This window comes from Cupriavidus sp. FW305-46 (assembly GCF_058787075.1).
Genome location: NZ_JBYSZI010000057.1, coordinates 1 through 45,973 on the forward strand (window position 1 = coordinate 1; position 45,973 = coordinate 45,973).

At 67.4% G+C, this 45,973-nt stretch carries 43 protein-coding genes, 1 tRNA gene and 4 pseudogenes; 27 read left to right on the forward strand and 21 right to left on the reverse strand.

Features of this window, described 5'->3' with window-relative positions; genetic code table 11:
- From AC3WON_RS24200 to AC3WON_RS24220, 5 genes and pseudogenes are all read left to right on the forward strand, one after another.
- Nucleotides 1-126: pseudogene (locus tag AC3WON_RS24200) on the forward strand (2-methylcitrate synthase); the annotation flags it as partial.
- A gap of 165 nt (nucleotides 127-291) precedes the next feature.
- Nucleotides 292-849, forward strand: coding sequence for a hypothetical protein (locus AC3WON_RS24205; RefSeq protein WP_492319819.1), 558 nt, complete (start codon nucleotides 292-294; stop codon nucleotides 847-849).
- A 278-nt stretch (nucleotides 850-1,127) separates the two neighbouring features.
- A complete protein-coding gene (acnA, locus tag AC3WON_RS24210; RefSeq protein WP_492352889.1) occupies nucleotides 1,128-3,833 on the forward strand; it encodes an aconitate hydratase AcnA in 2,706 nt (901 codons plus the stop codon).
- A 238-nt stretch (nucleotides 3,834-4,071) separates the two neighbouring features.
- Nucleotides 4,072-4,227 carry a hypothetical protein gene (locus AC3WON_RS24215; RefSeq protein WP_010813538.1) on the forward strand — a complete coding sequence of 52 codons (156 nt, stop codon included), beginning with the start codon at nucleotides 4,072-4,074 and terminating at the stop codon, nucleotides 4,225-4,227.
- A 106-nt stretch (nucleotides 4,228-4,333) separates the two neighbouring features.
- Nucleotides 4,334-5,536 (forward strand): DUF2863 family protein, encoded by a 1,203-nt coding sequence (locus AC3WON_RS24220; RefSeq protein ID WP_492319817.1) that lies wholly within the window; start codon nucleotides 4,334-4,336, stop codon nucleotides 5,534-5,536.
- Between the two features lie 65 nt (nucleotides 5,537-5,601).
- On the opposite strand, the gene trmB is transcribed toward AC3WON_RS24220, so the two are convergent.
- Complete coding sequence (gene trmB / locus AC3WON_RS24225) at nucleotides 5,602-6,288, reverse strand: tRNA (guanine(46)-N(7))-methyltransferase TrmB (protein WP_492319816.1); 687 nt, start codon at nucleotides 6,286-6,288, stop codon at nucleotides 5,602-5,604.
- A 135-nt stretch (nucleotides 6,289-6,423) separates the two neighbouring features.
- Here trmB and AC3WON_RS24230 point away from each other — a divergent pair, with 135 nt between their 5' ends.
- A complete protein-coding gene (locus AC3WON_RS24230) occupies nucleotides 6,424-8,055 on the forward strand; it encodes an ABC transporter substrate-binding protein (protein ID WP_492319815.1) in 1,632 nt (543 codons plus the stop codon).
- Between the two features lie 52 nt (nucleotides 8,056-8,107).
- On the opposite strand, the gene AC3WON_RS24235 is transcribed toward AC3WON_RS24230, so the two are convergent.
- From AC3WON_RS24235 to AC3WON_RS24245, 3 genes are all read right to left on the reverse strand, one after another.
- Nucleotides 8,108-8,980, reverse strand: a complete 873-nt coding sequence (locus tag AC3WON_RS24235; protein ID WP_010813542.1) for a class I SAM-dependent methyltransferase — start codon at nucleotides 8,978-8,980, stop codon at nucleotides 8,108-8,110.
- Nucleotides 8,981-9,034: 54 nt separating this feature from the next.
- The gene (locus AC3WON_RS24240) at nucleotides 9,035-9,787 is read right to left on the reverse strand and encodes a tetratricopeptide repeat protein (protein WP_492319814.1); all 753 of its coding nucleotides are present in this window, start codon (nucleotides 9,785-9,787) and stop codon (nucleotides 9,035-9,037) included.
- Between the two features lie 74 nt (nucleotides 9,788-9,861).
- A complete protein-coding gene (locus tag AC3WON_RS24245) occupies nucleotides 9,862-10,998 on the reverse strand; it encodes a PLP-dependent cysteine synthase family protein (RefSeq protein ID WP_492319813.1) in 1,137 nt (378 codons plus the stop codon).
- Nucleotides 10,999-11,326: 328 nt separating this feature from the next.
- Here AC3WON_RS24245 and AC3WON_RS24250 point away from each other — a divergent pair, with 328 nt between their 5' ends.
- From AC3WON_RS24250 to AC3WON_RS24260, 3 genes and pseudogenes are all read left to right on the forward strand, one after another.
- Nucleotides 11,327-11,593, forward strand: coding sequence for an HPr family phosphocarrier protein (locus tag AC3WON_RS24250; protein ID WP_492319812.1), 267 nt, complete (start codon nucleotides 11,327-11,329; stop codon nucleotides 11,591-11,593).
- Nucleotides 11,590-12,459, forward strand: a complete 870-nt coding sequence (locus AC3WON_RS24255) for a fused MFS/spermidine synthase (protein ID WP_492352890.1) — start codon at nucleotides 11,590-11,592, stop codon at nucleotides 12,457-12,459. Before AC3WON_RS24250 ends, AC3WON_RS24255 begins: the two co-directional genes overlap by 4 nt.
- 56 nt (nucleotides 12,460-12,515) lie before the next feature.
- A pseudogene (locus AC3WON_RS24260) lies at nucleotides 12,516-13,325 on the forward strand (YoaK family protein); the annotation flags it as partial.
- Between the two features lie 43 nt (nucleotides 13,326-13,368).
- Here AC3WON_RS24260 and AC3WON_RS24265 read toward each other — a convergent pair.
- The 3 genes and pseudogenes from AC3WON_RS24265 to AC3WON_RS24275 form a co-directional block, all read right to left on the reverse strand.
- Nucleotides 13,369-13,806 carry a universal stress protein gene (locus tag AC3WON_RS24265; protein ID WP_492352891.1) on the reverse strand — a complete coding sequence of 146 codons (438 nt, stop codon included), beginning with the start codon at nucleotides 13,804-13,806 and terminating at the stop codon, nucleotides 13,369-13,371.
- 259 nt (nucleotides 13,807-14,065) lie between these two features.
- A pseudogene (locus AC3WON_RS24270) lies at nucleotides 14,066-14,758 on the reverse strand (lyase family protein); the annotation flags it as partial.
- Nucleotides 14,746-14,967 (reverse strand): annotated as a pseudogene (locus AC3WON_RS24275) (aspartate/glutamate racemase family protein); the annotation flags it as partial. The pseudogenes AC3WON_RS24275 and AC3WON_RS24270, both read right to left, overlap by 13 nt.
- 353 nt (nucleotides 14,968-15,320) lie before the next feature.
- Here AC3WON_RS24275 and AC3WON_RS24280 point away from each other — a divergent pair.
- Entirely contained in the window at nucleotides 15,321-16,001 is a 681-nt protein-coding gene (locus AC3WON_RS24280) for a methyl-accepting chemotaxis protein (protein WP_492319809.1), read from the forward strand.
- Between the two features lie 13 nt (nucleotides 16,002-16,014).
- Nucleotides 16,015-16,809: a type IV pili methyl-accepting chemotaxis transducer N-terminal domain-containing protein gene (locus AC3WON_RS24285; protein WP_492319808.1), complete on the forward strand. Its 795-nt coding sequence runs from the start codon at nucleotides 16,015-16,017 to the stop codon at nucleotides 16,807-16,809.
- Nucleotides 16,810-16,827: 18 nt separating this feature from the next.
- Here the strand turns inward: AC3WON_RS24285 and AC3WON_RS24290 are convergent, their stop codons facing one another.
- The 3 genes from AC3WON_RS24290 to AC3WON_RS24300 all read right to left on the reverse strand — a co-directional run bounded on the left by AC3WON_RS24290 (nucleotide 16,828) and on the right by AC3WON_RS24300 (nucleotide 20,989).
- Nucleotides 16,828-17,340, reverse strand: a complete 513-nt coding sequence (locus tag AC3WON_RS24290; protein WP_492319807.1) for a DNA-deoxyinosine glycosylase — start codon at nucleotides 17,338-17,340, stop codon at nucleotides 16,828-16,830.
- A 73-nt stretch (nucleotides 17,341-17,413) separates the two neighbouring features.
- Nucleotides 17,414-19,315, reverse strand: a complete 1,902-nt coding sequence (gene htpG / locus AC3WON_RS24295; protein ID WP_492319806.1) for a molecular chaperone HtpG — start codon at nucleotides 19,313-19,315, stop codon at nucleotides 17,414-17,416.
- A 123-nt stretch (nucleotides 19,316-19,438) separates the two neighbouring features.
- Complete coding sequence (locus AC3WON_RS24300) at nucleotides 19,439-20,989, reverse strand: aminotransferase-like domain-containing protein (protein ID WP_492352892.1); 1,551 nt, start codon at nucleotides 20,987-20,989, stop codon at nucleotides 19,439-19,441.
- Nucleotides 20,990-21,073: 84 nt separating this feature from the next.
- On the opposite strand from AC3WON_RS24300, the gene AC3WON_RS24305 reads away from it, so the two are divergent.
- From AC3WON_RS24305 to AC3WON_RS24340, 8 genes are read left to right on the forward strand one after another with little or no spacing between them, the layout of a single operon-like run.
- Nucleotides 21,074-21,751, forward strand: a complete 678-nt coding sequence (locus AC3WON_RS24305) for a VOC family protein (protein WP_492352893.1) — start codon at nucleotides 21,074-21,076, stop codon at nucleotides 21,749-21,751.
- 33 nt (nucleotides 21,752-21,784) lie between these two features.
- Nucleotides 21,785-22,498 carry an alanyl-tRNA editing protein gene (locus AC3WON_RS24310; protein WP_492352894.1) on the forward strand — a complete coding sequence of 238 codons (714 nt, stop codon included), beginning with the start codon at nucleotides 21,785-21,787 and terminating at the stop codon, nucleotides 22,496-22,498.
- A complete protein-coding gene (locus AC3WON_RS24315; protein ID WP_492352895.1) occupies nucleotides 22,498-23,136 on the forward strand; it encodes a LysE family translocator in 639 nt (212 codons plus the stop codon). The genes AC3WON_RS24310 and AC3WON_RS24315 overlap by 1 nt, the downstream gene beginning before the upstream one ends.
- Before the next feature lie 46 nt (nucleotides 23,137-23,182).
- A complete protein-coding gene (locus AC3WON_RS24320; RefSeq protein ID WP_492352904.1) occupies nucleotides 23,183-24,163 on the forward strand; it encodes a DMT family transporter in 981 nt (326 codons plus the stop codon).
- A gap of 11 nt (nucleotides 24,164-24,174) precedes the next feature.
- Nucleotides 24,175-24,636 (forward strand): RidA family protein, encoded by a 462-nt coding sequence (locus tag AC3WON_RS24325; RefSeq protein ID WP_492352896.1) that lies wholly within the window; start codon nucleotides 24,175-24,177, stop codon nucleotides 24,634-24,636.
- Nucleotides 24,637-24,643: 7 nt separating this feature from the next.
- A complete protein-coding gene (locus AC3WON_RS24330) occupies nucleotides 24,644-24,973 on the forward strand; it encodes a DHCW motif cupin fold protein (RefSeq protein ID WP_010813560.1) in 330 nt (109 codons plus the stop codon).
- A gap of 53 nt (nucleotides 24,974-25,026) precedes the next feature.
- The gene (locus AC3WON_RS24335) at nucleotides 25,027-26,217 is read left to right on the forward strand and encodes an aminotransferase-like domain-containing protein (protein WP_492319800.1); all 1,191 of its coding nucleotides are present in this window, start codon (nucleotides 25,027-25,029) and stop codon (nucleotides 26,215-26,217) included.
- A gap of 31 nt (nucleotides 26,218-26,248) precedes the next feature.
- Entirely contained in the window at nucleotides 26,249-26,893 is a 645-nt protein-coding gene (locus tag AC3WON_RS24340) for a glutathione S-transferase family protein (protein ID WP_492319799.1), read from the forward strand.
- 34 nt (nucleotides 26,894-26,927) lie between these two features.
- Here the strand turns inward: AC3WON_RS24340 and AC3WON_RS24345 are convergent, their stop codons facing one another.
- Complete coding sequence (locus tag AC3WON_RS24345; RefSeq protein WP_492319798.1) at nucleotides 26,928-27,581, reverse strand: LysE family translocator; 654 nt, start codon at nucleotides 27,579-27,581, stop codon at nucleotides 26,928-26,930.
- Nucleotides 27,582-27,995: 414 nt separating this feature from the next.
- On the opposite strand from AC3WON_RS24345, the gene AC3WON_RS24350 reads away from it, so the two are divergent.
- Nucleotides 27,996-29,678, forward strand: a complete 1,683-nt coding sequence (locus AC3WON_RS24350; protein WP_439670816.1) for an L-lactate permease — start codon at nucleotides 27,996-27,998, stop codon at nucleotides 29,676-29,678.
- Nucleotides 29,679-29,840: 162 nt separating this feature from the next.
- A complete protein-coding gene (locus tag AC3WON_RS24355) occupies nucleotides 29,841-31,670 on the forward strand; it encodes an ABC transporter ATP-binding protein (RefSeq protein WP_492352897.1) in 1,830 nt (609 codons plus the stop codon).
- A 69-nt stretch (nucleotides 31,671-31,739) separates the two neighbouring features.
- On the opposite strand, the gene parC is transcribed toward AC3WON_RS24355, so the two are convergent.
- The 3 genes from parC to AC3WON_RS24370 form a co-directional block, all read right to left on the reverse strand.
- Nucleotides 31,740-34,079: a DNA topoisomerase IV subunit A gene (gene parC, locus AC3WON_RS24360; protein ID WP_492319796.1), complete on the reverse strand. Its 2,340-nt coding sequence runs from the start codon at nucleotides 34,077-34,079 to the stop codon at nucleotides 31,740-31,742.
- Between the two features lie 72 nt (nucleotides 34,080-34,151).
- On the reverse strand, nucleotides 34,152-34,949 hold the full coding sequence (locus AC3WON_RS24365; protein WP_492352898.1) for a lytic transglycosylase domain-containing protein: 798 nt from the start codon (nucleotides 34,947-34,949) through the stop codon (nucleotides 34,152-34,154).
- 107 nt (nucleotides 34,950-35,056) lie between these two features.
- Complete coding sequence (locus tag AC3WON_RS24370) at nucleotides 35,057-37,048, reverse strand: DNA topoisomerase IV subunit B (RefSeq protein WP_492352899.1); 1,992 nt, start codon at nucleotides 37,046-37,048, stop codon at nucleotides 35,057-35,059.
- A gap of 347 nt (nucleotides 37,049-37,395) precedes the next feature.
- Between AC3WON_RS24370 and AC3WON_RS24375 the strand changes: the two genes are divergently transcribed.
- Both AC3WON_RS24375 and AC3WON_RS24380 read left to right on the forward strand, forming a co-directional pair.
- The gene (locus tag AC3WON_RS24375; RefSeq protein ID WP_492319793.1) at nucleotides 37,396-38,607 is read left to right on the forward strand and encodes an MFS transporter; all 1,212 of its coding nucleotides are present in this window, start codon (nucleotides 37,396-37,398) and stop codon (nucleotides 38,605-38,607) included.
- A complete protein-coding gene (locus AC3WON_RS24380) occupies nucleotides 38,604-38,747 on the forward strand; it encodes a hypothetical protein (RefSeq protein WP_492352906.1) in 144 nt (47 codons plus the stop codon). The genes AC3WON_RS24375 and AC3WON_RS24380 overlap by 4 nt, the downstream gene beginning before the upstream one ends.
- Nucleotides 38,748-38,766: 19 nt before the next feature.
- On the opposite strand, the gene AC3WON_RS24385 is transcribed toward AC3WON_RS24380, so the two are convergent.
- Nucleotides 38,767-40,698 (reverse strand): ATP-binding cassette domain-containing protein, encoded by a 1,932-nt coding sequence (locus tag AC3WON_RS24385; protein WP_492319792.1) that lies wholly within the window; start codon nucleotides 40,696-40,698, stop codon nucleotides 38,767-38,769.
- 333 nt (nucleotides 40,699-41,031) lie between these two features.
- Between AC3WON_RS24385 and AC3WON_RS24390 the strand changes: the two genes are divergently transcribed.
- Nucleotides 41,032-42,210, forward strand: coding sequence for a benzoate/H(+) symporter BenE family transporter (locus tag AC3WON_RS24390; protein WP_492352900.1), 1,179 nt, complete (start codon nucleotides 41,032-41,034; stop codon nucleotides 42,208-42,210).
- Nucleotides 42,211-42,219: 9 nt separating this feature from the next.
- Here the strand turns inward: AC3WON_RS24390 and AC3WON_RS24395 are convergent, their stop codons facing one another.
- Nucleotides 42,220-42,729, reverse strand: coding sequence for a hypothetical protein (locus tag AC3WON_RS24395; RefSeq protein ID WP_492352905.1), 510 nt, complete (start codon nucleotides 42,727-42,729; stop codon nucleotides 42,220-42,222).
- Nucleotides 42,730-42,986: 257 nt separating this feature from the next.
- Between AC3WON_RS24395 and AC3WON_RS24400 the strand changes: the two genes are divergently transcribed.
- The 3 genes from AC3WON_RS24400 to AC3WON_RS24410 all read left to right on the forward strand — a co-directional run bounded on the left by AC3WON_RS24400 (nucleotide 42,987) and on the right by AC3WON_RS24410 (nucleotide 44,075).
- Nucleotides 42,987-43,319, forward strand: a complete 333-nt coding sequence (locus tag AC3WON_RS24400) for a DMT family transporter (protein ID WP_492319789.1) — start codon at nucleotides 42,987-42,989, stop codon at nucleotides 43,317-43,319.
- 76 nt (nucleotides 43,320-43,395) lie between these two features.
- Entirely contained in the window at nucleotides 43,396-43,698 is a 303-nt protein-coding gene (locus AC3WON_RS24405) for a type II toxin-antitoxin system HigB family toxin (protein ID WP_492319788.1), read from the forward strand.
- A gap of 5 nt (nucleotides 43,699-43,703) precedes the next feature.
- The gene (locus AC3WON_RS24410) at nucleotides 43,704-44,075 is read left to right on the forward strand and encodes a helix-turn-helix domain-containing protein (protein WP_492319787.1); all 372 of its coding nucleotides are present in this window, start codon (nucleotides 43,704-43,706) and stop codon (nucleotides 44,073-44,075) included.
- Nucleotides 44,076-44,104: 29 nt separating this feature from the next.
- Here AC3WON_RS24410 and AC3WON_RS24415 read toward each other — a convergent pair whose 3' ends face one another.
- From AC3WON_RS24415 to AC3WON_RS24435, 5 genes are all read right to left on the reverse strand, one after another.
- On the reverse strand, nucleotides 44,105-44,341 hold the full coding sequence (locus AC3WON_RS24415; RefSeq protein ID WP_492352901.1) for a hypothetical protein: 237 nt from the start codon (nucleotides 44,339-44,341) through the stop codon (nucleotides 44,105-44,107).
- Nucleotides 44,342-44,372: 31 nt separating this feature from the next.
- A complete protein-coding gene (locus tag AC3WON_RS24420; protein WP_035816994.1) occupies nucleotides 44,373-44,582 on the reverse strand; it encodes a hypothetical protein in 210 nt (69 codons plus the stop codon).
- 164 nt (nucleotides 44,583-44,746) lie between these two features.
- Nucleotides 44,747-44,821 (reverse strand) — tRNA-Arg (locus AC3WON_RS24425).
- Between the two features lie 62 nt (nucleotides 44,822-44,883).
- Complete coding sequence (locus AC3WON_RS24430; protein ID WP_492352902.1) at nucleotides 44,884-45,114, reverse strand: hypothetical protein; 231 nt, start codon at nucleotides 45,112-45,114, stop codon at nucleotides 44,884-44,886.
- 34 nt (nucleotides 45,115-45,148) lie between these two features.
- On the reverse strand, nucleotides 45,149-45,634 hold the full coding sequence (locus tag AC3WON_RS24435) for a lecithin retinol acyltransferase family protein (RefSeq protein ID WP_492352903.1): 486 nt from the start codon (nucleotides 45,632-45,634) through the stop codon (nucleotides 45,149-45,151).
- Nucleotides 45,635-45,973 lie beyond the last annotated feature (339 nt).

Sequence of the window (45,973 nt, forward strand, 5' to 3'; positions counted from 1 at the left end):
GCGCGTACCTCCGGCTGGGCCGCGCACATTATCGAGCAGCGCATCGACAACAAGATCATCCGCCCGAGCGCCAACTACACCGGTCCGGAAAACCTGAAGTTCGTGCCGATCGGCAAGCGCAAGTGAAGCGGGGCCAACTAGCCCCCGTCGATAATGTAACCAAAGACCAGAGCACTACGCCGCCCTGGGCAAATCGTAGAGAATAGCGGCGGAAATTGTCCCGGCGCCGCCCGATTTGACGGCGGCAAATGAAACATAAATCGATTTCAGTATCCGAAAGGCACTCACAAAATGAAACATCTTGTCCTTGCCGCCTGCATCGGCGCATTCAGCCTGACCACCGCCACCGCCGTGATGGCGCAGGAACCTGCCAAGAAGACCACCACCAAGAAGGCTTCGACCAAGAAAAAGGCTGCTGCCGGGACCGCCGCGGCGGCGGGCGCTGCTGCCGCGGTCACGCCGAACGGCGAAAAATGGCAGTGTGAACTGGGCAACAACCTGTATATCGCCGGCGACATGCTGCGCGACGAGGTCCTGACCGTGCACTGGCAAGGCCGCGACTACAAGCTGCCGCGCCAGCCCACGGTGACCGGCGCCGACCGCTACTACGACGCCCGCACCGGCCTGGACCTGGTGGTGATCCCGAGCAAGGCCATGCTGTTCAACAAGAACCTGGGCCAGCGCCTGGCCGACGACTGCCAGAGCCCCGCCATGCAGGCCGGCGCCGCGGCCCCGACCCAGGCCGGCGGCCTGCGCGCCCCGGCCACCACCCCGCTGCTGGTCACGCCCCCGGGCGGCCCGACGCAGGTACCGGAAGGCGCCCAGCAATCCGCAGCACCCAAGCAGTAAGTCCGTACCGGGGCGCTGGCGGCCGCTGAATTCCGGTCGCCAGCGCCCTTTTTGCCTTGCCGGGCGGCCAATCCCGGGCGGGCATGCTGTCGCGCCGGCGCCGTCGCGGCCGGCGGGATGCCGAGCCGGGTGGCGCCAAAGCCGCGCGGCGGTTAGAGTATGCAGTTGCAGTGCGCTGCCGGCCTCGGACCGCGGTCAAATGCCGCGGCAGCGCACCGGGGTCTTGATTCAGGTCCGAGCCAAATGCCATCGCATCATCCTTCGATCGGAGTACGGCAATGCCCCACAACCTCAAGAACACGCTAAAAGAATTCAAGATCGGCTCTTCCGGCAAGGGCCAGTATTACTCCCTGCCCCAGTTGGGCGAGGAGCTGGACGTGGCAATCGGGCGCCTGCCGGTGTCGATCCGCGTGGTGCTGGAATCGGTGCTGCGCAACTGCGACGGCAAGAAGGTCACCGAAGAGCACGTCAGGCAACTGGCCAACTGGAAGCCGAACGCCGAGCGCGTCGACGAGATTCCCTTCGTGGTGGCCCGCGTGGTCTTGCAGGACTTTACCGGCGTGCCGCTGCTGGCCGACCTCGCCGCGATGCGCAATGTCGCCGAGAAGATGGGCAAGAACCCCAAGAAGATCGAGCCGCTGGTGCCGGTGGACCTGGTGGTCGACCACTCGGTGCAGGTCGACCATTTCCGCGAAAAGAAGGCGCTGGACCTGAACATGCAGCTGGAATTCCAGCGCAACAACGAGCGCTACCAGTTCATGAAGTGGGGCATGCAGGCCTTCGATACCTTCGGCGTGGTGCAGCCGGGCTTCGGCATCGTGCACCAGGTCAACCTGGAATACCTGGCCCGCGGCGTGCACAAGAAAGACGGCGTCTACTACCCGGACACCCTGGTCGGCACTGATTCGCACACCACCATGATCAACGGCATCGGCGTGGTGGGCTGGGGCGTCGGCGGCATCGAGGCCGAGGCCGGCATGCTGGGCCAGCCGGTCTATTTCCTGACACCGGACGTGGTTGGCGTGGAGCTGAAGGGCCGCCTGCGCGAAGGCGTCACCGCGACCGACCTGGTGCTGAACATCACCGAGATGCTGCGCAAGGAGAAGGTCGTCGGCAAGTTCGTCGAGTTCTTCGGCGAAGGCACCGCCAGCCTGGCCCTGCCCGACCGCGCCACCATCGGCAACATGGCGCCGGAATACGGCGCCACCATGGGCTTCTTCCCGGTGGACGAGAAGACCATCGACTACTTCAAGGGCACCGGCCGCACCGAAGAGGAAATCGCCGCGTTCGAGGGCTATTTCCGCGCACAGAAGATGTTCGGCATTCCCAGGGCCGGCGAGATCGACTACAGCAAGGTGGTGACGCTGGACCTGGGCACGGTGGCGCCGTCGCTGGCGGGCCCGAAGCGCCCGCAGGACCGCATCGAGATCGGCAACGTCAAGAGCACCTTCGCCTCGCTGTTCAGCAAGCCGGTGGCCGAGAACGGCTTCAACAAGGAGGCAGCCGACCTGGACCGCGCCTACACCACCACCGACGGCCTCGAGGTGAAGAACGGCGACGTGCTGATCGCCGCGATCACGTCCTGCACCAACACCTCCAACCCGAGCGTGCTGCTGGGCGCCGGCCTGCTGGCCAAGAAGGCGGTTGAAGCCGGCCTGACGGTGGCGCCGCACATCAAGACCTCGCTGGCCCCGGGCAGCCGCGTGGTGACTGAATACCTGAAGGCCGCCGGCCTGCTGCCGTACCTGGAAAAGCTGGGCTTCGGCGTGACCGCCTATGGTTGCACCACCTGCATCGGCAACGCCGGCGACCTGACGCCCGAGCTGAACGAGGCCATCACCAGGAACGACCTCGTGGCCGCTGCCGTGCTGTCGGGCAACCGCAATTTCGAGGCCCGCATCCACCCGAACATCCGCGCCAACTTCCTGGCCTCGCCGCCGCTGGTGGTGGCCTACGCCATCGCCGGCAATGTCACGCGCGACCTGATGACCGAGCCCGTGGGCAAGGGCAAGAAGGGCCGCGACATCTACCTGGGCGATATCTGGCCGACCTCGGAAGAAATCCACGCACTGATGAAGTACGCGATGGATGCCAAGACCTTCAAGGGCAACTACGAACAGGTCAAGAAGCCGAGCAAGCTGTGGGCCGCCATCAAGGGCACCAAGGGCCAGGTGTACGACTGGCCCAAGTCGACGTACATCGCCGAGCCGCCCTTCTTCCAGGACTTCAGCATGCAGCCCGCCGCCACCAGCGCCAGCGTGCGCGGCGCGCGTGCGCTGGGCATTTTCGGCGACTCGGTGACGACCGACCACATCTCGCCGGCCGGTTCGATCAAGGACACCTCGCCCGCGGGCAAGTACCTGCTGTCGCACGGCGTGCTGAAGGCCGACTTCAACAGCTACGGTTCGCGCCGCGGCAACCATGAAGTCATGATGCGCGGCACCTTCGCCAACGTGCGCATCAAGAACCTGATGATCCCGCCCAAGGCCGACGGCGCACGCGTGGAAGGCGGCATCACGCTGCACCAGCCCACCGGTGACGAAATGTCGATCTACGATGCCGCCATGAAGTACGTGGCCGAGGGCACGCCCACGGTGGTGTTCGGCGGCGAAGAGTACGGCACCGGCTCGTCGCGCGACTGGGCCGCCAAGGGCACGCAGCTGCTGGGCGTGAAGGCCGTGGTGGCACGCAGCTTCGAGCGCATCCACCGCTCCAACCTGGTCGGCATGGGCGTGCTGCCGCTGCAGTTCAAGGGCAACGACAGCGCGCAGACACTGGGCATCACCGGCAACGAGACCTTCGATATTGAAGGCATCGAGGGTGACCTGAAGCCGCAGCAGGACGTGGTGCTGGTGATCCACCGCGCCAACGGCGACGTGCAGCGCGTGCCGGTGCTGCTGCGCATCGATACGCCGATCGAGGTCGACTACTACAACCACGGCGGCATCCTGCCGTTCGTTCTGCGCCAGCTGCTGGCCGCCTGAGATCCACCTGGGGCGCCCGCAGCCAGCCAAGGCTGACGCCGCCTGCCTGGCCCCCGTTGCGGGGCCCGGGCAGGCGGCGTTTTTCATTGGTGTCCTGCGCCCCTTGCATCACCCCGAACGAAGTCCCGTGCGTGTAAGTTCCACGCAAGCCAGTGCTGCCACACTGTGTTGCACAAGAACAGCGGTCGCACGACCGGAAGCCGGGTCCGCCCGGCATCATCCAGAATCAGGAGACACCATGGTTAAGATCCTTATCGCATTCGTCGTGGTTGCCGGCGCGGCCCTCTATCTGCTGACCAAGGGCGGCAGTGACGTTTCCATGTCCGGCGAGTCGCACAGCGTCGAGAGCCACGCGCCCGCGGCCCCTGCCGCCTCCGCTCCGGCCCAGAAATAAAGCCACACGCCCGGGCGCGTCCGCACACGCCGCACGCATATAGCGGCCTGCGTGTCAACGCAACGAGTAGAATACCGTTTTACGCATAAACGGACGGTTTCTTTCTATGGCAGGTTTTCGCCCCAAGGCTTCCCCACGACTCTCCCCTGACGCCGAGCGTCTGGTGGCCGATGCGCTCGCCCTCGACGCTTCGGGCAGCCGCATGGAGGACGCGTACTGGGAACGGCGGCTCTCGCAGCGCCTGGGCCGCCTGCTGAAGAACGGGAGCCAGACCGCGCTCGACGCGGCGCTGGAACACCTGTTCAAGCACAATGCAGACGCCTCCGACGTGCTGGCCGAGCAGGCCGAGACGCTCGCCGAATCCGCCACCATCGAGGTCGACGGCCAGCGCCATGACGCGCTGCTGATCGCCGCCCCGATCCTGGCGCACACGCGCTACGCCATTCCCTCTGGCTCGCTCAAGCCGGAGCTGGCGCAGACGCTGGCGGTGCACCTGCAGGCACATGTGCTGGCCAGCGGCACCAAGGTCTCGCTGTCGCCCTACCTCTACAGCATCGACCAGCTGCCGCGCACGCACAGCGACACCTTTGCGCTGACGCACAAGCTGGCCGCGGCCGCCCTGGCCGGCACGGTACCCAAGGTCGACCTGCGCGACCTGCCCGAGACCGCGCCGATCCTGGCCGATCCGCGCTACCTGCTGGCGGTGGTGGTGGCCCCGCACGAGCAGGCGCTGTTCCGCTGGCAGGAAGACGCCAAGGAGCACCACGCCGAGCGCTCGACCTGCCTCGACCAGTGGCGCACCCAGGTGCAGCCGTCGGTGGCGCTGCTGCTGCCGGGCTGCGAGTTCGAGCTGCTGCTGCCCGACGCCTTCTTCCTGTCCTGCCGCGAGTCCGACAAGAGCATCCGCCCGCTGACCGTGCGCGCCGCGGTCAACTACCTGTGCGGCACGCTCGACATCTCCGCCGGCCAGCTGGCCGCCGTGGTGGCTGCCTTCGGCGAGGAAGTGGTCGAGGAATACCGCGTGGGCTTCACCATGCGCGGCGAGAAGGATGTGATCTACGGCATCGTGTGGCCGGTCTACGGCCGCGAAGCCGGCGAGGTCGATGCCGACGAAAAGGGCAACCCGCTCGAGCAGATCTGCGAGGAACTGCGCAACGCCGGCGTTGAAGACATCTTCCGCCACGCCGCGCTGTTCGATCCGGAATACTGCGAGGACTGCGGCACGCCGCTGTACGCGGACCGCAACGGCGAGATCGTGCATGCCGAACTGCCCGAGGACGCCCCGACGCAGCAGCCGCTGTTCCACTGACGCGCCCGGCTGCGCCTGGCAAAAAGACGGCCCCCATGCGCGGGCCGTCTTCATTGGCGAGCCGCTCAGGCGCGCTGGCGCTCGCTGACGCAGCGCCACAAGCCGTGGCCCGATGCCCCGTACTTGCGCTCGAACGGCGTCATCGGCTGCGCCGGGGCCCACGCCTCTACCCGCGCCGGGCGCCCGACCAGTGCCAGCGCCTGGGCAAACTCATCGATATAGATGCGCCAGTTGCTGCGGCACTCCAGATAGTCGCCGCAGGCGGCCAGCGCCGGGAACACCGCATGCCCCTGCCAGCGCCGCCCCAGGTGGCCGATCTTGGGCCACGGGTTCGGGTACAGCACGTAGTGGCGCGCCACCGGCACGGCCTCGGCCTGCAGCAGGCGCCAGGCATCGACCAGGTCGGCGCGCGCCCAGCAGAAGTTGGCGGGCATCGGCGCCTCGCCCCACCAGTCCTTGCCGGCGGCCAGGCGCTTCTCGGACTGGTCGATGCCGATCACGAAGTGGTCCGGGAACGCTGTGGCCAGCCGCAGCGTGCTTTCGCCCACGCCGCAGCCCGCATCCAGGATCAGCGGCGCGCCGCCGGCCTGCTGCCAGCTTTGCAGCGCCGCGCCGAGCTCGCGCCGGCTGGCTTCGCCGATGGGCTTGCGGAACGGCTCGGCCAGGTGGCGCGCGACGCGCGCGGCCAGGTGTTCGTGGACATCGGCCTGGGCCGAGACAATGGTGCGGGAATTGGCAAACATGGGCGCCATTCTAACGGCGCCGTCCCGCATCGGCTTGCCTGCCCGCGCCAAAGGCTGCAACCAAGCCACTTTAGCGGCACAATGCGGGACAAACCCGCCTGAGAACCCGGCCGCGCCCGCGCGGACCCACGAGGAGCCAGCCAGATGACACCGACCCACGCCCTGCCGCCGCAACGCCTGCCCCGCCGCCCTGCCCGTCGCGCCGTGCTCCATGCCGCCACCGCGCTGGTGCTTGGCAGCGCCGCCTTCACGCTGCTGCCGGCGGGTGCCGCCCACGCCGAAGACCTGCGCATCGGCCTGGCGGCCGACGTGACCTCGATGGACCCGCACTGGAACAACTCGGGCCCCAACAACGCCATCGCGCTGCATGTGTTCGAGTCGCTGGTGTTCATGGACAAGAACGCGCGCTACATCCCCGGCCTGGCGCTGTCGTGGAAGCCGGTCAACGCCATCACCTGGGAGATCAAGCTGCGCCCCAACGTGAAGTGGCACGACGGCTCGCCCTTCACCAGCGAGGACGTCAAGGCCTCGCTGGAGCGCCCGGAGAAGCTGGTCAACAGCCCCGGCTCGTTCACCAGCTACACCAAGCCGATCGCGCGCATCGACACGCCCGACCCGCTGACGGTGCGCCTGACCATGAGCGTGCCCAATTACGCCAACCTGGCCAACGACCTGAACAGCGTGCCGATGATGCCGAAGAAGGTCGCCGCCACGCTGACGCAGGCGGACTTCGACTCGGGCAAGGCGATGATCGGCACCGGCCCGTTCAAGTTCGTGCGCTTTGCGCGCGGGCAGGAAATCGTGATGGAGCGCAACCCCAACTACTGGGGCCCCAAGCCCGAGTGGGACCGCGCCATCTTCCGCATCATCACCGACAACGGCGCGCGTTCGTCCGCGCTGCTGGCGGGCGATGTCGACGTGATCGAGAGCGTACCGTCGGCCGACGTCGCCAAGCTGAAGCAGAATCCGAAGTTCAAGATCGAGCAGCAGGTGTCGTGGCGCACCATCTTCTGGCAGATGGACCAGTCGCGCGACAACCCGCCCTTCGTCACCGACAAGGCCGGCAAGCCGCTGGGCAAGAACCCGTTCAAGGACGCGCGCGTGCGCGCCGCAATCAGCAAGTCGCTGAACCGCGACGCCATCGTCAGCCGCATCATGGAAGGGCTGGCGGTGCCGGCATCGTCGATCGTGTCGCCGCAGATCTTCGGGCATCCGGGCACCAAGCCGGAGGCCTATGATCCGGAAGGCGCGAAGAAACTGCTGGCCGACGCGGGCTACCCCGACGGCTTCGGCCTGACGCTGCACGCCACCAACAACCGCTACCTGAACGACGCCGCGGTGGCGCAGGCCACCGCCAGCATGCTGACGCGCATCGGCATCCAGACCAAGGTGGAGACGTTGCCGGTGGCGGCCTACTTCACGCGCGCACGCCAGGGGGAGTTCGCCTTCCAGATGCTGGGCTGGGGCTCGGCCGCGGCCGACGTGGCCTTGCGCTCGATCACCGGCACGCCCAACCCCAAGACCGGCTACGGCACCTGGAACTGGGGCAAGTACAGCAACCAGCAACTGGACCAGCTGATCGAGAAGTCGCTGACTACCGTCAGCAGCGACAAGGCGCGTGAGGAGAATGCCCGCACCGCGGCCAAGTTTGCGCTGGCCGACCACGCGATCATTCCGTCGCACAGCCAGCTGGCGATGTGGGCGATGAAGAAGGGGCTGAAGTACGAGGCGCGCACCGACGAGTGGTCGCTGGCGCAGTTCTTCCACAAGGAGTGAGGGCCGGACTGCCTGCTGCCGCTCTCCCGCGCAGCGGGAGAGCGGCCGTTCCTCAGATCTTCAACCGCTCTTCCTGCCGCGCATTCGCCGCGCGCAGCTTCTGTACCCAGTCGCGCGCAGGCAGACCGGTAGTCTTCTCGACCACATCGGCGCGCGCCTCGATCACTTCCCACGACACATCGATCTCCGGCCCATTGAATGCCAGCGCAATGACGTTGCCGTCATGCACTTCCGGGAACACCAGCACGCGGTTGTCGAAGGCATCGCAGATGCGTTCGATATTCTTCGGAAAGCTGTCGTGGTCGCCGAACAGGTTGATGGTCATCACCCCGGGTGCCTTCAGCGTGCGGCGGCAGGCGCGGTAGAACGCGGTGGTGTCCAGCACCGGGCCGCGCGCGGTGGCGTCGTACAGGTCCACCTGCAGCACGTCGATGGCGCCCGCGTGGGTGCCGTCCATGACGTAGTCCCAGGCATCCTGCTCGCGCACGGTCAGGCGCGCATCGTCCTCGCGCAGGCCGAACATGCTGCGCCCGGCGATGATCACCGCGGGGTTCAGCTCCACCGCGGTCACGCGCGCGCGGCTGAACTGGCGGTGGCAGAACTTGGTCAGCGCCGCGGCGCCCAGGCCCAGTTGCACCACGTGGAATTCTTCGACCGAGGGCGACAGGAACAGCAGCCAGGCCATCATCTGCTGCGCGTATTCCAGCTCGATCGCATCGGGCTTGCGCAGGCGCATCGCGCCCTGCACCCACTCGGTGCCGAAGTGCAGGTAGCGCACCCCTTCCATTTCCGAGAAGGTCACCGGCGCAAAGCGCGGCGTCATGCGTTTTTCTTCGCGTGCCGGCGCCTCGCCTCGGGTGCGGGTGCCACGTGCCGGACGGCGCGAGGCCACGGCTTCAATCGATTTGCGTTTCAGTAGGGTCATGTTGTCGAGAAAGGCGTTCAGCACCCGCTCCGGCATGGATGGGGGAAACGCGGATTACTTGCCCAGCGCCGCCTGCGCGCGTTGCAGCCATTCGCGGTTGTGTTCGCGGGCGTGGCGCGGCCAGTGGCGGGCGTCGTGGACGATATCGGCATAGAGCTGCTGCGCGCGTTCGTGGTCGGCGGCGTCGGGCTGCGCCGCCAGCCAGTCGGCGAAAAGGCAGCGCGGCGCGGCATCGCTGGCGCTGGTCAGCGCCTGCTCGAACGCGGCGCGCGTGCCGGATGCGCCGGTGGCCGCCAGCGCGCGCGCATACAGCAAGGCCGGATCGGGCTGCTGGCGCGACTGCGGATTGGCGGCGAACAGCTTTTCCAGCGTTGCCAGCGCGCCGGCCGCATCGCCGGTGGCGAACTGCGCCTGCGCCAGCCCCTGCAGCAGCGCCGGATCGGTCGCAAACGGTCCGCTGGCCGCTGCCTGGTAGTGCTGCAGGGCTTCCGACGGCTCCTCGGCCGCCAGCAGCGCGGCGCCCAGGCGCATGCGGTGCGCCACCGTCGGGGCGCGGTCAAAGTCTGAGCGGGCCTCGCGCACCGCGCGGTTCGGATCGACCAGTTGCGTGATGGCACGCGTGGCCGCACGCGCGCCGCGCGACTGGCGCAGCTCGGGCAGATAGATCGCGAAGAAATACACCACGCTGCCCAGCCCCGGGAACAGGAACAGGATCAGCAGCCAGTACATGTTCTGGTGCGTGCGCACCGCGTGCACCGCAAAGAACAGTGCAACGATGATATGGATGCTGATGCCGAAGATACGCATAGGGAATTCACCTTGAAATCAATGGCCAGCGCGCCAGCCGCCGGCATTGTGACAGAAAGGCGGGGCCACGGGTTTCAGCCGCCCGCCGCAATGCCGGCGCCGGCCGGCTGCAGCCCGGCCACCGCCTGCGGCGTCAGCACGGCCTCGCCATTGACCGCGCGCGCCACCAGCGCATCGGCCGCCTCGATGGCAATGCCCTGCGCGCTGTACCAGGCATCGTCGTAATAGGTGTTGCCGTAGCGCTCGCCGCTGTCGCACAGCAGGCTGACGATGGCGCCGCCCTCCCCCGCCGCGCTCATCTGCTGGGCCAGGTACAGCACGCCGACGAAATTGGTGCCGGTGGACCCGCCCACGCGGCGCCCGAAGCGCCCGGCGAGGTAGCGCATGGCCGCGAACGAGAGTGCGTCCGGCACCTTCAGCATGGCGTCGATGCAGGTCGGGATAAACGAATGCTCCACGCGCGGCCGGCCGATGCCTTCAATGCGCGAGCCCTCCGCCAGGGACAGGTCCGGCTGCGGCTTGCCGTCCAGGCAGCTGCGGAAGTAGTCAAAGAACACCGAGTTCTCCGGGTCCGCGCACAGCACGCGGGTCTTGTGGCGCCGATAGGCCACATAGCGCCCCAGCGTGGCGATGGTGCCGCCGGTGCCGCCGCTCGATACCAGCCAGGCCGGCACCGCATGCTCTTCGTGCGCCATCTGCTTGAAGATCGACTCGGCGATATTGTTGTTGGCGCGCCAGTCGGTGGCGCGCTCGGCGTAGGTGAACTGGTCCATGAAATGCCCGCCCGTCTCCTGCGCGATGCGGCGCGAGGCGGCGTAGATCTCGGACGGGCTGCCCACCAGGTGGCAGTGCCCGCCGTAGAACTCGATCGCCTCGATCTTGGCGCGCGAGGTCCCCGCCGGGATCACCGCCACGAACGACAGCCCGAGCAGCCGCGCAAAGTAAGCCTCGGAGATCGCGGTCGAGCCGCTGGATGCCTCCACCACCGTGCTGCCCTCGTGCAGCCAGCCGTTGCACAGCGCATACAGGAACAGCGACCGCGCCAGCCGGTGCTTGAGGCTGCCGGTCGGGTGGCTGGACTCGTCCTTGAAATAGACGCGGATGTCCGGGTAGCCCGGCAGGTCCAGCGGGATCAGGTGGGTGTCGGCGGAGCGGTTGAAATCCGCATCGATCTTGCGGATGGCCTCATGGGTCCAGTCGGAAAGGGGCATGGCAGCGTTCCGGGCAGGCCGGACATCAGGACAGATCCGTCAGGATGCCAGAAGCGCACGCCCCAAATCCAGTTTCCGGGATGAGCAGGCGCCCGGCACAGCCCGCAAAGGGCGGTTTCTCCACAACCGCGGCACCGGGCATGGCATTTCCTGGCCGGATGCAGCCACCGGCTGCGGGTGCTGAGCTATGATAATACGATTAACATCATATGTGACTGCAACAGATGTCCCCGATGTCCGCGATACCCGGGCGCGCGACCCGCCGCCTTGCCCGCCCCAGCCAGCCCACCGGGTCCGCCTCCCGGGTCCTGCATTGCGCAAGGCTGCCGTGATCGAGGCGACCCTCAACATCGCCGCCGGCAAGGGTTTCCAGGGACGCGGCTCGGCGCGAGTGACCCTGGTGGCCAGCCGCTTTGCCAGCCGCATCGTGCTGATCACGGACTCCGGCTCGGCCGATGCGCACGACGTGATGGCCGTCATGCGCCTGCGCACGCCGCCTGGCACCGTGCTGCGCATCCAGGCCGACGGCCCGGACGAAGTCGCCGCGGTCAGGGCCATCGCACAACTTCTCGGACCAGGGGACGGCCAGCCATGAACGAACGCAAATCGGACGCCGGCACCGGCATCGCCGCGGATAGCCGCCGCACCTCCTTTGAGTCCTATATGCGGTTCCTGGCCGAAGCCCCGCGCGACGGCACGCCCGTGGTGCTTGAGACCGAGACCGCCCTGTCGCTGCACTTCGACGTGCTGGCCACGCAGAGCTTCATGTCGCGGCGCGATCCCGACCGGCTGGTGCTGGGCTACACGCGCACCATGATGGGATTCCTGTTGCTGCATCCGTCGCCGGCACGGATTTCGGTGATCGGGCTCGGCGGAGGCTCGCTGGTCAAGTATTGCTACCGGCACCTGCCTGCCACGCGGGTGGTCGCTGTCGAGATCGACCCGGCGGTGATCGCACTGCGCGAGCGCTTCCGCATTCCGCCCGACGATGCCCGCCTGCAGGTGGTCTGCGCCGATGGCGCCGAGTACGTCAGGGGGCGGGAAGCGCGCCCCGAGGTCATTCTCGTCGACGGCTTCCTGGCTGACGGCATGCCGCTGCAGCTTGGCTCTGCCGGCTTCTACGCGGCCTGCCACGCGCGGCTGGCCGACGACGGCGTGCTGGTCGCCAACTTCCTGGCAAGCGACCGCGGCATGCCGCACTACCTGGGCGCCGTGCGCGCCGTGTTCGGGGCCTCGATGTCGGTCGCACGCGCCGAGGACAGCTGCAACTACACCTTGTTTGCCTGGAAAGGCCCGCCCCGGCTGCCGTCGCTGCAGACGCTGCTGGCACGCGCACTGGCGCTGGAAGCCGTGCATGCATTGAAGCTGACACCGACTGCCCGCCGCATGAAGCGCGGCGAGGCGGTTGCCGCCGACCCCGACGCCTGGCACGCCCTTGCCCGGCCCCGGGACACCCTGTAGCGGCAACGCAGGTCCGCCGCCGCCCTTCCCAATCCGCCAGACGCCGCCCCATCGCCATGCCGATCCTGTACCTGCGCAAACTGACCGGGAAGCGGCGCAGCCCCCACGCCAACCGGCACCTGGCCGGCTACCTCTGCTTTGTCGCCGGCGCCATCAATGCCGGCGGCTTCCTGGCCGTGCAGCAATACACCTCGCATATGTCCGGCGTGGTCTCGGCCATGGCCGACAACCTGGCGCTGGGCAGCTTCGCGCTGGTGCTGGATGGGGTCGGGGCGCTGCTGTCGTTTCTCGGCGGCGCCGCGTGCTCGGCGGTGCTGGTCAACTGGGGACGGCGCGAGCGGCTGCACAGTGAATACGCGCTGCCGCTGGCGCTGGAGGCGGGGCTGCTGCTGTGCTTTGGCCTGATCGGCGGCAACCTGGGGCAGCACCAGTGGCTGTTCGTGCCAGCCACGGTGATGCTGCTGTGCTTCATCATGGGGCTGCAGAATGCCATGATCACCAAGCTTTCGAACGCCGAGATCCGCACCACCCACCTCACTGGCATGGTCACCGATATCGGCATCGAGCTGGGCAAGCTGTGCTACTGGAACGCAGCCGCGCCGGCGCACACGCCATCACGCACACAAGCGCGCCCACTGCCCCGCGTGCTCGCCAACCGGCGCAAGCTGCGCCTGCTGGTGGTGCTGGTCACGCTGTTCTTTGCCGGCGGCATCACCGGCGCGCTGGGCTTCAAGCACCTGGGTTTCAGCGCCACGCTGCCGCTGGCCGCGCTGCTGCTGGCGCTGATCGCAGTGCCGCTGAGCGACGACCTGCGCAGCCGCTGGCGCACAGGCCCGCTGCCGCGCCTGGCGGCGCGGATGCGGCAATGCGTGCAGGCGGGCGCGCCGCGCCGGCGGCGCTAGGCGTCGCCTAGCGGTACACCAGCACCGGGATCTTGCTGTGGGTCAGCACCTTCAGGGTTTCGCTGCCGATCAGCATGCCCTGGACCCCGCGCCGCCCGTGCGAAGCCATCACGATCAGGTCGCAGCCTTTTTCCTCGGCCGTCTTGATGATGGCCTCGTAGGGATGGTCGTTAACGACGTATGCCGTGTCACAGGCCACGCCCGCGGCGCCGGCCTCGTCGGCCAGTCCGCGCAGGTAGCGGGTCGCGTTTTCCCAGGCCTCCTTCACGTAGGTTTCGCGCGTGTCCTCCAGCATCTCGACCTGGTAGGTCAGGACGTGGTAGTTCGGACAGACGCGCACCGCGGTGGCACGCGCCCCCATGTCCCGCGCCAGCGTCAGGGCCTTGCGGAATGCCGATTCAGACAGGTCGGAGCCATCGACCGCCAGCAGGAGATGCTTGAACATGATTGCCTCCTTGCCAGCATGGTTGCCGGCTAAGGCGCTCACTTCCGATGCGTCATCGCCATGCGTCCGAAAGTGCGAGCCCGCAAGGCGCACTACAAGGAGCGACCGATACCCCCGGTTTCGAATGATTCGTCGCCCGACTCCAGTATAGGTGCGCCATGGCCCACGGCAATCCGGCATGCGTCACATGCGCACGGGTGGATTCAATACGGGCGATTTGCGAAGCCGTTGGCTGGCTGCGGGCCGCGTCAGGCCCGACCGGGCTCGCGCCGGATCTTTGCGGAATCCGTTCCGTGAGCGTCGCGCAGTCGTTGGTCAGGTGGCGGAAGCTGCGGAACAGACTGGCAGCGATGACCGGCTCGAAGGCATTCAGCTGCAGCTGGCCACCCTCGGCGGCGGAGGTCACGGTCACGTCATTGCCGAACACTTCGAATGCGAATGCCACCTGGTTCACCACTTCCGGAATCACCGGGTTGACCTTGCCCGGCATGATCGACGAGCCCGCCTGCATGGCAGGCAGGTTGATTTCGCCAAAGCCCGCGCGCGGGCCGCTGGAGAGCAGGCGCAGGTCATTGCAGATCTTTGAGAGCTTTACCGCGATGCGCTTGAGCACGCCGGAAATCTGCACAAAGGCGCCGCAGTCCTGCGTGGCTTCGATCAGGTTGGGGGCGCCGCTCAGTGCAATGCCGGAAATGCGGCTCAGGGCAGCCACGGCATTGTCCGCGTACTCCGGGTGCGCGGTGATGCCGGTGCCAATCGCGGTAGCACCGAGGTTGACCTCGCGCGCCAGGGCCGACACTTCGCGCAGCCGCGCCATGTCTTCATCGATCATGACGGCATAGGTGGAGAACTCCTGGCCCAGGGTCATCGGCACCGCGTCCTGCAGCTGCGTGCGGCCCAGCTTGAGCAAGCCGGCAAACTCGACGGACTTCTCGCTGAAGGCATCGCGCAGGGCCTCCCGCCGTCCGCTTCCAGGCGCCGGCAGGTGGCGTATAGCGCAAGCGTCGGGTGGTCCGCCTGGTGCGGCAGATGGGCGGTGCGGTCAGGGATCTGCGGGTTCTGCTCAACCAGCAGCTTGATGTGGTCCTGGTCCTTTGCGGCGCTGGTGCTGCGCACGATCTTTGCCATGAAGTCCACCGTCGCCGCCGGGCCGATGCCACCGCGAGCAGGAACGTCTTGCGCGGCCGTGAGTAGAGCGGCGGGGGCGCCGCCGGATGGGCGCCAGGCACCTCAGGTTGTCGGGATGCGTCACATGTCTTCTTTGTTTATTGGATGGGACCGTGTGAGCCATGGCATAGATATTGCACAGCGGTCACACAGGCCAACGGCGGCCTTGAAACAAGCTGGCAAGTCGCGATGACATGCTCCGAACAGGAGCATCCCGGGCAACGACGCCCCGAAGCGAATGGACCACGAACCGGACAACCGGTTCGCAGGCATCTCGCTTCGGGGCGCTTTTGCTTCGCCGGTCAGCGCGGTGCGCGTCGGCGTCGACACTACCTGCAAGGCATGGCATGAACGCTCTCTCTGCTCAGTCACCCGAGACCGAAGTGTCCGCCGAAACCATCGGCGCATTGATCGACCTTTCCGGAAGGCAGCGCATGCTGTCGCAACGGATCGTCCTCCAGTTGTTGCTCGCTTCGCGGGGAGACACTGCCGCGCTCGATATCGCACGCAAGTGCCTGTCAATGTTCGAGTCGGCGCATTCGGATCTCATGACGGGCAATGAGCGTTTCCCGGGCATATTCTCCGGCGCCTTGCAGCGACTGTACTTTGGCAGTGCGCGCGCTGACGCTCGCATCCGTGAATTCATCGCCCGGGTCAGAACAGCGATAGACACACCACTGGCCGACACCAGCCGGCGAGCGTCATCCCTCGATGTGCTTGTGACGCAGGCCACGCCGATACTTGAGCTGCTGCAGACCGTCACGCAGGCCTACCAGGAGGAAATGCACCGTTGCGAACTCGCAGTACGCAAACGCCAGACCGACCTCGCCGATCGCCTCAGCGGTATTTCGATGCAAGCCAACATCGTCGCAATGAATGCGCGCATCTCGGCGGCGCGGGCGGGAGAGTACGGCAGGGAGTTCTCGGTGATCACGCAGGCGCTTGCAGACATCATCAAGGAAATGGATCAGCTGATCCGCCACGTCGTCGGCTCGAACGATGCGCCCAAAGGATCAACCAGAACTTGATGCGGAGACGCCCTTGAAACGTGACCTCTGTTCCTTCTGCCTGATTGTCTGCAGCGTCCTGGCGCTGGCCCTGGCCGGGACCGCTTGCGCCGAAACGCTGACGATCAACGCGGCGATCAACAAGGCGGGCCGCCAGCGCATGCTGTCTCAGCGCATGGCCAAGGCTTACTGCCAGGCTGGCCTCGGCGTTGAAGTCGAACGTTCGAAGAAGATTCTCGAGCAGTCCGTGGCGCTCTTCGACAAGCAGCTCATGGAGCTGAAGGTGTTCGCGCCCACGCAGGAGATCAGGGACACCTACGCCAGGCTCGAGCAGACATGGATTCCCTATAGGCAGTTGCTGTCCGGCGGCGATCCGAATCCCGATAGCGCGAAAACCATCGCAAGAATGAGCGAGGACGTGCTGAAGCTTGCGCAACAAGGAACCCTCCTGCTCGAGAAACATTCGGGCACCGCGACGGGCAAGCTGATCAACGTTGCGGGGCGCCAGCGGATGCTCTCGCAGAGAATCGCCAAGATCAGCATGTTCCGCGCCTGGGGCATTACCTCCCCCCAGATGGCGCAGGATCTGGACGCGGCTACCAGGGAATTCGCAGCCGCGCAGGAGCTTCTCGCCTCGGCGCCGCAGAACACCGAGGCAATCCGTCGCGAACTGCTGCTGGCCGGCTCTCAGTGGCTGTTCTTTGAAGAGGCACTCAATCAGACCGGGGTCAGTCGCGCGGAACAGTTGAGAAACATCGCCACGACCAGCGAGCGCATTCTTCAGGTGATGGATGACGTCACCGGCATGTATGAAGGGATGCCCAGGTAACGTGGGTGCGTGAACGAGCTATGCCAGACGCTGGCTTACAGGCAGCCACTCTTGCAATGCCTGCCAGGCGCCCAGCTTTTCCATGTAGGGCAAGGTATGAGCGGGACTACTGGAAGGAAGCCTGATGATCCGGTGATGGTCGCCATGCTGCCCAAGGGCCTTCAAACCGATACGCGCAGCAGTGCCGCCATTGAAGGCGATGACAGCCAGCCTGGGTAGTGATTCGATCAGGCTCGCCAGGTCGTTGCCGGCGTGATCCCGGATGTTGCTGTCCAGGCTGCCCTCACGCTTCGCTTGCGCCACCACGTCCCACAGACCGACGTGATGCGCCAGAAGCGTTTGCAGCCGCGCGGCATAGTCCAGGTGGACCAGGTCTTCACCCAGAACCTCGCCGGTCAGGCGCCAGAACTGATTCTGCCGATGCGCGTAATACTGGCTTTGCGCCAGTGACGCCTCGCCCGGCAGGCTGCCGAGAATAAGGATGCGCGTGCCGGCGTCAACGACAGGCGGGAAGCACCGCTTCAGTGTCATCGGTCACGCGCTCCGTTACAACACCTTGAGATGGGAATCCCCCGCCGCCTGCGCGGGGGGGGCAGCCGGGCCGTCAGGCCAGCAGCTTGTTGACGCGCTGCACGTAGGCAGCCGGATCGTCCAGCATGCCGCCTTCGGCCAGCAGCGCCTGGTCGAACAGCACCTGCACGCGGTCGCTGAAGGCATCGCCCTCGGGGAGATCGCGCAGTTTCTGCACCAGCGCGTGTTCCGGATTCAGTTCCAGGATCGGCTGGGCGTCCGGCGCCTTCTGGCCGGCCTGCTTGAGCAGGCGCTGCAGGTAGCCGCTCATGTCGCCTTCGTCAGAGACCAGGCACGAGGCCGACGCGGTCAGGCGCAGCGTCACGCGCACGTCCTTGGCCTTGCCGTCGAGCACGCCCTTGGCGCGTTCGACCACGTCCTTCCAGTCGGCCTCGGCCTTTTCCTGCTCGGCCTTCTCGGCTTCGTCGGCGAGCTTGCCCAGGTCCAGGTCGCCGCGCGCAACCGACACCAGTTCCTTGCCGTCGAACTCGCGCAGGAATGACAGCATCCATTCGTCGACGCGGTCGGTCAGCAGCAGCACTTCGATGCCCTTCTTGCGGAACACTTCCAGGTGCGGGCTGTTCTTCGCGGCGGACCAGGTATCGGCGGTGACGTAGTAGATCTTGTCCTGGCCTTCCTTCATGCGGCCGACGTAGGCGGCCAGCGCCACATTCTGCTCGGCGGTGTCGTTGTGCGTGGAGGCAAAGCGCAGCAGCTTCGCCACGCGCTCCAGGTTGGCCTGGTCTTCGCCGATGCCTTCCTTGAGCGCCTGGCCGAACTGCTGCCAGAAGGTGGTGTATTTGGCGCGATCGGCTTCTTCTTCACTGTCGGCCAGCGTTTCCAGCATCGACAGCACGCGCTTGGTGCAGCCCTCGCGGATGGCCTTGACGTCGCGGCTTTCCTGCAGCAGTTCGCGCGATACGTTCAGCGGCAGGTCGGCGGAGTCGACCACGCCCTTGACCCAGCGCAGGTAGCCCGGCAGCAGCTGGTCGGCATCGTCCATGATGAAGACGCGCTTGACGTACAGCTTCAGGCCGGCCTTGTGGTTGCGATCCCACAGGTCGAACGGGGCGCGCGCCGGGATATACAGCAGCTGGGTGTATTCGCTGCGGCCTTCCACGCGGTTGTGGGTCCAGGCCAGCGGCGCCTCGTTGTCGTGCGCGATGTGCTGGTAGAAGGCGGTGTACTGCTCGTCGGTGATGTCGGACTTGGCGCGGGTCCACAGCGCGCTGGCCTGGTTCACGCTTTCCCACTCGGCGGTGCGCTGGTAGGTGCTGGATTCAGCGTCCCACACTTCCTTGGGCATGCGGATCGGCAGCGAGATATGGTCCGAGTACTTCTGGATGATGCCCTTCAGGCGCCAGGCCGAGAGGAAGTCGTCCTCGCCCTCGCGCAGGTGCAGCGTGATGGTGGTGCCGCGCTCGTTGCGGGCGATGGCATCGATGGTGAACTCGCCGTCGCCGGTGCTTTCCCAGCGCACTGCGTCTTCGGCACCCAGGCCGGCGCGGCGCGTTTCCACCGTGACCTTGTCGGCGACGATAAAGGCCGAGTAGAAGCCCACGCCGAACTGGCCGATCAGCGCGGCGTCCTTCTGCTGGTCGCCGGAAAGCTGCTGGAAGAATTCCTTGGTGCCCGAGCGGGCGATGGTGCCGAGGTTGTGGATGGCCTCGTCGCGGCTCATGCCGATGCCGTTGTCGGTGATCGTCAGCGTGCGCGCCTTGGCGTCGGCCTCGATGCGGATGGCCAGGTCGGCGTCGTTCTCCAGCAGGGACGGATTCGCGATCGCCTCGAAGCGCAGCTTGTCGGTAGCGTCCGAAGCATTCGAGACCAGCTCGCGCAGGAAGATTTCCTTGTTGCTGTACAGCGAGTGGATCATCAGGTGCAGCAGTTGCTTCACTTCCGCCTGGAAGCTCATCGTCTCGTGCGGTGCGGTCATGGTTCTCCTCTTGGAAACAGGCGAATCTGGAAAGTGGGTGTGGCCACGGTCCTGTGGCCGGTGCCGCCAGACATAGGGCCGCCCGGGCCATTTTTCAAGGCCCGGGTGCTGCCGGGATGTGACTTACAGTCGCTCTAGCTGGTGCGCCAGGAAGGCCAGCATGTCCGGGTGGCCGCTGCTGGCAACGTTGAAGCGCATCCAGCCCGACGGCATCTGCGACGGCGAGAACAGGCTGCCCGGGGCGAACAGGTAGCCCTCCTCATGCCCCGCGGTGGCGATCGCGTTGGTGTCGCGGCCGGTATCGGCCCACAGGTACATGCCGGCGTGCTGGCCGGAAAAGAGCCGCAGGCCCAGGCGCTCCAGCTCGCGCCGGGTCTCGTCGCGGGCGCGGTCCAGCCGGGTGCGCACGCGCTCCACATGCTTGCGGTAGTGGCCCTCGGTCAGCACCTTGTACAGCACGCGCTCGTTGATCTCCGGCGTGGCCAGCCCCGCCAGCAGCTTGCTGTCGGTCAGCGCCGACGCCATCTCCGGGTGCGCGGCGATAAAGCCCACGCGCAGGTTGGCCGCCAGGGTCTTGGAAAAGCTGCCCAGGTAGATCACCCGGCGCAGCTGGTCCAGGCTGGCCAGCCGGGAGGCGGCGTGGCCGGGCGGGCACAGGTCGCAGTAGATATCGTCCTCGACGATCAGGAAGTCGTACTGCTCGGCCAGGCGCAGCAGCTGGAAGGCCTTGGCCGCCGACAGCGAGGTGCCGGTGGGGTTGTGCAGCACCGAGTTGATCACGAACAGCTTGGGCCGCCGTGCCTGCACGATGCGCTCCAGCGCCTCCAGGTCCGGCCCTTCGGCGGTGTAGGGCACCCCGGTCACCTGGGCGCCCTGCGCGGCAAAGCGGCCGAACATCACGAACCAGGCCGGGTCGCCCACCAGCACCGTGTCGCCGGGCTGCAGGTAGAGCCGCGCGATCAGGTCCAGGGCCTGGGTGATGCCCGAGGTCAGCACGATCTGCTCGGCGCTGGCACCGATCTCCAGTTCTTCCAGCCGGGTGCGCAGCTGCTGGCGCAGCGGCAGGAAGCCCTGCGGCGTGCCGCTGGCCAGGAAATGGTTGCCGGGCTGGCGGCCCAGGCCGCGCAGCGCGCTGGCGATCAGCTCGCCGTCGAGCCAGTCATTGGGCAGGAAGCCCAGCCCGGGCGCCTTGTGCGCCTCGGCGGTATGGAACATGCTGCGCAGCAGCCAGGTCACGTCGATATTGCGCGCCACCGCCACGTCGCCGGACACCGGCGCCGCGGGCGCGGCCGGGGCACGCTCGCGCACGTAGAACCCGGAGCCGCGGCGCGATTCCAGGTAGCCCAGCGCCACCAGCCGCTCATAGGCCTCGACCACGGTAAAGCGCGAGATGCCCTTCTCCTGGGCCAGTTGCCGGATCGACGGCATGCGCATGCCGGAGCGGAACACGCGCTCGTCGATGCGCATGCGGGCCCATTCGGTCAGTTGCTCGACCAGCGTCATCTGCGCCGAGGGGATCGGATCCGGGAAGCGCTCGGTGGGCGGCACCACCAGCCGCAGCGCGCGGCCGGAGGTCTGCCCCGATGTGCTGTGGGCGTCGCCGCCGCTATCCTTATGACGGGTGACGGTGGCGGGCTCGCCGCCGGCGTCGCCATCCCTGCTGTTGGCATCCATGTGCTGCTCCTGCAACTGTACTGAATACGATCCGCTCAACTGTACCGGTACTGTACCGACTACCTTGTCTACCATCAAGCCAAGATGAAGCTCGCCCTCGATCACCTTGTCATCGCCGCGCCCGACCTGGACGCCGGCACGGACCATGTTGCCGGCCTGCTGGGCATTGCGCCCCAGGGCGGCGGTGCGCACACGGCCATGGGCACGCACAACCGTGTGCTGGGCATGTTCGGCGGCGTCTACCTGGAAGTGATCGCGGTCGATCCGGCGGCAACGGCACCGGCCCGGGCGCGCTGGTTCGGCCTGGACACCGAGGCCGTGCAGCAGCGCCTGCGCGACGGCCCCTTCCTGCTGCACTGGGCCGCGCGCGTGGAACGCCCCGCCGACCTGGGCCGGTGGCAGGCGCAGTACCCGGAGCGCATCGCCCCGGTCATCCCGATGACCCGCGGCGGCCTGCACTGGCGCATCACCGTGCCCGAGGACGGCAGCCTGCCCGCCTGGCCGGGCGAAGCCGACAGCGCCGGCGATGGCCTGCTGCCCAGCCTGATCCAGTGGGACGTGGCCAGCTACCCCGGCGTCAGCCTGCCGCGGCAGGACCTGGCGCTGCGCAGGCTGTCCGGGCGCCACCCGCGCGCCGAGCTGCTGCGCCAGGGGCTGGCCTGGCTGGGCGCCGACCACCTCATCGCCATCGAGCAGGCCGAGGGCCCGCCCGAACTGAGCGCCGAAATCGAAACCGCGCAGGGCATCCGCACCCTGCGCTAGCCACACCCGGAACAAGCCCACCAGGAGACCCCGATGTCCGCCACCCGCAAGCGCTTCGACGAAGACCCCTATCTTGGCCACTGCACCGCCACCGTGGTGGCGGCCGGCGCCGAAGGGATCGAACTCGACGAAACCGTGTGCTACGCGCGCAGCGGCGGCCAGGCCGGCGACACCGCCATACTGGCGCTGGCCGACGGGCGCGCGGTGGCCATCGTCGACACTGTCTACGCCGACGACCGCAGCCGCATCCTGCATGTGGCAGCACCGGATGCGCCGCTGCCGCGCGTGGGCGAGCGCGTCACCGTGACCATCGACTGGGCGCGCCGCCACAAGCTGATGCGGCTGCATACCTGCCTGCACCTGCTCGGCTCGCTGATCCCGGTGCCGGTGACCGGCTGCGGCATCTCGCCGGAGTCGGCGCGCGTCGACTTCGACCTGCCGGAATCGACCCTGGACAAGGCCGACCTGACCGAGCGCCTGAACGCGCTGATCCACGCCAACACCGCGGTGCGCACCACGCTGATCACACCGCAGGAACTGGCCGCCCAGCCCGAGCTGGTGCGCACCATCGGCGCCGCGCCGCCGGCGGGCACCGCCAGCATCCGCATCATCGAGATCCCCGGCGTGGACCGCCAGCCCTGCGGCGGCACCCACGTGGCCAACACCAGCGAGATCGGCACGGTGGTGGTGACCAAGATCGAGAAGAAGAGCCGCACCAACCGGCGCGTGGTGGTCGCGTTCGCGTGATGGCGTCCGGCTTGCTCACCGGCCTGACGGCCGCGCAGTTCCTGGCCCTGCTGACCCTGCTGACGGTGGGCCTGTTCACGCCCGGGCCCAACACCACCATCGCCGCGGTCACCGGCGCCAACTTCGGGCTGCGCGCCACGCTGCCGCACTGCGTGGGCGTGGCCTTCGGCTTTGCCAGCATCCTGGCGCTGTGCGCGCTGGGCGTGGGCGCGCTGGTCCTGGGCCAGCCGGCGCTGGCCGCCGGCGTGCACCTGGCCGGCGTGGCCTACCTGCTGTGGCTGGCGTGGAAGATCGCGCGCAGCGCGGCGCTGGCGCAGAAGCAGGTGCTGCGCCCGCTGAGCGTGTGGCAGTCGGCGGTGCTGCAGTACGCCAACATCAAGGCGTGGATGCTGGCGCTGGCGGTCGCGGCCTCTTACATGACGGGCGCGCCCTCGCCGGTGCAGCGCGTGCTGCTGGTGTGCAGCGTGTTCGCCGTGCTGGGCTTTGTCAGCAACGGCGTGTACGGCGTGCTGGGCGCGTCGTTGCGGCAATGGCTGCAGCAAGGGCAGCGCGTGCGCTGGTTCAACCGCGCCATGGGCGCGGCGCTGGCGCTGACCGCGCTGTGGATTGCGGTCAGCGCCAGCCCGGGCGTGCAGTGACCCGCGGCGATCCGATTCCGAGCCGATGACAACCAAGACCCCGAGCATGCCCGCCAGCCGCCCCGCTTCGCCACTGACGTCTGCCCCGCCGGCCTCCGGCGGCATGCTGCTCGGCTTTGTCGGCGTGGCGATCTTCAGCCAGACGCTGCCGTTCACGCGCATGGCGGTGGCCGAACTGGACCCGATCTTTGTGGCACTGGCGCGCGCCGTGCTGGCCGCGCTGCTGGCGCTGGCGCTGCTGGCCTGGCGCGGCGCGCTGTCCGCCAGCCGCCGCCCGCGCGGCGGCCAGTGGCCGCGGCTGGCCGTGACCGCGCTGGGCGTGGTGGCAGGTTTCCCGCTGTTTTCTTCGCTGGCGATGCGCGAGGTGCCGGCCAGCCACGGCGCCATCGTGATCGGCCTGCTGCCGCTGGCGACCGCGGTATTCGCCGCCTGGTTCGGGCGCGAGCGGCCGTCGCCGGCGTTCTGGCTGTCGGCCGTGGCCGGCAGCGCGCTGGTGGTGGGCTTTGCCGTCTGGCAGGGTGCCGGCGGCCTGCAGCATGCGGACTGGTACCTGTTCGCCGCCGTGGTGCTGGGCGCGCTGGGCTATGCCGAGGGCGGCAAGCTGTCGCGCGAGCTGGGCGGGCTGGAAACCATCAGCTGGGCGCTGGTGGTATCGCTGCCGACGCTGGTGCCGGTGGTGGCCTGGCTGACCCTGCGCGACCTGCCGGCGATTGCCGCGGCGTCGCCGCGCGCCTGGGGCGGCATGGCCTATGTGTCGGTGTTCTCGATGTTTGTCGGCTTCCTTTTCTGGTACGCCGGCCTCGCAAAAGGCGGCGTGGCGCGCGTCGGCCAGATACAATTGCTGCAGCCGTTCCTGACGCTGGCGGGCGGTGCGCTGATCCTGGCCGAGCCGCTTGACGCCCCCACCATCGCCTTCGCGGTGGCGGTGATCGCCGTCGTGGCCCTCGGCCGCCGCGCCGCCGTGCAGCAAAGCGCACCCGCCCCCGCCCCGGAAACGCCACCGATCCTCCCTGGACGCATTCACTGACTGGAGCCTACATGTCCGTCTACGACACCCTTGCCCGCCTCGGCATCGAACTGCCGGCCGTCAACGCCCCCGCCGCCGCCTATGTAATGGCCGCGCAAACCGGCAACACCGTATTCCTGTCGGGCCATATCGCCCGCAAGGAAGGCAAGGTATGGACCGGCAAGCTGGGCAAGGACATCGACACCGAGTCCGGCAAGGCCGCAGCGCGCGCGATCGCCATCGACCTGCTGGCCACGCTGCACGCGCATGTGGGCGACCTGAACCGCGTTACCCGCATCGTCAAGGTGATGAGCCTGGTCAACTCGACTCCCGAATTCACCGAGCAGCACCTGGTCACCAACGGCGCCTCGGAGCTTTTGGCCGAAGTGTTCGGCGACAACGGCAAGCATGCGCGCAGCGCCTTCGGCGTGGCGCAGGTCCCGCTGGGCGCCTGCGTCGAGATCGAGATGATCGCCGAAGTGAAGGCGGCCTGAGGCCCGCATGCGCATCGACAACCTGCCCTTCGGCACCACCGACTGGTCGGCCATCGCGCCGACCCGCCACCCCGGCGAGCAGGGCGAGGCCACCTGGCGCACGCGCCAGTTCGGCGACATCCGCGTGCGCATGGTCGAATATTCGCCGGGCTACCTGGCCGACCACTGGTGCAGCAAGGGCCATATCCTGTTCGTGCTGGACGGCGAGCTCCATACCGAGCTGGAAGACGGCCGGCAGTTCGTGCTCGGCGCGGGCACCAGCTACCAGGTAGCCGACCAGGCGGAAGCGCACCGTTCGTCCTCGCCGAAGGGCGCACGACTATTTATCGTTGACTGAGCGGCAGGCTTGCCGCTCAGCCCAGAACTCCCCCAGACCACAAGAGACACATCATGAAATGGGCCATCTCCCGCCGGGCACAGCAACTGACCAGCTCGGCCATCCGCGAAATCCTGAAGGTCACCGAGCGTCCGGAAGTCATTTCGTTCGCCGGCGGCCTGCCGTCGCCGGCCTCGTTCCCGGTAGCGGCCATGGAGGCAGCGACGGCCCGCGTATTCGCCGACAACCCGCAGGCGGCGCTGCAATACGCCGCGACCGAAGGCTACCTGCCGCTGCGCGAGTTCGTCGCCAGGCGCCATGGCGCGCCGGTCGAGCGCGTGCTGATCACCACCGGCTCGCAGCAGGCACTGGACCTGATCGCCAAGGTGATGATCGACCCGGGCAGCAAGGTGCTGGTGGAAACCCCCAGCTACCTCGGCGCGCTGCAGGCGTTCTCGCTGTTCGAACCTGAGTTCGTCTCGATCCCCAGCGACGACAAGGGCCTGCTGCCCGAGGCGCTGACGCCCGAGCTGACCGCCGGCGCGCGCTTCCTGTACGCCCTGCCCAACTTCCAGAACCCGACCGGGCGCCGCCTGCCGCTGGAACGCCGCGAAGCGCTGGTGGCCCGCGCCAAGGAACAGGGCGTGCTGCTGGTCGAGGACGATCCCTACGGCGCGCTCAGCTACACCGGCGACCAGCTGCCCAGCCTGCTGTCGATGAACCCGGACGGCGTGATCTACATGGGTTCGTTCTCGAAGATCCTGGCCCCCGGCATGCGCCTGGGCTACGTGATCGCCCCGCCCGAGCTGCACTTCAAGCTGTGCCAGGCCAAGCAGGCGTCTGACCTGCACACGCCGACCTTCACCCAGCGCGTGGCCTACGAGACCATCCGCGACGGCCTGCTCGACACGCATATCCCGACCATCCGCGAGCTCTACGGCAAGCAGTGCCAGTACATGCTGGACGCGCTCAAGCGCCATATGCCCGAGGGCGTGACCTGGAACGCGCCCGAAGGCGGCATGTTCATCTGGATGGAGCTGCCCGAGGGCCTGGACAGCATGGTGATCCTGGAAGAAGCCGTGAAGCGCAACGTGGCCTATGTGCCGGGCGCGCCGTTCTACGCCAGCAACCCGAAGCGCAACGCGCTGCGCCTGGCCTTCGTCACGGTGTCGGCCGAGCGCATCGAGCAGGGCGTGGCCATCCTTGGCGAGCTGTTCCGCGAAGCCATCGCCGCGGCCGCCGCCAGGCAACCGCGCGCGGCCTGAAGCCCGGGCGCGCATCACCACTGGAGCCGAAATGTTGCGTATCTGGGGCCGACTCTCCTCCATCAACGTGCAGAAAGTGGTCTGGTGCGCGCGCGAGCTGCACCTGGACCATGAGCGCGTGGATATCGGCGTGACCAAGGGCGACCTCGACACCGAGGCCTATGTGCGCCTGAACCCGAACCGCCAGATCCCCGTGATCGAGGATTTCCGCGGCACCGATGTCGGCGGCGAGCCCTTCGTGCTGTGGGAATCCAATGCGATCGTGCGGTACCTGTGCGCGCGCTACGGCGAAGGCACGCTGTGGCCCGAGGACGTCAAGGCACGCGCCTCGGCCGACCGCTGGATGGACTGGCAGACCACCGCCTTCAGCCCGGCCATGGTGACGGCGTTCCTGAACCTGGTGCGCAAGCCAAAGGCGGAGCGCGACGAGGCTGCCATCAAGGCATCGTGCGAGCGCACCGAGCCGCTGGCCGCGCTGCTGGACAAGGCGCTGACCGGGCGCGAGTTCATCGGCGGCGACCGCTTCACCATGGCCGACATCTCGCTGGCCTGCGCCGCGCACCGCTGGATGGGGCTGCCGCTCAAGCACCAGCCGCGCCCCAACCTGGAGCGCTGGTTGAGCGCGATGCGCGCCCGCCCCGCCGCGGACGGCATCCTGGAACTGCCGCTGCGCTGAGCCGCGGCAGTTTTTTCTTTCCTGCCGTCCTGCCTTACTTCGCCGCGCGCGAGCCCGACGCCGCGGTAAAAACCCCCAGCCCGATAAACGCCGCGCCGGTCAGGTAGCGGCCGAGCGCTCGCGCCCTGCCGGCGCGGCGCAGTGCCGGCATCACCGCGGCGGCGGCCATCACGTAGCAGGCGTCCGTGGTCGCGGCGATCAGCACGAAGGCCACGCCCAGTGCCAGGCTCTGCGTCAGCGCCGAGCCTGCCGGGTTCATGAACTGCGGCAGGAAAGCAGCAAAGAAGATCGCGGTCTTGGGATTGAGCAGTGCCACCACGAAGCCGTCGCGCACCACCTGGCGCAGGCTGCGTGGCGCTACTTCAACCGTGCCGCCGTCAGCCGCCGCGGCGCCGCCACGCAAGGCGCGGATGCCCAGCCAGATCAGGTAGGCCGCCCCCGCGTACTTGACCACCGAAAACGCCAGCGCCGATACCGAGAACAGCACCGCCAGCCCAAGCGAGGCGCCGATCGCGTTGCCCAGGTTGCCCAGCGCCACCGCGCCGATCGAGGCCAGCCCGGCCTGCCGGCCCTGCGCCAGCGTGCGCGTGACGATATAGACCACGGCCGGGCCGGGCGTGATGGCCAGCGCCAGGCTGGCCAGCACGAATGCGGTCAGCAAAGGCCAGGGGGGAAGGAATTCGGTCATGGGCAGCCTCATTCAATGGTTGGATGCGGGCGGCAGCGCGCCCGCGGCATGACGCCCGCCAGTATGCGCCGAGCGCCGGCGCTTGCGCCAGTCCCGGCATGGCTGCCGGGCCGGTCATGCAAGCCGGTGGCAGGCACGCAGGCTTTTGCAACAGGCGCCGTTTAGAGTACTCTGGCCTGAGTGCCTGGAAGGCACCACGTGCGCCGCAAGCCCCCCCAGGGAAACCCTGATCCCTGAATGTGGCTCATGCCAGGCATGACGCAATATACGACAGCGAACACGGAACCCGTTCCTACAATCGCTGGTTCTTTCCCGCGCGCGGCGGATGCCGTTCGCCGGTGCAAAGCGCATGCACGGCGCCGAGGGCACGCAGATCGTCCCGGCGCCTGAGCCAACCTGAGGAGGACATCGATCGTGTGGAGTCAAGTCTATGACCCGCTAGGCAATATGGCGCTGTCGACCATTGCCGCGGGCATTCCCGTCGCCGTGCTGCTGGCAGCGCTGGCGTTCTTTCATATGCAGGCCCACCTGGCGGCGGGGCTGGCATTGCTGATCGGCATCGTGGTCGCCTCCACGGTGTTCGGCATGCCGGCGGCAATGGCCGGCAAGGCAGCGGGGCTGGGCATCGTGTCCGGGCTGTTCCCGATCGGCTGGATCGTGCTGAACATCATCTTCCTGCACCGGCTGACAACCCTTAACGGGTCATTCAAAGTCTTGCAGAACTCGATCTCCGGCATCACCGAGGACCGCCGCCTGCAGCTGCTGCTGGTGGCGTTCAGCTTCGGCGCCTTCTTCGAGGGCGCGGCCGGCTTCGGCACGCCGGTGGCCGTGACCGGCGCCATCCTGATCGGCCTGGGCTTCTCGCCGCTGGCCGCCTCGGGCCTGGCGCTGATCGCCAACACCGCGCCGGTGGCCTACGGCGCGCTGGGCGCCCCGATCATCGGCCTGGCGTCGGTGACCGGGCTGGACCTGCTCGACCTGTCGGCCATGATCGGCCGCCAGCTGCCGTTCTTCTCGGTGATCGTGCCGTTCTGGCTGATCTGGGCTTTTGCCGGCTTCCGCGGCATGCTGGCGATCTGGCCGGCGATCCTGGTGGCGGGCGTGAGCTTTGCGATCCCGCAGTTCCTGGTGTCGAACTACCACGGACCGTGGCTGGTGGACGTGATCGCCGCGCTGGTGTCGATGGGCTCGCTGACGCTGTTCCTGAAGGTCTGGCATCCGAAGGAGATCTGGACCTCGACCAGGATCCTGGGCCGCCACGACGACTCCAAGGTCGACCATCCCGAAGCGCTGGAAGCCGATGCCCGCGCCAGCGCCGCCTCGGCCGGCATCTCGGTGGCCAAGGCCTGGATGCCGTGGGTGATCCTGACCGTGTTCGTCTTTGTCTGGGGCGTCCCCGAGTTCAAGAAGCTGATGGATAGCCTGTGGGCGTGGAAATTCCCGATCCCGGGGCTGGACAAGGCCATCGTCAAGGTGCCGCCGGTCGTGCCCAAGGAAGTCATCGAAGGCGCGGTCTTCAACTTCAACGTGCTGTCGATGGCCGGCACCGGCATCTTTGTCTCGGCCATCGCCGGCGGCCTGCTGATGGGCTACTCGGTGCCGCGCCTGTTCAAGGAATACTGGGAAACCATCAAGCTGGTGCGCTACTCGCTGCTGACCATCTGCGCGATGTTCGGCGTCGGCTACCTGACCCGCTACTCGGGCCTGGATGCCACGCTGGGCCTGGCCTTCGCCCACACCGGCGTGTTCTACCCGCTGTTCGGCACCATGCTGGGCTGGCTGGGCGTGGCGCTGACCGGTTCGGACACGGCCTCGAACGTGCTGTTCGGCGGCCTGCAGAAGACCACGGCGGAGCAGCTGGGCCTGTCGCCGGTGCTGATGGCCTCGGCCAACAGCTCGGGCGGCGTGATGGGCAAGATGATCGATGCGCAATCCATCGTGGTGGCCTCGACCGCGACCAAGTGGTACGGCCACGAAGGCGACATCCTGCGCTATGTGTTCTTCCACTCGATCGTGCTGGCGATCCTGGTGGGCCTGTTCGTGACACTGCAGGCCTATGTGCCGCCGTTCACGCATATGGTGATCCACCACCCCTGACCATTCAGAAGTTTCCGCGCTGCGGTTCTGACAAGGCCCCGCCCCCTGGCGGGGCTTTTCCATTGTGCAAGGCGCGTATCATGTTGTGTCTGATCCGCCGCACGCGCGCCCCCACCTCCCACGAAGACGCCGGGGTGCGCCGGGCACAACGGGAAACCTGCCATGTTGCGTCGCCTGGAAAGACTGATCGACCCCTTCCGGGGCATGCCCGACCACGAGCCGCCCGGCCAGGTCTGGCGCTTCTATGCCTGGTACCTGCGCGAAGTGTGGGGCGTGTTCGCGCTGCTGTTGCTGGTGGGCCTGGTCGGCGCGCTGATCGAGGTGGCGCTGTTCAGCTTCCTCGGCCGGCTGGTCGACATGGCCCAGACCACGCCGGGCGCGGAGTTCTTCAGCCGGCATCGCAATGAACTGCTGTGGATGGCGGTGGTGGCGCTGCTGCTGCGTCCCATCTTTTTCGGGCTGCACGATGTGCTGGTGCACCAGGTCATCAACCCCGGGCTGGCCAACCTGATCCGCTGGCAGAACCACCGCTACGTGCTCAAGCAGAGCCTGTCGTTCTTCCAGAACGACTTTGCCGGGCGCATCGCGCAGCGCATCATGCAGACCGGCTACTCGCTGCGCGATTCCGCGGTGCAGGCGGTGGACGCGATCTGGCACGTGGTGATCTATGCGGTCAGCTCGCTGGTGCTGTTCGCACAGGCCGACTTGCGGCTGATGATACCGCTGCTGCTGTGGATCGTCTGCTATGTGGCTGCCCTGCTCCATTTCGTGCCGCGCGTGAAGCAGCGCTCGGTGGTGGCCACGGAGTCGCGCTCGCGCCTGATGGGGCGCATCGTCGACGGCTACACCAATATCACCACACTCAAGCTGTTCGCCCACACCCGTCACGAGGAAGACTATGCGCGCGACGCCATGTCCGAGCAGACCGAGAAGTCGCGGCTGGCCGGACGCATGATCAGCGGCATGGACATCACCATCACCGCCATGAACGGCGCGCTGATTGCCGGCACCACGGGGCTGGCCCTGTGGCTGTGGAGCGAGGGGCACGTCACCACCGGCGCGATTGCGCTCACCACCGGGCTGGTGATCCGCATCAACAATATGTCCGGCTGGATCATGTGGGTGGTCAACGGCATCTTCGAAAACGTCGGCCAGGTGCAGGACGGCATGAAGACGATTGTCGTGCCGCGCGTGGTGACCGACCGCGCCGACGCGAAGCCGTTGCGCGTCACCCATGGCGAGGTCCGCTTCGAGCAGGTGGGATTCCACTACGGCAAGGGCTCAGGCGTCATCGAAGGCGTGGACCTGACGGTGCGCCCGGGCGAGAAGATCGGGCTGGTCGGCCCCTCCGGCGCCGGCAAGTCGACGCTGGTCAACCTGCTGCTGCGACTCTACGACGTCGAGCGCGGCCGCATCCTGATCGACGGCCAGGACATCGCCGCGGTCACGCAGGAAAGCCTGCGCGCACAGATCGGCATGGTCACGCAGGACACCTCGCTGCTGCACCGGTCGATCCGCGAGAACCTGCTCTACGGCAAGCCCTCCAGTACCGAGGCTGAACTGCAGCAAGCCCTGCACCGCGCCCGCGCCGACGAATTCACCCCGCACCTGGTCGACGCCCACGGCAATACCGGGCTGGAGGCGCAGGTCGGCGAGCGCGGCGTGAAGCTGTCAGGCGGCCAGCGCCAGCGCATTGCCATCGCGCGCGTGCTGCTCAAGAACGCGCCGATCCTGATCCTGGACGAAGCCACCTCGGCGCTGGATTCGGAGGTGGAAGCGGCAATCCAGGAAAGCCTGGAAACGCTGATGCAGGACAAGACCGTGATCGCCATCGCCCACCGGCTGTCGACGATTGCGCGCATGGACCGGCTGGTGGTGCTGGACAACGGCCATATCGTGGAAAGCGGCACGCACGCGCAATTGCTGGCGCACGGCGGGCTGTATGCGCGGCTGTGGGCGCATCAGACCGGGGGATTTGTGGGAGTGGATTGAGATATTGCCCGCCAGATTGGGGGCTCCCCTCTCCCGCAAGCAGGAGAGGGGAGCAAACCGGTAGGGCACTCAGTTGCCAGCCGGCGGCTCCACGCGCACCGGATCGATGCGCGGCTCCTTGAGCTTGGCCTCGATCGCCTTGCCCTTGCGCGCGCGCTTGCCCACGTAGGCCTGCAAGGCCACGCCTGCCAGCTTCTGCGAGGTCGGCTTGCCTCCGCGCCCCGCGCCCGAGAGCATCAGCCCCGGGGCGCCCACGCCCACTGCCTGCAGCAGCTTCTCCTTGGGTTCCAGCTCGATCAGGATGACGCCACGCCCGCCGGCCGACAGCACCTTGACCTCGTCCAGCCCCACCAGCAGCAGGCGGCCGTTGCCGGACAGGCAGGCCACATGCGTGGCCTCGTCGCCGATCGGCGCCGGCGCCAGCGGCGTGTCGCCGTCATCGAGCGTCAGGAACGACTTGCCGCCCTTCTGCCGGCTGATCATGTCACCGACCCTGGTCTGGAAGCCATTGCCGCCCGCGGTGGCGATCAGCATGCGCTGCTCCGCGCTGCCGGCAAAGGTGTGCGCGACCTGGCTGCCGGACTGCAACTCGATCAGCGTGGTGATGGGCACCCCGTCGCCGCGCCCGCCAGGCAGGCTGGCGACCGGCACGGAATAGACCCGGCCGTTGGTGCCGAACACCAGCAGCACGTCGACGGTACGGCATTCGAAGGTGCCGTAGAGCGCGTCGCCGGCCTTGAAGGTGAACTGCTGCGCATCGTGGCCATGGCCCTGGCGCGTGCGCACCCAGCCCTTCTGCGACATCACCACCGTCACCGGCTCGTCGATCACGCGCACTTCGGCCGCGGCGCGGCGCTCTTCCTGGATCAGCGTGCGGCGCGGGTCCTTGTCTTCCGGGCTGTATTGCTTGGCGTCGGTCTCGATCTCCTTGATGATGCGGCGGCGCATCATGGTCTCGGACTTGAGCAGCACGTCCAGGTCGGCCTGTTCCTCGCGCAGTTCCTTCAGTTCCTTCTCGATCCGGATCGCTTCCAGGCGCGCCAGCTGGCGCAGCCGGATTTCCAGGATGTCCTCGGCCTGGCGGTCGCTCAGGCCGAAGGCCTCGATCAGCGCCGGCTTGGGCTCGTCGCTCTCGCGGATGATGCGGATCACCTCGTCGATATTGAGCAGCACCAGCATCCGGCCTTCGAGGATATGGATGCGGTCCTCGACCTTGCCCAGGCGGTGGCGCGTGCGGCGCGTGACGGTTTCGAAGCGGAACGCGATCCACTCCGACAGGATCTCGCGCAGGCCCTTCTGGCGCGGGCGCCCGTCGGTGCCGATCATCACCAGGTTGATCGGCGCGCCCGACTCCAGGCTGGTATGCGCCAGCAGCGTATGGATGAACTCCTGCTGGCCGACGTTCTTGCTCTTGGGCTCGAACACCAGCCGCACCGGCGCATCCTTGCCCGATTCGTCGCGCACCGCGTCCAGCACCGCCAGCACGGTGGCCTTGAGCTGCTGCTGGTCCTGCGTCAGCGCCTTCTTGCCGGTCTTGATCTTGGGGTTGGTGATTTCCTCGATCTCTTCCAGCACCTTCTGCGCCGAGGTGTTCGGCGGCAGCTCGGTCACCACCAGCTGCCACTGGCCGCGCGCCATCTCCTCGATGGTCCAGCGCGCGCGCACCTTCAGGCTGCCGCGGCCGCCCTCGTAGATCTGGGCGATATCGGACGCCGGCGAGATGATCTGGCCGCCGCCCGGATAGTCCGGCCCCGGCATCAGCGCCAGCAGCTCGGCCAGCGTGATATTGGGATTGCGGATCATCGCCACGGTGGCCGCGGCGACTTCGCGCAGGTTATGCGGCGGGATCTCGGTCGCCATGCCCACCGCGATGCCCGAGGCGCCGTTGAGCAGCACGAACGGCAGCCGCGCCGGCAGCAGCCTGGGCTCCTGCATCGAGCCGTCGTAGTTGGGGGCGAAATCGACCGTGCCTTCATCGATCTCATCGAGCAGCAGCCGCGAGATCGGCGTCAGGCGCGCTTCGGTGTAGCGCATCGCCGCCGCGCCGTCGCCATCGCGCGAGCCGAAGTTGCCCTGGCCGTCGATCAGCGGGTAGCGCAGCGAGAAGTCCTGCGCCAGGCGCACCAGCGCGTCATAGGCGGACTGGTCGCCATGCGGGTGGAACTTGCCCAGCACATCGCCGACCACGCGCGCGGACTTGACCGGCTTGGCGTCGGCGCGCAGGCCCATCTCGTGCATCGCGAACAGGATGCGGCGCTGCACCGGCTTCTGGCCGTCGGCCACCTCGGGCAGCGCGCGGCCCTTGACCACGCTGACGGCGTAGTCCAGGTAGGCGCGCTCGGCGTAGCGCGCCAGCGTCAGCGAATCGGCCGGCTCTTCAGGTTGAAACGTGATGTCTTGTTGTTCCATGGGTAGGCAAGAATTCGGCGCGCCACGTTGAACTGCCGGCGCGCCGGGTTGCTTGTTGTTCGGGTATGCCGGTCAGGGCATGGGGCGGCGCCCGCCGATGACCATCTTCACGCGCGGGCCGTCCGCGCTGGCGCTGGCGCGCTTGAGCACCGCGCCCTGCTGCGGCTGGTACAGCCGGTAAAACTGCAGCACGGTGCTGACATACTGCCGGGTCTCCGGGTAAGGCGGAATGCGGTTGTTGTAGCGCTGCACCGCGCCCTCGCCGGCGTTATAGGCAGCCAGCACCAGCTCCAGGTTGTTCGGGAACAGCTGCATCAGCCAGCTCAGGTAGCGCACGCCCGCGGTGATATTGGTGCGTGGATCGGCCAGCTTCTGCTCGATGCTTCGGCGCGCATCGGCGCTCACGCCAAAGCGCGCGCCGGTGTCGGGGATCACCTGCATCAGGCCGATCGCGCCCTTGGGCGACACCGCGCCCGGGTTGAAGCCCGACTCGACCGCCATCACCGCCTTGACCAGCGCGGGATCGACATCCTGCTTGCCGGCGATCTGGTGGATCAACGGTTCGACGGTCTTGATATTGGGATGGTTGACGACGTAGCGGTACAGCTTGTGCTGCTCCAGGTCGATGTCCGCGCCAGCGGCCGCCTGCGATTGCCGCGCCGCCAGGCGCGCGGTATCCAGCTTGCCGCCGTCCTTCATGAACAGCTTGTAGCGCGCGTCCAGCTTCTGGTCGGCAAAATGCGCCACGCCGTCGGCATCGATAAAGCCCCACAGCTCGGCATGCGCCGCCGGCACGAAGGCGAACCCGGCCAGCGCCACGACGGCTGCCGCCGCCTTGCGCCATGGTTTGCCGGGAGTTCTCGTCGTCATCGTGCGTTCCAGATTACTGTCCGTTGGCGGCCGTCGGGAATGACGGCCAGGCAGACTGGGCGATTATCTACCCAATCACCGGCCGCCGCTTTCCGCTCAGGTATCGCTCAGATATCGGCCTCGACCTCGTTGCCCTTCTCTTCCAGCCAGCTGCGGCGCTGTGCGGCCTCGCCCTTGCCCATCAGCATATTCATCATCTCGACGGTCTGCGGCAGGTCGTATTCGCCCAGCGACACGGGCAGCAAGCGCCGCGTGTCGGGGTTCATGGTGGTTTCCCAGAGCTGCTCGGCGCTCATTTCGCCCAGGCCCTTGAAGCGGGAAATCTGCCACGAGTTTTCCTTGACGCCGTCCTTGAGCAGCTTGTCCTGGATGGCCAGCAGCTCGCCTTCGTCCAGCGCGTACAGCTTCTGCGCCGGCTTCTTGCCGCGCGCGGGCGCATCGACGCGGAACAGCGGCGGACGCGCCACACAGACGTTGCCGGTCTCGATCAGCTTGGGGAAGTGGCGGAAGAACAACGTCAGCAGCAGCACCTGGATATGCGCGCCGTCCACATCCGCGTCGGACAGGATGCAGATCTTGCCGTAGCGCAGGTTGGACAGGTCGGGCTCGTCGTTGGCGCCGTGCGGGTCCACGCCGATCGCCACCGCGATGTCGTGCACTTCGTTGTTGGCAAAGAGGCGGTCGCGCTCGGTCTCCCAGGTATTGAGCACCTTGCCGCGCAGCGGCAGGATGGCCTGGAACTCCTTGTCGCGGCCCATCTTGGCCGAGCCGCCGGCCGAGTCGCCCTCGACCAGGAACAGTTCGTTGCGGGTCACGTCGGTGGACTCGCAATCGGTCAGCTTGCCGGGCAGCACGGCCACGCCGGAGCCTTTTTTCTTTTCGACCTTCTGCGCCGCGCGCGTGCGCGCCTGAGCCTGGCGGATCACCAGCTCGGCCAGCTTCTTGCCGTACTCGACATGGTGGTTCAGCCACAGCTCCAGCGCCGGGCGGCTGAAGGTGGAGACCAGCCGCACCGCGTCGCGGCTGTTCAGGCGTTCCTTGATCTGGCCCTGGAACTGCGGATCCAGCACCTTGGCCGAGAGCACGAACGAGGCGCGCGCAAACACGTCTTCGCTCATCAGCTTGACGCCCTTGGGCTGCAGCGCGTGCATCTCGATAAAGCTCTTGACCGCCTGGAACAGCCCTTCGCGCAGGCCGGATTCATGCGTGCCGCCGGCCGGCGTCGGGATCAGGTTGACGTAGGACTCGCGCACCGGCGCGCCGTCTTCGGTCCATGCCACCACCCAGGAGGCGCCTTCGCCGTCGGCAAAGCCTTCTTCGCCGGGATTGGCGTCGGGGTCGGCGAAGTGCTCGCCCTCGAACATCGGGATCACCAATTCCGCGCCGCTGCCCTGCGCCAGCGCCTCGACCAGGTAGCCCTTCAGGCCCTGGTCGTACTGCCAGGTCTGGCGCTCGCCGGTCTTCTCGGTCACCAGCGTGACCTTGACGCCCGGCAGCAGCACCGCCTTGCTGCGCAGCAGGCGCTGCAGCTCGGCCAGCGGGATCGCGGCCGAGTCGAAATACCTGGCGTCCGGCCACACCTGCACGCGGGTGCCGCTCTTCTTCTCGCCCCGCTCGATCTTGCGCGAGGCCAGCGGCACGGTCACGTCGCCGCCGGAGAAGGTCAGCGTCGAGCACATGCTGTCGCGCCACACGGTCACGTCCAGCTGCGTCGACAAGGCATTGGTCACCGACACGCCCACGCCGTGCAGGCCGCCCGAGAAGGCATAGGCGCCGCCCTTGCCCTTGTCGAACTTGCCGCCGGCGTGCAGCCGGGTGAAGACGATCTCGACCACCGGCACGCCTTCTTCCGGGTGGATGCCCACCGGGATGCCGCGGCCGTCGTCCTCCACGCTGAGGCTGCCGTCGCGATGCAGGGTCACCAGGATCTCGGAGCCGTGGCCGCCGAGGGCCTCGTCCGAGGCGTTGTCGATCACCTCCTGCACGATATGCAGGGGGTTGTCGGTCCGGGTGTACATGCCGGGACGCTGCTTGACCGGCTCCAGGCCCTTCAGGACCCGGATGGAAGATTCGCTGTACTGACTGGTTTTGCTCGCCATGGAGTCGCTACGAAAGTGATGGTCCCGGCTGCCATGAGGCGCACAACTGTGCACGCGCCGGGGCACCGGGCACTGCATTGTAATGGAAGCGGGCGACGGCAATCCCGCCAAAAAAGCGCTTGGCCTGCCGACCCGCGCTGGCGCCGGTTTGCCGGGCCGCCGCCACTTTTTGCCAGGGCGCCGGCAGCGCGGGCAGCGCCGTACGCGTTTTCCCGAGCCGGAGTAAACTCGCCAGCACCCGGCCCCGGCAAGCCCGATTGCCGTCCCGGCACGGGCAACAACAAGCACACACAATCCCTGTCGGCACCGCGCTTACCCGGCGGGACTGCCGCACATCGAGCCAAGACATGCAGAACCGACAACTCTCCCTGACCACCGTACTTGTGTGCGGTGGGCTGCTCGTGACCCTTTCAATGGGCATCCGGCACGGCTTCGGCCTGTTCAACCTGCCGATCACCCAGGCCCATGGCTGGAACCGCGAGACCTTCGCTTTCGCGCTGGCGCTGCAGAACCTGATGTGGGGCGCCAGCCAGCCCTTTGCCGGGGCGCTGGCCGACAAGTTCGGCGCGCTGCGCATCATGCTGGTCGGCGTGGGGCTGTACGTGGCCGGGCTGGTGGTGATGGCGCTGGCCACCAGCGGCACCGCCTTTGCCACCGGTGCCGGCGTGATGATCGGCATCGCCCAGTCCGGCACCACCTACAGCATCGTCTACGGCGTGATCGGCCGCGTGGCCAGCCCCGAGAAGCGGGTCTGGGCCATGGGCATCGCCGCCGCGGCCGGCTCCTTCGGCCAGTTCCTGATGATCCCGGTGGAACAGGGCCTGATCTCCGGGCTGGGCTGGCAGAACGCCCTCTATGTAATGGCGCTGATGGCCTGCGTGATGCTGCCGCTGGCGCTGACGCTGCGCGAGCCGCGCGAAGCGGCCCACACCGGCGGCCACCACCAGACCATCGGCCAGGCCGTGCATGAAGCCTTCGGCAACCGCAACTTCCAGCTGCTGACACTGGGCTACTTCGTATGCGGCTTCCAGGTGGTGTTTATCGGCGTGCACCTGGCGCCCTACCTGAAGGACCAGGGCCTGACTGACCCGAAAGTCGCCGTCGTGGCGCTGGCGCTGATCGGGCTGTTCAATGTATTCGGCACCTATACCGCCGGCGCGCTGGGGCAGCGCCTGCCCAAGCGCTACCTGCTGTCCGCCATCTACGTGACGCGTTCGGTGGTGATCGCCGGCTACCTGCTGCTGCCGCTGACGGTGGCCAGCACCTGGGTGTTCGCGGCGGTCATGGGCTTCCTGTGGCTGTCCACGGTGCCGCTGACCAACGGCATCATCGCCCAGGTGTTCGGCGTGAAATACCTGTCGATGCTGTCGGGCGTGGTGTTCTTCTCGCACCAGATCGGCAGTTTCCTGGGGGCCTGGCTGGGCGGCTTCCTCTACGACCGTACCGGCGGCTACAACACGGTGTGGCTGATCGCGATCGCGCTGGGCGTGGTGGCCGCGCTGGTGAACCTGCCGATCCGCGAGCAGGCGCTGGTGCGCGTGCAGCCGGCGGCGGCATGATGAGCACGACCCAGGCGCGCGTGATGAAGGCAGGCGGGCTGGCGGTGCTGGCCGGGGTGCTGGCGCTTGGGTTCGTGGGTTACCTGCGGCCGGGGTTCATGGTCGACCTGACCAATATGGTGCTGGCGTGGTGCGGGTGAGGGCCGGCTTGCCCGACCCTCAGGCCCCCTCGCCCTTCGACTTCGCCTCCAGCACTTCCCAGCGCTCCAGCGCTTCCAGCAGTTCCATCTCGATCTCATCGTGCCGCGTGCCCAGCTGCGCGGCCTTGGGCGCATCGCTGACATAGAGCGAGCCGTCCGCGAGCTGCGCCGAGATCGTCTTCTGCTCGGTTTCCAGCGCGGCAATGCGCTCCGGCAGGCCGTCCAGTTCGCGCTGCTCCTTGTACGACAGCTTGACCGTACGATTGGCGCCGCGCGCCTCGCGCGAATCTTTGCCCTTTGCCGGCTCTGCCGCCTTCTGCTCCGGCTTGCGCGCCGCCTGCAGCGCCGCGCTGCGGGCCGACTGCTCGACCCAGTCGGAATACCCGCCCACCGATTCGCGCCACACGCCACCGCCCTCGGCGGCCAGGGTCGAGGTCACCACGTTGTCCAGGAAGGCGCGGTCGTGCGAGACCAGGAACACGGTGCCGCCATAGTCCTGCAGCAGTTCTTCCAGCAGTTCCAGCGTATCGATGTCGAGATCGTTGGTCGGCTCGTCCAGCACCAGCACATTGGCCGGGCGCGCAAACAGGCGCGCCAGCAGCAGCCGGTTGCGCTCGCCGCCTGACAGCGACTTGACCGGCGAACGCGCGCGCTCCGGCGCGAACAGGAAGTCGCCCAGGTAGCTCATCACATGCTTGCGCTGGCCGTTGACCTCGACCCAGTCGCTGCCCGGGCTGATGGTGTCGGCCAGCGAGCGCTCCAGATCCAGCGCGGTGCGCATCTGGTCGAAGTACGCCACCTGCAGGTTGCTGCCGTTGCGCACGGTGCCGCTGTCCGGCGCCAGTTCGCCCAGGATCAACCGCAGCAGCGTGGTCTTGCCGGCGCCGTTGGGACCGATCAGGCCGACCTTGTCGCCGCGCATGATGGTGGCGGTGAAGTCGCGCACCACCACTTTGTCGCCATAGGCCTTGCTGACGTCGGTCAGCTCGGCCACGATCTTGCCGGAGCGGTCGGCCTGCGACACCTCCAGCTTGACGTTGCCCTGGACTTCACGGCGCGCGGCGCGCTCGTTGCGCATCGCCACCAGGCGCTGGATGCGCGACACGCTGCGCGTGCGGCGCGCCTCCACCCCCTTGCGGATCCACACCTCTTCCTGCGCCAGCAGCTTGTCGAACTTGGCCTGCTCGACCTGCTCCGCCGCCAGCATCTCTTCCTTGCGCGCCTGGTAGGCGGCGAAGTTGCCGGGGAAGGACACCAGCCGGCCGCGGTCCAGTTCGATGATGCGGGTGGCGACGCGGTCGAGGAAGGCGCGGTCGTGGGTGATCAGCAGCACGCTGCCGCGGAAGCCCAGCAGCAGGTCTTCCAGCCAGCGGATCGCTTCCACGTCGAGGTGGTTGGTGGGCTCGTCCAGCAGCAGGATGTCGGGCTCGGCCACCAGCGCCTGCGCCAGCGCCACGCGTTTCTGCAGGCCACCGGACAGTGCCTCGACGCGCGTGTGCGAATCCAGCCCCAGGCGCGCCAGCGTGGTTTCCACGCGGGTGCGCAGCTGCCAGGCATCGGCGGCGTCCAACTCGGACTGCAGCCGGTGCAATTCGGCCAGCGCGGCTTCGTCGTCGTGGTTCTCGGCGACGCGGTCGGCGGCGGCCTCGTAGCGCACCAGCAAGTCGTGCGCATCGCCCATGCCCTGCGAGACGGCGTCGAACACGGTGATGCCCGCCTCGAACTGCGGCTCCTGCGGCACGTAGGCGCTGGTCACGCCGCTCTGGCGCGCGATCAGCCCATCGTCGGGCGCCGACAGCCCCGCCACGATCTTCAGCAGCGAGGACTTGCCCGAACCGTTGCGCCCGATCAAACCCACGCGCTCGCCGGCCTCCAGCGAAAAGTCGGTGTGATCGAGCAGGGCCACGTGCCCGAAGGCAAGCTGGGCGTCGGTAATGGAAAACAGGGCCATGGGAGAAAGACGAGACGACGAGAGAAAGGAGGGACGGCCTGGCAGCCAGGGCTGGCGTGGCACGGCAGCCCGCATTGTAGACGACCGGGGCCGGGCCAAGGCTGGCCCCAAAAAAGAAGGGCCCGCGCACTGCGGGCCCAAGAGTCTCTCCTCGGTGCCCTGCTCGCAAGGCACGAAGCCAGCATAACAACGCCCCCCTGCCCGCTCCAGTCGGAAAAGTCCGTAAGGGAAAGCCCCGTCAACCGCGATTTCTGGACGCCGCCGCGGCAAATTGGTACGGCCAAGGCACTCATGCGAAGATGTCGGCCGTGCCAATGGCCTGCTGCCACCCTCATGACCACCGCTTCACTGAAATTGTCCGACCTGTCCGTGTCCGCGCTGGTCGCCGGGCTGGTCGCCACGCTCACCGGCTATACCAGTTCGCTGGTGCTGATGATCCAGGCCGGCCACGCCGCCCACCTGACCGATGCCCAGATTTCGTCCTGGATCTGGGCGCTGTCGATGGGCATGGGAATCACCACCATCGGCCTGTCGTTGGCGCTGCGCGTGCCGATCGTGGTGGCCTGGTCCACGCCCGGCGCGGCGCTGCTGATCGCCAGCCTGCCCGGCGTGCCCTACGCGGAAGCCATCGGCGCCTTCCTGCTGGCCGGGCTGATGATGGCCGCGGCCGGCATGACCGGCTGGTTTGACAAGCTGATGCGCGCCCTGCCCGCCAGCATCGCGTCAGCCCTGCTGGCCGGCATCCTGTTCCGCATCAGCGTGGATGTGTTCGTGCAGGCGCAGCACCAGACCGTGCTGCTGCTGGCGATGTTCGCCGCCTACCTGCTCGGGCGGCGCCTGTGGCCGGCCTATGCGGTGCCAGGGGTGCTGCTGACCGGGGCGGTAGTCGCCGGCGCGCTCGGCCAGCTCGATTTCTCGGGGGTGCGGCTGGCATTGGCGGTGCCGGTGTGGACCACGCCGGCCTTCTCGCTGTCGGCCTTGGTCAGCATGGCGGTCCCGCTGTTCATCGTGGCGCTGGCCTCGCAGAACATCCCCGGGCTGGCCGTGCTGCAAGCCGACGGCTACCACGTGCCGGCCTCGCGCCTGATCTCGCTCACCGGCCTGACCTCGGCCGTGCTGGCGCCGTTCGGCTCGCACGGCGTCAACCTGGCGGCGATCACTGCCGCCATCTGCACCGGCCCGCAGGCCGACCCCGACCGCAACCGCCGCTATACCGCGGCCGTGGTCTGCGGCGTGGGCTACCTGGTCGCGGGCACGCTGGCGGCCAGCATCGCGGCGCTGTTTGCGGCCTTTCCGCAAGCGCTGGTGGTGGGCGTGACCGCGTTCGCGCTGATGGGCTCGATCGCCAACGGCCTGACCGTGGCCATGCAAATCCCGGCCGAGCGCGAAGCCGCGCTGCTGACCTTCATGATCACGGCGTCCGGCATGACCCTGGCGGGTGTCGGCTCTGCGTTCTGGGGCGTGGTGGGCGGCCTGCTGGCGTTCCACGTGCTGCGCCGGCGCGCCGCCTGAGCATCGCCGCTAGAGCATCAGGAAAGCCACGTCCGCGTAGCCGATATCGTCGGACGATGCGCCCCTGCGGCGCTGGAACAAGATATGCTGCAGCACGCGGTCGCGGTGGGCCGCGAAGGTTTCCGGATCCAGGTTCAACGCCGCGCGCGCGTAGTGCTCGGCCATCAGCTTGTAGACGCGATGGCGCACCTGCAGCATCTCGTTCGCCGCCTGGAGCCGGCTCATTTCCCCCACATGGTCTTCGTCCAGCTGACGCATGCTGACCACCACCCGGGCATGCATGGCCCGGTAGCGATCGACCTCCGCATGGGCCTTGCGCAGCTCTTCGCGCAGCGACCGCACCTCCTGCAACAGTTTCAGGTTGTGCTGCACGCCGCGTTGGATGCGCGAAGCCTCTTCCAGTGCTTGGTCCGCCGCGGCGATGGTGTCCTGCCACGGATTCGCGTCCGGCGCGGGCTCCCCGTCCCCGGGCTGCGAAGACGTCCCGGCGGACGTGCCGTCGATGCCATTGTGATGCATACCGCTCCCCTTACCCATGCCCGCCGCCGGCATCGTTGGGTTCGTGCCGGCTTGGTCGGGCCAACTACCGCGACTGCCTTATAGGACTTGTGCCGCGGGCCGGCCATGCGCCCGCTTGCTTTCGTCGTTATAGCCACATTCAATCCTCCATCACCGCTTTGCACAACCACCGCAACGGAGGGACGCGGCTTTGGCGCAACATGCGGGAGCGCTAAGATGCCGGCTTCGGCCCGTTTCGGCCAACCCACTTGTACTCCATGAACGGATACCTGCTCCTCGCCCTCGCCATCGTCGCCGAAGTCATCGCCACCAGCAGCCTGAAGGCGTCGCAGGGCTTTACGCGGCTGGTCCCCAGCGTGCTGGTCGTGACCGGCTATGTGGCGGCGTTCTATTTGCTGATGCTGGTGATGCGGACAGTGCCGGTGGGAATTGCCTATGCGATCTGGAGCGGGGCCGGGATCGTACTGGTGTCACTGATCGCGGTGGTGCTGTACCGGCAGGTGCCGGACCTGGCGGCTTGCGCCGGGATTGGTCTGATTATTACCGGCGTCGCCGTCATTCAGCTGTTTTCGAAGACTAGCGCGCATTGATCGTAGGTATGCTCGGCAGTGGCTGACCCCTCATCCACTCTTGCCGCAGTCCCATTTTGGGACTAGCATTGCCCATATGCGAATCATAGCGAAGAGGTCTTTGCTTCAGTTCAGCAAGTTCCACCCCGAAGCCAGGCAACCGCTGCTTGCCTGGCATGAAGAAGCCCGCTGCGCGGCCTGGACCGCGCCCAGGGACATCAAGGCGCGCTACGCCAGTGCCAGCTTCGTTGGCAACAACCGCGTGGTCTTCAATCTCGGCGGGAACAAGTACCGGCTTATCGTCGCTGTCGCATACCGGTTGGGCGTCGTCTACGTGAAGTTCATCGGCACCCATCTCGACTATGACCGCATTGACGCCGCCACCGTGGAAATGGAGTGATCACCATGGATATCCGCCCCCTGCACACTGAAGCCGACTACCAGGAAGCGCTGGCCGCGGTCTCCGCCCTGGTCGATGCAGACCCGGCGCCCGACACGCCTGAGGGCGACAAGCTGGAAATCCTCTCCATGCTGGTGGAACGGTATGAAGCCGGGCACTTTCCGATGGACCTGCCGGATCCGATCGCCGCGATCCGCTTTCGCATGGAGCAAGCAGGCCTCACGCCACGCGACATGCAACCGTACCTGGGTAACCTCAACCGCGTATATGAAGTGCTGAATGGCAAGCGCGCGCTGAGTCTGGCCATGATCCGGCGGCTGCACCGTGACCTGAAGATTCCCGCGAACGTGCTGATCGCCGAATGCAGCGCGGCATAAGCCCTGGCGCAGCGCGACTGGCGCGCGTGCTAGCCAAAGCGCGCATCGATCTGCTTCCTGGCCCAGTTCGAGGCATGCTGCCATGCCTCGCCTTCGCTGAAGAACTGGCCCGGAACAAGATGGTGATCGAAGACCTTGAGTGGCGCTCCATCCGCCGCTTTCGCGCAGATGGTCACCTCACCTTGCCAGGGGCCGCCAACGCCAAGGGACGTTGCCGATGCTTCATACCAGTGGTCGCGGTAATACGTGAACCCTTGGAGATCCATGTCTTTCTCCACTAGTGGCATTCAGGAAGTGTCAGTCGTTGGCGTCGCCTGAAGTGGCCTGGTCAATCTCCCGTTTCGCGGACGCATAGGCGTTATCGATCGCGACCGATTCCGTGGGAGCAAGCGCCCCGGTGTTGTGCCGGTGTCCGTGACCGCGGATGCCATACGACCAGTCCCACTGGCCGCTCGCGTCCTTTTTGGCCTGGATCGAGATCTCTCGGCCTTTGTATTTCAGTTCCATGGCGAGCGCTCCGGAGTTTGGAGGATCGTAGCATGAAGCACCTGTCAATCCAGACCCTCGACGGCGAGGCTGGCGTCATCCTCTTGGACTGAAATTCCTGGGAATGTCTGGATTGAGCTGGGGAGGAAGCACTGCTGAGAACCACAGCAGAAGGTACTGTGGACTGGTCCCGCCGACAGGAATCGAACCTGTATCTAGCGCTTAGGAGGCGCTCGTTCTATCCATTGAACTACGGCGAGGGACAGGACTGTCAGGATCGGGAACCGCGGGCGCGGTGATCCTGGAGACGGCCCGGAGTATATCAAAATCCGCACCGGCCCGGCTCGCCAGCAGTGGCAAACCCGTCCCGGCGGCCTCGCCCGGCAAGGCGGCCGGACGACGGCAGGCGCGTCGGCCGGCCGGCATGGCGCAGGGCGCGGCGCCCCGGCCGGTGGCGGCCGCGGGCGCAGTTGGCGGCGGCAGTGGCGCAGCTGCGGTGGCAGGCTTGTCCGCGCAGGTTGCAGCGCAGTTCCCAGTCGATCAGTCCGGACATGGCAGGCTCCTTGATTCGGTGATGGCCGCGCGGTTCAGGCGAGGTCCAGGTTCAGGCCGCCCAGTTGGGCTTGCAGCAGCGCGCCCAGCAGCAGCCAGCCGATGTGCAGCGCGGCGCGCGGGCGGCGCATGCATGTTTCCACCTGTTCGCTGCGGCTTTCGCCGGACAGGCACCAGGAGCAGAAGTGCTCACAGTTGTTGGTCAGCAAGTGGTAGGCATTTTCGCCCACACGGGAACGGGCGCGTTCGACGGCCTGGCGGCCGGCGAAGCGGGCGCAGGGTTCCGGCTTGACGGCGATGCCGAATCCGGCGGCGAAGGCTTCGAGGGTAGTTTCTTCAACCGGCGCGGCCTGCAGCGAGCGGGCGAAACCGGCGTAGTGGATGACGCGGCCGGCGCCGGCGTAGATCCCATGATGGGCGTAGCCGTGGCGTTCGGTGACCAGGTGGGCGCCGAGCGGCAGCGGGTCGGCGAAACGATCGTCGCTGCCGGTAGCGCGTTCTTGTACTTCCTGGATGTTCATGGCTGGCCTCGGTGTGTCTGGTTGCTGCAGGCATTGCTGCTTCGTGCCAGACCAACCGCATCAACCATGCCAATACCAGGGAGGCCCGGCCCGACAACGGTTTGGCGGAAATCCGGGGGTTTTGGAGGGGATCGAGTGTCGGATGGCAGCCAACCGCGTGGCGGCAACTCTGTTGGCTGGCAGCCACCATTCGCCGCGCGCCGCGAGGCCTGGGCGGGCTGGCGGCAGGGATCGCGCGATGCTTGCGCTGTGGTGGGTCCATCCCGACACTGGCTGGCCGGGTGTCGGGTCAAGGCCAACGTGGCTGGACTGCCGGGGTGCGCCCCATTGTCCCCGCCC

Bases quoted from the DNA above. Each gene is read 5' to 3' on its own strand.
- AC3WON_RS24205 (WP_492319819.1), top strand. From the start codon at position 292: ATGAAACATCTTGTCCTTGCCGCCTGCATCGGCGCATTCAGCCTGACC.
- acnA (WP_492352889.1), top strand. From the start codon at position 1,128: ATGCCCCACAACCTCAAGAACACGCTAAAAGAATTCAAGATCGGCTCT.
- AC3WON_RS24215 (WP_010813538.1), top strand. From the start codon at position 4,072: ATGGTTAAGATCCTTATCGCATTCGTCGTGGTTGCCGGCGCGGCCCTC.
- AC3WON_RS24220 (WP_492319817.1), top strand. From the start codon at position 4,334: ATGGCAGGTTTTCGCCCCAAGGCTTCCCCACGACTCTCCCCTGACGCC.
- trmB (WP_492319816.1), bottom strand. From the start codon at position 6,288: ATGGCGCCCATGTTTGCCAATTCCCGCACCATTGTCTCGGCCCAGGCC.
- AC3WON_RS24230 (WP_492319815.1), top strand. From the start codon at position 6,424: ATGACACCGACCCACGCCCTGCCGCCGCAACGCCTGCCCCGCCGCCCT.
- AC3WON_RS24235 (WP_010813542.1), bottom strand. From the start codon at position 8,980: ATGACCCTACTGAAACGCAAATCGATTGAAGCCGTGGCCTCGCGCCGT.
- AC3WON_RS24240 (WP_492319814.1), bottom strand. From the start codon at position 9,787: ATGCGTATCTTCGGCATCAGCATCCATATCATCGTTGCACTGTTCTTT.
- AC3WON_RS24245 (WP_492319813.1), bottom strand. From the start codon at position 10,998: ATGCCCCTTTCCGACTGGACCCATGAGGCCATCCGCAAGATCGATGCG.
- AC3WON_RS24255 (WP_492352890.1), top strand. From the start codon at position 11,590: ATGAACGAACGCAAATCGGACGCCGGCACCGGCATCGCCGCGGATAGC.
- AC3WON_RS24265 (WP_492352891.1), bottom strand. From the start codon at position 13,806: ATGTTCAAGCATCTCCTGCTGGCGGTCGATGGCTCCGACCTGTCTGAA.
- AC3WON_RS24280 (WP_492319809.1), top strand. From the start codon at position 15,321: ATGAACGCTCTCTCTGCTCAGTCACCCGAGACCGAAGTGTCCGCCGAA.
- AC3WON_RS24290 (WP_492319807.1), bottom strand. From the start codon at position 17,340: ATGACACTGAAGCGGTGCTTCCCGCCTGTCGTTGACGCCGGCACGCGC.
- htpG (WP_492319806.1), bottom strand. From the start codon at position 19,315: ATGACCGCACCGCACGAGACGATGAGCTTCCAGGCGGAAGTGAAGCAA.
- AC3WON_RS24300 (WP_492352892.1), bottom strand. From the start codon at position 20,989: ATGGATGCCAACAGCAGGGATGGCGACGCCGGCGGCGAGCCCGCCACC.
- AC3WON_RS24305 (WP_492352893.1), top strand. From the start codon at position 21,074: ATGAAGCTCGCCCTCGATCACCTTGTCATCGCCGCGCCCGACCTGGAC.
- AC3WON_RS24310 (WP_492352894.1), top strand. From the start codon at position 21,785: ATGTCCGCCACCCGCAAGCGCTTCGACGAAGACCCCTATCTTGGCCAC.
- AC3WON_RS24315 (WP_492352895.1), top strand. From the start codon at position 22,498: ATGGCGTCCGGCTTGCTCACCGGCCTGACGGCCGCGCAGTTCCTGGCC.
- AC3WON_RS24320 (WP_492352904.1), top strand. From the start codon at position 23,183: ATGCCCGCCAGCCGCCCCGCTTCGCCACTGACGTCTGCCCCGCCGGCC.
- AC3WON_RS24325 (WP_492352896.1), top strand. From the start codon at position 24,175: ATGTCCGTCTACGACACCCTTGCCCGCCTCGGCATCGAACTGCCGGCC.
- AC3WON_RS24330 (WP_010813560.1), top strand. From the start codon at position 24,644: ATGCGCATCGACAACCTGCCCTTCGGCACCACCGACTGGTCGGCCATC.
- AC3WON_RS24335 (WP_492319800.1), top strand. From the start codon at position 25,027: ATGAAATGGGCCATCTCCCGCCGGGCACAGCAACTGACCAGCTCGGCC.
- AC3WON_RS24340 (WP_492319799.1), top strand. From the start codon at position 26,249: ATGTTGCGTATCTGGGGCCGACTCTCCTCCATCAACGTGCAGAAAGTG.
- AC3WON_RS24345 (WP_492319798.1), bottom strand. From the start codon at position 27,581: ATGACCGAATTCCTTCCCCCCTGGCCTTTGCTGACCGCATTCGTGCTG.
- AC3WON_RS24355 (WP_492352897.1), top strand. From the start codon at position 29,841: ATGTTGCGTCGCCTGGAAAGACTGATCGACCCCTTCCGGGGCATGCCC.
- parC (WP_492319796.1), bottom strand. From the start codon at position 34,079: ATGGAACAACAAGACATCACGTTTCAACCTGAAGAGCCGGCCGATTCG.
- AC3WON_RS24365 (WP_492352898.1), bottom strand. From the start codon at position 34,949: ATGACGACGAGAACTCCCGGCAAACCATGGCGCAAGGCGGCGGCAGCC.
- AC3WON_RS24370 (WP_492352899.1), bottom strand. From the start codon at position 37,048: ATGGCGAGCAAAACCAGTCAGTACAGCGAATCTTCCATCCGGGTCCTG.
- AC3WON_RS24375 (WP_492319793.1), top strand. From the start codon at position 37,396: ATGCAGAACCGACAACTCTCCCTGACCACCGTACTTGTGTGCGGTGGG.
- AC3WON_RS24380 (WP_492352906.1), top strand. From the start codon at position 38,604: ATGATGAGCACGACCCAGGCGCGCGTGATGAAGGCAGGCGGGCTGGCG.
- AC3WON_RS24385 (WP_492319792.1), bottom strand. From the start codon at position 40,698: ATGGCCCTGTTTTCCATTACCGACGCCCAGCTTGCCTTCGGGCACGTG.
- AC3WON_RS24390 (WP_492352900.1), top strand. From the start codon at position 41,032: ATGACCACCGCTTCACTGAAATTGTCCGACCTGTCCGTGTCCGCGCTG.
- AC3WON_RS24395 (WP_492352905.1), bottom strand. From the start codon at position 42,729: ATGCATCACAATGGCATCGACGGCACGTCCGCCGGGACGTCTTCGCAG.
- AC3WON_RS24400 (WP_492319789.1), top strand. From the start codon at position 42,987: ATGAACGGATACCTGCTCCTCGCCCTCGCCATCGTCGCCGAAGTCATC.
- AC3WON_RS24405 (WP_492319788.1), top strand. From the start codon at position 43,396: ATGCGAATCATAGCGAAGAGGTCTTTGCTTCAGTTCAGCAAGTTCCAC.
- AC3WON_RS24410 (WP_492319787.1), top strand. From the start codon at position 43,704: ATGGATATCCGCCCCCTGCACACTGAAGCCGACTACCAGGAAGCGCTG.
- AC3WON_RS24415 (WP_492352901.1), bottom strand. From the start codon at position 44,341: ATGGATCTCCAAGGGTTCACGTATTACCGCGACCACTGGTATGAAGCA.
- AC3WON_RS24420 (WP_035816994.1), bottom strand. From the start codon at position 44,582: ATGGAACTGAAATACAAAGGCCGAGAGATCTCGATCCAGGCCAAAAAG.
- AC3WON_RS24430 (WP_492352902.1), bottom strand. From the start codon at position 45,114: ATGTCCGGACTGATCGACTGGGAACTGCGCTGCAACCTGCGCGGACAA.
- AC3WON_RS24435 (WP_492352903.1), bottom strand. From the start codon at position 45,634: ATGAACATCCAGGAAGTACAAGAACGCGCTACCGGCAGCGACGATCGT.